The organism is Coprococcus sp. HCN-4056 (assembly GCF_037892645.1).
Classification (GTDB): Bacteria; Bacillota; Clostridia; order Lachnospirales; family Lachnospiraceae; genus Coprococcus; species Coprococcus ammoniilyticus.
Window position 1 is genome coordinate 1 of sequence record NZ_JBBKBL010000007.1, and the last position, 57,671, is coordinate 57,671.

Below are 57,671 nucleotides of genomic sequence, written 5' to 3' on the forward strand. Positions count from 1 at the left end.
TTTCATCGCTGTTCTGCGTCCAAGTGCTCCAGTCGTGCCCAAGCGGTTCGGAAGATCCGCCGCAAACCGTGCATGTCTTTCCGCTTGTGCAAGTCGCCGTTCCGCTCCATGTGTGTGCCTGCCAGTAATTCCATGTATTATCACACACCGTGCATGTAAGATCGCATCGGTGCCATTTATCATTTGCGTATTGACAAGTCATCCTTACCGTTTGTGCCTGGTCGCATTTAGGACAAAACGCTCTAACCGCCGCATATGCCGTCATAGGCATAACAGCCAGCATCACGCACAGTATGAGCACAACGCTCAAAATTTTCTTATTCATATAGTTTCCTCTCCTTTGTTGTCCATTGACAGCTTAAAGTCATATTTCATTTCCAACATGGCGAACAGCTTATACATTACCTCGGTGGCAATTGCCTTGATATCCAGTGATTGAATAAAGGCAAGCACCTTTGCCTGCTCTGCTTCCGGTACACGATATACTCTCATTGATGCCGTCAAAAAGCGGTTGAGCTTGCGTTCCAATGGAAAATGAATATCACATTTTCTCGCCATATAGCTACGCATCAATCCTGCTGTGCCAATTTCCATCTCGTAAAAGTCGCTCTCGGTATCATCGGGGAAATATTCACCAAAAATCTGCTTCAGCTCTGCTGTGGTATGCAGGTAAATATATTCCGACGTGTCGGGCAGGGAATAGGCTTCAATGTAGATTTCCCGCAGGTTCTCGTTCTGCTCGGTCAGGGTCAGTTGGATCGCCGTTTCCACCGCATAGGCGTAAACCGGTGGCAGCTTGCTGTCTGCAATGCTTCTTGCCACGCCGAACTGTCCGCCGAACATTGTTTCGGTCAATTCCAGCAAAATTCTGTCCTTGGTAGGAAACAGATTCAAATAGCTTCCCCTTGCCACGCCCGCTTCGTCCACAATCTGACCGACAGAGGTGTTTTTATACCCCTGCTCCAAAAAGAGGCGCACGCATACGGTCAGTATTTTCCTCTTTGTTTCACTGCTGTTTCTTCGCAAATATATCATCTCTCTTCAAGTGTTTTGGTACGCATACCAATAATATCACAGAAAGTACAAAAAGGCAAGTGGTATTTGAAACTTTACTTCCGTAAATTGTGACATTTCCGCAAACGCTGGCTTCTTCCATTACTCACGGAACTTTATGACTTCTTGAATACTACCCGCAAAGGAAAAGCCGCCGTCTGTTGACAGCGACTTTTCTTACTTAGTATTAACAGTATATAAGCTCACTCGAAACGATTTCCATAGCAGCGCTGCGGATGTTGTTCATTCTTTGTACCCACAGCATTTGATTTTCCGCTTTGAGGCTTCCGTTACACCCTCTTTTTCGGAAAGCTGCTTTACCAGCCGAGAAAACATTGCTTCTGCCCGCTCATTGAGTTCTGCAAGGTAATCTCCGATTGAACAAAATCGCTGCGCGATGGCCTGCCAAGGCTGTGGCGCAGCGATTTTGTTCAACTGGAAGTTATCTCGCTATCCCCTTCCAATTGTTTACAATAATATCTGCGTTCTTTTCAAGATCCGCAGCTCCATCCAATTCAATTTTTACACACGACATATTTTTCATCCATTCTTTCTGTTCTCTCATATTCGGAGAACCATCTCCTTCATAACTTCGATTATCATTCAAAAATCTCATATGGGCTTCATACATATCTCCACCTTCAAGCACTCTTTCACCAAATCGCTCTATTGCTCTTTTATGGACTCTTTCTATTCGAATATCCGGTGAAACATAAAGAAGTACCATCATTTCAAACATCTCATCAAATGCGTAATGGAACGAACTCATCGAACCAGCCATAACAAAATGTTCATATGGAGCAATATCATTGCTCAGTCTGCTAATCTTTTCATCTCGTGTATACATCTGTGTATATGGACTATCTGTATTCTGTTTCCATATATAATCGTCCACATCAAAATATGGATATCCCAATTTCTGTGCAACAATTTTTCCAAGTGTTGTCTTTCCACTTCCGGATGGACCAATTATCATAATTCCGGTTGGCATATTTATACCTCTTTAGTTAGCAATAAATTCAAAGTTTCTGTTCCTCCACAACTTCCGATTTCTCAGTTTCAAAAACTGGAATTTTCACACTTCGTCAACTAATGTTTTTTCTTCTCTATAAAGCAAGGTCACAACAAATGCAATAATTATCAAAATATGTAATACAATATGATATACATCAGGAACATATCTTCCATCCACATTTATTAATTGAATGCATTCTGAAAAATAGGCAATCTTCTTGTCCATTTCTCCCATAAATCCTCTTCCAAATAAAGTATACCATTCATGACTTAAGAACTGAGTGACAAACCACCCTGCCAACCATATCAAATGTATATTCCTTCCAACATTTTTTGTAACTAACATTAAAACGAATGTAATTGTCGGAATAAGCATAAATAGCCATTCTTCCTCAAATGCACCTGTTACCAAGTATTTGTCTCCAATCTTCAATCCTATCATTGAAAGAAAATACCACAGTAAAAGAATTATATTTACAATTATTAAATGTGTTTTTTTCATAAATCATATCTCCTAGACAATTCTTAAAATTCCGATTTATCAACGTGTAACATAATTAAATCATATTAGAAATGGGATAAACTATGTACTTTTCTTCAAAATAATATAGTTATTTTTCCGTATGATACTTATATCCCCTCAATTTCTTTTTTACTCCAATTAATATAAGATAGTCACGATAACAATCACGACAATCCATCCTACCTTTTCCATTTTATGTGAACAAAACAATCTCCACACCATCGGTCTTCTAATGCTCATTTTATCATATACTGTTCAAGCATAGTCGGTGCGATATCCATGGCTACAAAAAACTCTTCTGGCAACGTGCAAAGCTCTTGGCTTATAAAATCTTCCGCATCAATATACTTATGATCATTTTCCGGATCATAACATTTCTCATGATTTGCAAAAATAACTATTCCCTCAAAACTCTTCTCAATCTCATAAACAGCATCTCCCGGTACATCATAATTTAGGATAGTGACATGTAATCTATCCTTTGCATCAAGACTGTCGGCAATATAAAATTCATCACAAAATGGCAACTTATTCTCGACAGCAAAATCAATTGTATGCTGGAGATATTCCCTTAAAATCTCTCTGTCCAGCTTATACTTAAAGCCCGAAAAAAAATTTTTCATTTTATTAAATAAACCCATATATCAAATCTGTCCCTTCATATAATTTGCTCATAATACTGGTTATACACTTAAATAATCTTTATATTCTTTATCTAAAAGTTTCTTAAATTCTTTATAATCATCCCATTTAAATGTAAAGCCACATCTTCTTCACTCAAATCTGTACCTTTTTTATTATATTGTATGCAATATCCCAATTCCATCCTTTGAATATTTCCGTTTCAAAACTCTTCGTCTTCATCGATTTCTTCATCTGGTTGAATCTCACAAACAAATTCAATATTTCTTTTACCGAATACATCTGTCAGATAAGTAATCTCTTCTTCATTCATTGTAAAAAATGACCATTCATTCTCGCTGACAGTTATTTTCTCCTGTTCTGTTGTCGTTACCTCCAAAGTGATAACGTTCATGCTTCCCTTCACTGTTTCAAACAGTCTTGTCAATCGTACCTTTGCCAGATCCAGTGCAGTCAGCTTTCCACCATATACAGATACAAGAAAGTTCTTTGTCAAATATATCCTAAAATCATTAAACCAGAGAGCTTCCGGCTGATTACATTCTTCGTCAATCTGCTCTGCCAATGGATGTCTGTATTTTTTAATCGCACGCACCTGGGTTAATACCATCGAAATTCCAATCAATATTAAGATGCCTCCGATATCCAGATTCACAAAATATCCTTCCTTGAGTATTTTTCCATAGGTAAGCTTCGTCATACATATATAAATAAATTTGTAATTGATATACTCACTTATTATTTTTTTTACGTTCTCGTCAGTCACAACTTTCGTCATGCCTTCCACTCTTGCCGTACCATTCTCTTCAACTCTCTGCTTCAAATCTGCAAACTGTTCCGGTTGCATCCCTACAATATAGCTTTCCTCTGCCGTTGTTACAAGGTAATATCCTTCATATTTATTTTCTGCCAGTTTCTCCGGTACCTGGATAATATCAATATATGCTGTCTGATTCGCAGGATTGGCTTCTTCCTGTAATACCTGTTCAAATGGTCGAACACAATCCATCTTTCTCTTTGTCTGAATCAATCCAAATGCCACCAAAAATATTCCTATCAATAAGAGAATCATTCCGATCGTCCGCCACATTTGATTGAATTTGTATTCTTCTTTTATATGCTTATTCGTATATTTCATGTCATGTATTCTCCTACACTTGATTTTTCTCTCACACATAAATGCTCTAACGCTGTTTTATTATAAAATTGTCTGATTTGTTCCCTACAAACTGAAATTTAGCGATTTCTTTTTCCGGTATTCTCTGTCCCACGGATTTCCTCATGATAGAAATAATCTACGATCACCGGATGCCCCTGCGGGACTCTGCCATAAGGCATTTCATTATCCACAAAGGCACAATCATACTTCTTAGCCATTTTCTCAGCTTTTACTTCAAGTGCTTCAAAGTAGCTGCGGTTATGCTTGTTATAGATCTCGTCGTAAAGTGGTACAAGATCAGGATATTTTCCGGCGATATAATCCATAATTGTCTTTTTGAAACCGCCTCGAAGATTGAGATTTTCGAGCCAGAACAAATCGCACTGATTCTTTACCCGCTCAAAGATTGCTTCAAAATCCGTGATGCCGGGGAATACCGGGGATACGAAACAGACTGTACGGATACCTGCCTCATATACCTGCTTCATAGCAGCGATACGGTGCTCAATGCTCGAAGCAGAATCCATATCGTTCTTGAAATTTTCATCTAGTGTGTTGATCGACCATGAAACAGTTACACGTCCAAGCTTCTTCAACAGATCAATATCCCGTACCACAAGATCCGACTTTGTGCAGATCAGAATATCTGCGTCACTGCCGATCAGCTGCTCCAGAAGTTTTCTGGTATTCCCGAATTGCTCCTCCTGTGGATTGTAGCCATCTGTCACAGAACCGATGACCACCCGCTGTCCGTCATATTTCTTCGGATTTTTAATTTCCGGCCAATGCTTCACATCAAGGAAAGTGCCCCATTCCTCCTTGTGCCCGGTAAAGCGCTTCATAAAAGAAGCATAGCAATACTTGCAGGCATGTGTACAGCCCACATAGGGATTGACCGAGTAACCGCCTACCGGCAAACTAGACTTAGTCATGATGTTCTTTGTTTCCACCTCACGAATGAGGATTCCATTTATTACTTCTTCCATGATTTCTGTACCTCTAACACTTTATTAAATTCTTCCGGCATTTCCTGAATCATATTTTCATCCCCTATGATAGGGACAAGGTCTTCCTTCATAAACACCGGAATGCCGAGCTTATGTGCCTGGTCCGTCAGAGACCATGCCCATTCCGGCTCCGTATGAATCTTCCTGCTCTGAGCTCCGGTCATGGTGCCGACAACGATCCAATTGATTCCAGAAAGGTCAACTGTGCCGGGATCATCGAATAACGGCTCAAAGGTAACATGGTAATGTTTTGCTCTGACGTTTTTCCGAAGGGCGTCGATACGCCACAGTTCTGCTTTCCTCGTCACCGTAACGCCAAACCATGCGTTTTCCAGATCGGTATCAAAATCCAGCGAATCAGGTCGCTTGGTAAGGAACAGGAACTGATGCTGCGGATTTTCACGGATCTTTACAAATACCTCGTCTCTCCATTCCGGCTTCCATCCGGAGAGATCGCTCATGCCGGTAAGAAGAAAGTTCTGCGGACGTTTCTTTTCCATCATCTTGAGCTTACCCGGAAAGAATTCAGGGTCAGCGAAATCATCAATCATATGCCAGCGTTTCACGTTGTTGCGGGCATAGCAATATGTACACCCCACTGTGCAGCCAATGACGATATTCATGTTCTGAATCTGATCTTTGATACAAATACTCATGACTTCTGCCACTCCTCAAGATTCTTTCTGATGCGGTCGAGGCATTCCTCAAACCGGGTAATTTCTTCCTCTGAAAAACCTTTGTAGTAAATACTGCCCATCTCATCAGATACAGAATCGTACTCGCCCTTTAAGGCATATGCTTTCTCAGTCAGAAACAGGAGCGTTTTCCTTTTGTCCGTTTCAGACTGAACACGGCTTATCAGCCCTTGATTTTCCATTCTTTCCAACATCGTAGTAAGAGATGTTATCGCTAATCCGCATTTAGTCGAGAGTGACCTGATTGAGATACCATCCTCCTGCCACAGTACATAAAGAATACGCCCCTGGGCTCCATTAAACGCATCAATATTCTTTTCACTGAGAATCTTCTCGAAAATCCGGTCTCCAAGCTGTTTTATTTTGGTGACAAGAAATCCTCCATTCATTTCCATACAAAAGCTCCTATATAGTAGTTTACCAAAAACATACTATATAGGAGCTTTATTGTCAACAGTTTATATGTCCTAATAGGTAAATTCCGTTTTTTCAATTCTCCAAACTGGAATTGTTCAAGCTTTTCAAATACTAACGTCCTTAATTCTGTTCAATAATTGATTTATAGTAGTTACCAAAGTCAGCAAGTGAATTAACAATTGGAAGCATTTTTGTTCCGAGTTCCGTTAAGCCGTATTCAACTCTCGGTGGCTGCTCATGGTAATCGTGGCGATATGCCAGCCCATCACTCATCATTTGTCTTAAACTATCTGTCAAAACCTTTTGTGAAATACCATCTATCCCCAAAAATTATTTGTTGTCACAGCAATTCCTAAAGGTATTATTGCAATCCCCAATAACTCAATCTTAATTTCTTTCATCGCAAATACCTTCGTTACAAACTTGAATTTACCTTCCGCTCATATAAAATATATCAATAGCTTTACTTGCAAACTCTGCTGTGCCAACTCCTCCAACATCATCAATATTTTCCGTAAGTTCTCCTCCACCGGCATACATTCTTCCAAGACCGCATAAAATCTTATCAGAACATGTATAAAAATGATCTGTAATGTAATCCTGAAGTTTCCTTACCTGCAACTGCACCTGTTCATCTTCTGGGTCCATTTCTTTCATTTGTCCGAATTCAACAAATAATTGCATAAACTCATTTGCAACAGTAGCTTCATCGTCTTTCGTCCAGTTCTTTGTTTTCTCTTCAAACTCCTTATACTCAGAGGTTTGTCTTATACCGAAACATCATTACCCCATCTGCTCCTATACCCATCCTTTCTCCTTCTGAATTATTGATGCTCCGTTTACAATTTACTGATTTTCATTATATATCGGCATGATTACTTTAATTCTGAACCTTGGTTGGATGATTTGACGTTTACCATAAGTATAGGTAAATCTTTTTTACTAATAAAACAAGGTGGATCATCGAAATCCGACATGCTTTTTTCAAGCATCCTTCTCTGATCCACCTAGCATTTGTGTTTTATATAAAAAATATTAATACTTGAAATCTTCAAAGAAAAAGCGATATGCCACTTTTTTTGTACCATCAAAATTAATCAGTTCAATTTTTATATATTCGTCAGTACATTCAATATCATAATTTTTAGCTGACAGCTTCTCCCCTTGATTGCTAATTCTTGTTTTAAAGGAGATCATATGGACCTTATTAATGTGGTCAAAAATAGAGATTTCAACCTGAGTGTCACCATCAAATATTGTATCACCTATTTCTTCACCAACAATCACGTAATCTCCGGCATTAATACTCTCTCTAAACCATTCTTTTGTTGAATAATTAAAAAAATAATGAATTGCAGTATATGAGCCAGTAATCAATACCAAAACTATTAAAACAATAATAATACTTACATAAGCCTTTTTATTCACTTTTTCTCCTCTCTAATACAAATTCAGCAAATGCATCTCGTGCTGCCTTGGATTCTTGTATTTCTTTATGTCTTTGTCTTTTCGCCACCCCTTCCGGCACAATTTCATTATACACAAATAACAATGTTACAAAATCATATACGACTCTATATTTCAAATTCTTAGCTCTAGTCGATGAAGGAATATTTTTTATCCGTTTCACATATTCCGTTATCTCCGCATCTGGTTGTTGTGTAGCTGGTAATTCTTCAAACAACTTATTGATTAAACAATTACTATGCACCGAAGCATTTCTTATATCACGCACGCTACCCATTCAGCGTATATATCCCGTTTCGATTTTCTAAAGACCGCTTCATAATCCCCGCTCTGTATAATGTTCAAAACAGCATTCCAACCATAGGTTGTTTCTATGTACTCAATATAGGTATGTGCATATGTATACCCACGGCAATTTTAAAATGTCAACGGATTATTAGAACATGTTTCTTTATAGCTTTCTTTGCAAATATACCATATCCACCAATTGTATTCCATCTTCGTATATTGGATGATCGTAATTTTCTGTAAAAAAATGGGGAATGATACGCGAACGGACAAAACCACATTTTTCATAAAATGGTATTGTAAGTGGGCTATCTCCTGTTCCTACTTGCAGAATAGCATATTGTTCTCCGTATTTCTCAACAATAAAATCAATCAGGGCTTTTGCATATCCTTTCCCTTGATATTCCGGAGCAGTCGCAATATTTTTTATTTCAAGCACTCCATTTCCTTCATTGGTAACGACGCACTCGCATTTAATCCCATTATCATCTAACACATACATTCTGCCTTTATTAAGATAGCGATCTATCATTTTTTCCTGCTCATCTGCCAATAAGAGCAACTCAAGATATTGTTTTTTACTTTCTGTGATTTCTATAATTTTCATCTTTTATCCTCATAAACGGGAAGTTATCAATCTGTTTCATCTTTTTTATATATTACGCCGTCCCATGCATAATATCCCGCGATATATTCATAATCAGGATATTCTTCTATCTCATATAATTTTCTCCCACTGTCAGATGTACAAATTACCACATTTGATATTTTATAATTTTCCAGTTTCGATGTTTGAGAATATCTTACTCCATTAAGATATATATAATCTCCTTTTTCAATTGCCTCATTTTTATAACTTTTATTGTGTGCAAAATAATATCGACCACAAATAAAAATAACAACAATTGTAAGTAAAATAATAATTAATGCTATTGATTTCTTTTTTTCTACCATCATTCTCATTAGCTTTCTCTTAACATTTCATAAAATTCCGATTTTCTCAATTCTCCAAACTGGAATTTGACGCTCTATTAATGCTATTAAACCCAATCAATAGCATTCTTTACAAGTTTGACAAATGGTTCACAGGTCAGATTTTGGGTAGTGTGTGCAGGAACGATACAGCAGATTTTTCCCTTGCCATAGGTGTGAATCCATACAGCAGGCTGAACGCCGTTCTTTGAAACGGTTTCTGCAAGAATCGTTGTATCAGCATTCGGAATCATTTTCATTACATAATGTTCGTCAAAATCAGGGAATGTGAATTTGCCAATGCCTTCAATAATCGGATGTTCTGCTATCGGTTTTACAGTAAGCGGACATTGTTCGGGATGAGTGATAAAGTTACTTCTTACAACATTTGTGAGGATTGCGTGATTTTCTGTGTAATCAGTAAGTGATGCGTGAAGCATAATCGTTCCCATACCATTCTGAATATCATTCAGAAATTTCTCCGTCCATTTTTCATCACACCAGATTGGAGTAGGAATCTGATCATTTTCAATAGGATCTTTGAAAGACAAAAACAAATCAAACTGCCCCTTGAAATAATCATTTGGATTCTTTGTGAATGTTACTTCATAATCTGCGTTAAACAGATAGTTCATCATAGGCTTGATGGAATCATCGTGATGCCAGTAATCGTGTACCAAAACAAATACTTTTTTACTCATAAGTTATACGTCCTTTCATCACCATTTTATGGCTACGTTTTTGTGAATTCTCGTTTTTTAGATGTGCGTTAAATTCCGATTTTATTGTCTCTATTATACCATAATGATACTATTATAAAAAAGCAAAAAGAGCTCCTTCGAGCTCTTTTGGGTCAGTTCTGCAAACTTGAAGTTATAAAATCACAGTCCAAAACAGGGCACATCTTTTAACTGCAATACTTTATTCGTGAATTTCCAATGGTAGATTGTCAGGGTCATAAAAGAATGTCATTCTTTTACCTGTGTAAATATCGAGTCTAATCGGCTCAGTTATGATGCCCCTTTTATTCAATTCTCTTACGGTATTATCGACCGAGTCTACAGCAAAGGCAAGATGCCGGAGACCGTACGCCTCTGGATAACTGGGGCGCTTCGGACAATTTTTAATGATAAAAAGTTCTAATTCCATCTCATCGAGTTGAAGATCAATTTTGTAATCATCACGTTCTGGTCTGTAATTTTCTCGAATAATAGAAAAACCTAATAGATCCACATAAAAATGCTTTGATTGCTCATAGTTGCTCCCAATAATGGCAATATGATGAACTTTTTTCAAATTCATGGTGTATTTACCTCTTTCCTACTTTGTTTGAATACATGAAGTATAATATCATAAGAACGCATCTAATCAAACTTAAATACATTAAGCCCTATTTTTTCATCATAAACTCTGTCAACTTTTCCATCAATAACCGTAATTACCATCTCACAGGTTGCACTCACGACAGCTCTGTTCAGATGTCCTCCAAACACTTCACCTTTCTCATTTCCGACACTCATATGAAGATGCGCATAATATTCTCCATCCATTGTATTGATCGTACCTGTCAGTGATGTAATTTCATAATACCCTTTAAAACTGTTTGAGTAATATTTCTTCTCATCTGTCTTATATACTCCGATTGTAAAATCATTGATAGCTCCAAGAGCATTGATACTGGCAAGCTTTATATTCGCATTTACAGCAATTGCTTTCAGTTGTTCTAAAATCTCCTCCCCCTTGTCAATTCTCGCTATTATTACATTATCAAATTTTCTGTATTCCATTTTGTTTCTCCCTTCTGGAATTTCTATTTGTGTTGCCATGTCATTACATAATCTTTTTCTCCAGTAGCCTCATCTAAGCCACTATGCTGAATCTCAAATCCTTCTCTCTTATAAAAGGATATTGCCCGTGCGTTCTTTTGGTATACGTTCAAGAGCAGCTTATTCCTTTTATCCTTTGCATAATTCAGCAGAATTTTACCTATCCCCTGCGATTGCATTTCACCAGAAACAAAAATGCCCTCAACATATTCATCATTTAACCCTATAAAACCCTGTATTTCTGTATCATACTCATACACATAAACCTCTGCTTGTGACAGTACTTCTTTTACTGATTTGAAATTGCTTTTCCAGTATTCGGCGGAGATAAAATTATGTGCCTTTATATTTGTATCCAACCATATATCTGCAACTTTATTTATATCATCCCTTTGAAATTCTCTAATCATAACAGTGACTCTCCATAAACTTGAAGTTGTTGCTCTCTTTATTGTAAAAAAACAACCATTTCATAATCTGACAAAATTTTTCTAAAAATAAAACAAATCTTCAAATTTCTTTTCCAAAGCAAAACACAATAATAATGCTAGCTTTGCAGTAGGGTTAAATTGTCCCGTCTCAATCGAACTAATTGTATTACGAGATACACCTACCAAATCAGCCAATGCAGCCTGTGATAATTTTTTTTCAGTTCGAGCTTCTTTAATATTATTTTTCAATTCGAGTGAATCATTCATAATTAATGCCCCATGCAAAATCTAACAATTGCCATAATCGCTGTTGCAAACATAATAACTGATATAATCAAATGTTCTTTATTCCGTGTTTTAATAAATCGATATGTCATTGCTGCACACACCGAACCACTAACAGTTGCACATAAGTCCATCATAGGTAAACCTTGTTCCGATCGAATAAAGGAAAATACAGATGCCATAATCACCATAACAATATATGACCACATCATAGACTTATCTTTTACTTGAAGTTCTCTTTCATCCAATTTTTCATCCTGTGCTCTTTTTAAAATTTCTTTTCTTTCCATAATCCAATCTCCTTTGCCAAGTTTCATTTGCAACAAAAGCATAACATTGCCAAGTACACTTGTCAAGTTTTTGTCAAGTTTTATTTGCAATAAAAGGTAGACTTTATCAAGTCTACCATGATATTTTTTCCTCTGGATTAGACTCAGCAATCATCAATGTTATCGCTACCAATACACCATCACTTATCCTTTTCTGTCCCTTTTTATAAGGTGCATTATTTCCAGCTAAAATTTGAATTAACACGATATCATACTGAAAGTATCATGTTAAGATTATATATTTTGGGTTTTCTTCCTCCAGAACTTTTATTGGAAAAACCGACAGAAGTCTCATCTAATTCTCCTGAAGAAAGAATATTGGAAATATGCTCACTCACTGTAGCACGCTTAACGTCAAATAATTAATCGCATCTTCAACAGTCATACATGGAGCACACTCCTACAACTTAAAACTTACTGCACTTTTTCACTAAGTTTTAATTCCCTATAGTTGCATATCAAACTCCGAAAAAATAAAGACGACCAGTCTTATCATAAAACCAATCATCTTTATTTATTCGTATATTGTATTTTGTATCTCATCCTTTGGACAAAATCGAATCATTTCTACGTTCTCTCTAAACCGGAAGTTTACGGTCTACCACTATTAGTTCATAAAAATATGCATCAGAAATCCGATTAATACGCAAACAACAAATGTTATCAGTGCACTACCTATAACTAAAAAAATCTTCTGATATGGGCGTTTACCTATTTCTCTCTGCTTTTGTATATCATCCAATAGTTTCCCCTCAGAAAATGCAACAATTTCTTTATAGGTTTGAACATCATTATCTTTTTTTACCTTTTCAACCTGAACGGCAAAGTACATAGAGAGTGCCCAAATGATTCCCCAAGGGATGAATGCCCAAACGCCAAGCCACATAAATAGCGGAACTGCCGAAATTGCAGTGACAATCAGCATTTTAGTGTAGATTTTTCCATAGCGGTTCATTTTCCCAATTTGAGATTGTTTGTCTTGAAACATAAACTCGATCGGCTAACTCCTCTTGGGATAATTGTACTTCCTGACGATATTTTTTTATTTGTTTTCCGAGTTCCATCTCTTCACCTCCTAGTATACTCATACTAATCAAAAAGTCATATTTTCGCTATCAAAGGACATTGACATCAGGGTTTTTAGCGTGTCAAAAGTCTTTTACATTCCAGGTCGGCGATATAGCAAGTTCTTTGTCCTCACTTTTCAGATTCACAACCCCTATAAAAACGCCAATATTCTCTCCACTACAAACACTGTCACACAGGCGGCAGCCGCTACAACTACCAGCCCTTTTTCACGGATACCAAGGATAACCGCTACGACAAATCCTGCGATCGCACTGATAACACTTTCCGTACTGTAGAAAATCGCCGGAAGGGTAAGTGCCGTTAGGCAGGCATATGGCACATAGTATAAAAACGAACTTAAAAACCGATTCTCTATCTTTTTTCTGAATAACACCAATGGCACTGCACGGATCAGATATGTGACAACCGCCATTGCGATAATATATGTATATACACTCATCTCTATTCTTCTCCTTTTTTCTTAACCGGTGCAACGATCGCACCGATTGCTGCTGCCGCTACTGTACATATAACGATCGATATTCCGGTCGAGATAAAGTGGAATATCGGAACATAATATAAAAGAATACTGAACAAAGCTGCAACGCATACCACAAATAACACAGATTTTGACTTCTTGGCAACCGGAACAACGATTGCCACGAACATGCCATAAAGTGCAAGACTGAGTGCGCTGCACACAGACTTTGGAAGCAGCCCGCTGGCTACTGCTCCGGCAAATGTACCACCGCCCCAGCCAAGGATCGGAAGGATCTGAAGTCCTAACATATACGGAAAGGTCACTTCTTTGAAATATCCCATTGCAACTGCAAAGATCTCATCTGTATTTGCAAATGCGATGATCAGACGCTTCCAGATGCCTACATCGTCAGCTAACTTCTGCGTAAGTGAAAGACTCATCAGACCATATCTCAGATTGATGATAAGCTGAGTGAGGATCACCTCAAGGATCGTTCCCCCGGCAATGATGATCTGAAGTCCGGCAAACTGACCGGCACTTGTAACATTTGTAACGCTGGTAAGAACTGCCTGAAAGACACTGAGTCCGCCTTTGATCGCAAGAATACCAAAACTAAAACTAACTGCAAAATACCCTAGGGCGATCGGAATTCCATCCTTCAGCCCATTTTTAAATTCATTCATTTGTACTACTTACTCCATATTACTTTTTTTCATAATCAACCTGCATCAGGCACAAGCCCTGTGGTGGTGCGGTCGGCCCTGCGAGCTGTCTGCACCGGCCTGTAAGCACCTCTTCCATGTATGCCGGTTCCATTCTGCCTGCCCCGACCTCTACCAGAGTACCAGTCAGGATACGAACCATATTCTGTAAGAATCCGGCTCCGTGGAAATCAAGAATCACATAATCGCCATCTTCCTTAATATCGATCGCAAATAACTTCCGAACCGTCGATTTCTTCATCTGCTTATTGCCACAGAAGCTCTTGAAATCATGTTCACCGACCAGATAAGCTGCTGCCTTTCGCATCCGTTCACAGTCGATCGTCTCACCCTCATCCAGAGTCCAGACGTATTTCCGGTCAAATACCGGCTTCAGCCTGCCACGATAGATCGTGTAACGGTAATGCTTGCCCTTTGCATTAAATCTTGCATGAAACCGTTCTGCTGCCGGAGTAACCTCCAAAATGCAGATATCATCCGGCAGATAATGATTCATATAATCTCGAATCTCCTCCGGTGTCTTATCTGTCGGAACCGGGCCGCTTGCGACCATTGCCCTTGCATGCACACCTGCATCGGTTCTTCCCGCTCCGTTGATCCGTACTTCTTCGCCTGCCATCAGGGAAAGCACTGATTCGATCTTTCCCTGTATGGTCACAACGTCTTTTTTATGTTCCCACCCATGATATCTCGTTCCATCATAGGCGATCAGAAATCTGTAATTCTGCATAATCGTTTCCTTTTCTACACGGCGTTTATATCCTTGATCGTGCCATTCTCATAATCTCTCGCATTGTCCAGTGTGGTACGGCTGATTGCTTCCAGTGCTTCTTCCGTCAGGAAGCCCTGATGGGAGGTTACAATGACATTCGGGAATGACAGCAGTCTTGCCGTGATCGAGGATTCCAGAATATCATCCTCACGATTCTCAAATACATTATTTGTTTCTTCCTCATACACATCCAGACCGATACCGAAGAATTTCTTATTCCGATTTCCTGTGATCAGATCCTCCGTCTTGATCAGTGCGCCTCTCGATGTATTTACAAGGATCACATTATCCTTCATCTTATTGATCGTCTCTGTGCAGATCATATGGTACGAATCATCTGTCAGCGGACAGTGAAGAGAGATCAGATCACTGGTCGATAACAGCGTATCCAGATCCACATACTCTACAAAATCCAGGGATGGATTCCGGTACATATCATATGCCTGAACCTTCATGCCAAATCCATGACAGATCCGGCACATAGCTGCTCCGATCTTACCGGTTCCGATGATACCCGCGGTCTTGCCATAGAAGTTCATACCTGTAAGACCTACCAGACTGAAATTATTCTCACGAACCTTGATATAGCTCTTATGAATTCTTCTGGTAACCGCAAGTGCCAGTGCCATCGCATGCTCTGCAACCGCCTCCGGTGAATAACCCGGAACACGGAGCACCGTGATACCACAACGGTTTGCTGCATCCAGATCTACATTATTGAATCCGGCACAGCGCATTAACACTAATTTTACACCATTTACAGCCAGACACTCAACTACTTTTTCACTGACATCGGAACTTACAAATGCACAGATCGCATCATATCCTTTTGCAAGAGCTGCTGTTCTCGGCGAAAGGTCTGCTTCTAAAAACTCTACCTCCAGATCTGAATATTCCGGTAATATCTTTTCAAATGAATCTCTGTCATATTTCTTCGTATCATAAAATAAAATCTTCATATTCCATATCCTCCTATCATATCCTGCTGCCAGGCATCTGTAAAAGCATCGTATACTGCCATATTTTCGCTTATTTTTCGGTATGCCTGTATAATTCTATATTTCTGCAACTATTATTTACATTTCATTGCCATTTTATCACAACATCCATGCATTTACACAAATAAAATTATCTATTATAAATCGTTTCTCATCACCCAACACTCTTTACAGATAAAAAGAGATCATCCTGTATCTTTTACCGATACAAAACAATCTCTTTTCTCACAGGAATTGTCTTCTGATTCTTTCAATCCTTCTGATCATTCCTGTTCATATTATTTATTACTTATTGTTTTTTGTAGTTGTCGTAGTTTTCTTATCACTGCTTTTTTTGTTCTTTTTTTTATCCTTTTTTCCGGCCGATTGTTTATTTATTTTTTCAGCCTCAACGGTTGTCTGAGTCTGTTCGCCATTCTCATCTACCGTAATAACAGTTGCAGGATTCTTCATATACTTTTTGTATACCTTATACTGTTTATTCCAGTCAGTATACCGGGAATCTTTTTTCTTATTTTCAAATGAATAATGTTTTGAAATATATTTTCCTATCTCTCTTGTTACTTTTCTTGCACCGTAACAGTTCAGATGTTTTCCGCCATCTCTGGTATCTGTTCCCCAGTTGATCTTATTTTTGCCCTTTACCGTATTCAGATCAAGGAATGGGATTCCTAATTTCTTTGCGTACTGGGTCATACCATTATGTTTTTTATAATTCCATGAGCTTGCTGTCGGCATCTCAACAAACATAACTTCAACATTGTTCTCTTTGCAGATATCCAGGAACATCTTAAGAAAAATTCTGGAAGACTTCGGTACCGGTTCAATATCCTTTGTCTCTACCATCTTATCTTCACCTGTATAAGCCATAACCGTTCTGCTCAGATACTGACCCCTTGTACTGGAACGATAAGTATATGATTTTTTCTTAAAGCTATCCTTAAGTGCCAGTGTTTTCCACCTGTCATGATACTTCATGATCGGAATATATTTATAGATCAGGGATTTGACATTTCCCTCTACTCTGGATACCTGTGTCTTACCTTGCCACAACAGATCCACATCCAAAACAACCAGCTTCGGTTTCTGGCAGGTCAGTACTTCCTGAAGGACATTGACTGTCTCTGCAATATTCTGCGCTCCCTCCGCCGCAACATAGGTTGGAATTCCATAGTTCTTCCACATCATCATTGGAGAGTAGGCACTGTATGCGTTACTGTTCCCCATGACAACAACATCCAGCGAATTTCTCGGTTCTCCATAGAAGCCTCTGGCATTCGGATTTGACAAACCACCTTCCGGGTCACTGGTCTTCGGATAGAATACAACCGACAGAACTCCCATCAGTACACAGAAAATGATGAAAAACAGGATACATTTTATTATATTTTTTGTTTTGTCTTTTTTCATATCGTTCACCATCTATCCTAAAATTGTGCGTATATAAAGCCTGCGACTTCATATCCGCTTCCATATGCTCCAAGGATGATCACGGAAAAGATCAGTCCATAATATAATACCCAACGGAATACAATATTCTTTGTTGCAATATCTTCTCTGATATGACGTCCCTGTTCCTGATACAAGCCAACCAACAGCAACACAATTGCTCCAAAAAGCAGTAACAGGAAATCACTCATACCAATCCGGACATCAAACAATTCACCATAACGGATCGGATCCCATGACAGATTCCGGAACATCGATATAAACATCTGTCCGAAGATCTTCAGATCATCTGCACGGAACATCAGCATACCGATATTAACAAAGATAAAGGTTCTCACAACCTGAAGAGCCTTATAGATCTTACCTTCGCGGTTCACATGCATTTTTTCAAATAATTTTCTGAATAATGGTTCTGTCAAAAGTCCGAGGATCATGATCAGACAGTAATAAATACCGTACATAACATACTTCCAGCTTGCTCCATGCCAGATACCGGTTCCAAACCATACTGCAAGCATGGCAATTGAGGTCGGGATCAGGGTTGCAAAGAACGCATTGAACTTCTCTCTTGTCTTCTTGCTCAGCTTCATAAATGCCTTGGATAGAGAGATGGTATAAAATACATAATCCTTAAACCATGCACCAAGTGTCATGTGCCATCTTCTCCAGAACTCGCTGACTGTCTTTGACATAAACGGTCTTGCAAAGTTTTCCGACAGCTCGATGCCAAACATCTGCGCACTACCGCGGACGATATCCATACAACCGGAAAACTCTGCATACAACTGTAAGGTGTACAACAGCATTCCTATGATGACATACAGTCCGTCATACTGATCGTGGAAATTAAAAATCTGATTTACATACATATTTGCACGGTCAGCAATTACGATCTTCTTAAACAGACCCCAGAACACAAGCTGAAGTCCCATTGTTGCATTTTTATAATCAAACGGATGTCCTTCATATACCTGATCTCCCAGCAGATCAAAACGTCCGATCGGGCCTTCCACGATATGTGGGAAGAATACCAGGAACAAAGCAACCTTTCCAAGATTATCGGAGGCTTTGTATTTACCACGGTATACATCTACAATGTAGCTGATCGCCGATAAGGTGTAGAACGAGATACCAAGCGGCAGCATCATATTCTGCATTGGATTGGATATCTTAATATGGAAAATACTTAATATATCACAGAACACCTGTCCGAAGAATACGGAATATTTCAGATATACAAGAATACCAAGATTTAATAATACAATAGATACACAGACACATTTTTTCTGCCATCCGATGATCGACTTGAATTCCTTTTTATTTTCCTTTGGCAAGGCTTTCTTTGCCATACTGAAGCCATCATCAATCTTATTCAGCAGCAGACCGCCAAAATAGATCGACAAGGTACTGAACAATATAAATACAATATATTTTCCGGAATTAATAAAATAGAACAGATAACTGAATATCAGCAGAACCTTCCATTTGTGCTTTAATGGCACGATCGAGTAGAAAAAGAAGGATCCCATCAATATAAATCCCAAATAAGCTATAGATGTATAAGACATTTTTTTCTCCCTATCACTGATACCGAAAATCTACCGGGCAGTCATTTTCTGTACGTATTACAAAAGGCCGTCCGGTTTATTCCCAGTATTTCTTTTTTCCTCAGTCTGTAAACTAATTAATCATCACTGAGTCTCTGGATCATATCATAGATCGTCTGAACTGTTTTGAAGTTCTCTGGAACGATATCTACAGGTGTGATCTCGATATCAAATGCATCATTTAATTCCATAACAAGTGTTACCATTGTGATGGAATCTAAGACGCCATGGCCGATCAGGTCTGTATCATTTTCAAAATCAACACCTGGTTTTACTTCGTTTAAAATCTCTAATAATTCATCCATTTCTTTTTCCTCATTTCTTATAATTTATAGTTATTTTTCAACCACTTACGATCAATTTTTCCATTTTGATTGTGTGGCATACTCTTCACTCTTACAAACTGGTTCGGTTCCATATAATGTGGAACTTTTTTCTTGAATTCCCCAAGCAGGAATGCATCATCCAGTTTCTTACCTTCATATATAAATACGATCTTATCCTCTGCATCATCGTAGATACATGCATAGCTTCGGATACCTTCGATCGCACCGGCAGCCGCTTCGATCTCGCCGAGCTCGATACGATAACCCATATGTTTGATCTGATAATCTTTTCTTGATATATAGACCAGTTCGCCATATTTATTATATTTTACAAGATCACCTGTCTTGTAGATCAGTTCCGGATAATTCGGGTTTAACGGATTCTGGACAAAGGCTTCTTTTGTCTTTTCTTCATTTCCATAATATCCAAGAGCGACAAAGGAACCTCTGGCATATAATTCACCTTCTGCACTGAAGCCTGTCTCCGGATTGATCTCCGGCGAAACCACCTTGCCATCTTCTCCAAGTACAAATACATCACAGTTGTTACATGCATTTCCCATTGGAAGGGGCTCATCGTCACGAAACTTTCTGTTTACCACATAGTAGGTACAAATATCGGTTGTCTCTGTCGGGCCAAACAGGTTTGCATACATGGCATCCGGCAGATTCTCGATCCAGTAATTCAATGGTCTTGTCGGCATAACCTCGCCTGCAAATAACACTTTTTTCAGATCCGGAAGCTTAGCATACTGGAACATCTTATAATTTGCAATGATCGAAAGCGCCGATGGAACCCAGTAGATCGTATTAACCTTTTTCTCATTCAGGAATTCCATGAGCTTGATTGGGAATGAAAAATATGCTTTTGGTATTATATACAATGTTGCGCCATTTTTCAATGTGCTATATAAATCTGAAACAGACATACTAAAATAAAATGGGGTCTGATTTCCAAATATTGTTGTCTCGTTGATATCAAAGGCTTCTGTATACCATGTAATATAAGAAAGAATATTTGCATGTGATATAACCGCACCCTTTGGAACACCTGTCGAACCGGAAGTAAATAATGCATACACCGGATCCGTATCGATCATATTGGCTCTTACCTTTGCCAGACAACTCTGGTCTGCTTCCTGATCCATCTCATCCAGATTGAAAATCTTTGGTGCATAGCCCTTGCCGTCCTCTGTTTCAACATGCAGCTCTTTTGCTTTATCGAGATGCTTATTATCGGTTATGGCAGCCTCCGGTTTCAATGCCTTTAAGATCTTATTCACTCTGTCAACCGGCATCTCCGCATCTATGACCACATAAAAGTTTCCGCTATATACAGCACCCATGAATGCTGCCACACTCTTCGGTTCCTTATCAAGAAGTACAACAACCGGACGATTCTTGCATCCGCCAAGTCCCTGATATAACCATGCTCCAACCTGTTTTGCAGTTTTCTCCAGTTCTTTATAAGTGAGTCCTCCGTTAACATCGGCAACTGCTAATTTGTCTGGATATTTAGCTGCTGAGCCTTCAATAAATTCAAGTACATTCTTCATATCTTTCTTTACCGGAACCTGTCCGGACCTCCTTTATTCCACGATTGCAAATACAAGTGTTACTGTATATTGCCCTTTCTTCTCTTTTACTGAAAAGTCTATGTTCATTTCCTGTGCAATTTTCTCACAGGTCTTAATTCCTATCCTTGTGCTTTCTGCTTCATTTCTGCTTTTGCTTATATGATTACTGATCACCAATGTTACCTTCGTATCCGATGTACTGTACTTAATATCTACCGGTTTGCTGTAATCCGAATATTTTCTTATATTCGTAAATATATTATCAAACAACCGTTTCAGATATGGGGCATCAATCTGTATCTTCGGTGAATTATCCTCCGTCTTAATCTGGAATGTAATTCCTTTTTCTTCTAACAGACACATATATTCACCGATCATCTGTTGGAAAAATTCTTTTGCCGGAAACTTTTCCATCTTCAGTTCATCCGTATGTCCGGAATATACGAAGAAGTAACGGAACAGCTTGTCTGACAGATCTTTTAACTGCCCTGCCTTATCCACGCAGATATCAACGTACTGCTTATACTCTTCTTCCGAATCAAATTGACTTGTTTCCAGAAGATCCAGATACCCATTCAATACCGTAAGCGGTGTCCGGATATCATGTGCCATTGCTGTGACAAGATCCCGGTTCGCCTGCCAGGCTTCTTTTTCTTTGCTCATCTGCTGAATGATCGAATTTCTCATACTGTCAATATTATCCGCCAGCACATAGATCTCATCATTTCCGGATTTTGTGATAGCTGCATTGATATCGTTCTTTTTGATTCTGGATACCTCCCGTGTCAAACGTCTTACACGCTTTACCACACGACCGTTATAGATCATAACAAACATCATAAAGATAAACGAGCACACCAGAAAACCAATTGTCATCCAGAAATAGTAAACTCTTTTCTCTGAGTAATCCACGATACAGACATCATACAGACCATCCTCGAACCGCACAGAATAAAATGCATAATTTCCATACTGAGATGCTAATTCTTCTACATCTGAAGTATCGACCGGATTTGTTTCTTTATATTCTGACTCAGAAGATGCTATATCATTGCCAACATTTTCATTTGTCTTTTCTGTCTGTCTCTTATATTCTTTTTTCTTCCTGTAAATCTCAACCAGCCGTTTGTTTTTAATATTATTCAGCATCTGCTTCTTGTCTTCTTCAGACTCTGCAAGCTTTCTGCCCTTCTTGTTTCCATTTGTTATCTTATTAAAAAAACGCTCCATCGCGGTACGTCTTTTCTGTTTTGTTGAATCATATATTACATTCTCATTCTGATATACAAGAAGATATACACTTCCCTCTTCCTGCTGCCATCTGAGAATAGCATTCATATCTGTTGATTTTACCTTATTATCCCTGACATAATCGGAAAAGCGGTCGATCTTCTCGTCTGTTCGCCGGGCTGTGGCTGTCTCGTCCAGATACTTTTTGTCAATTATATATACTGTAGTTTTCAGCCAAACGAAGAACAAACCGACTGCAAGTAACAGACTTCCTGCAATAACCAGAACCAGCTTCGTATTTAAGGTAAGCTTCTCGTCTGTTCTTTTTTCCCGTCTATTCTTTTGTCTCGTTTCTCTGTCTTTCATTCCGTCTGACCTTTTCAGGCTTTAATCCACCTGATATCCTTTTCCATAAATCGTTCTTATGATCTCAGGCTGTGCCGGATTCTCCTCGATCTTCTGTCGAAGCCTGAGCACATGCACCATGACCGTATTGGACGATGAAGGAAGATATTTTTCCTGCCAGATATTCTCATATAGTTCATCCAGATTCCAGGATCTACCACGATTCTTCACAAGAAAAAACAGCAGTGCAAATTCTTTATCCGTCAGATGGATGACTTCGTCTTCTTTCGTTACCACACGCTTGTATGGATCGATCGATATTGTTCCGACACGAAGTATTCCATCCGCATTATCTTCTCTTCCTTTATAAACATTATAACGTCGGATCAGTGCTTTCACCTTCCGGATCAGCTCACTCTGTTCAAATGGCTTACTTAAGAAATCATCTCCACCGATATCGTATGCCTCATTCTTGTCCGGTTCCTGCGTCTTGGCTGTTAAGAACAGCACCGGAACCGATGAGAATTCCCGGATAGCCGCACAGCTTTCGGTTCCCGACATTCCAGGCATCATAATATCCATAATAACCAGATCAATATCCGAATGTTCTTTCATAATATCGATCGCCATCTGTCCGTTCTCTGCTTCCAATGTTTTATACCCCTGCTTTTTCAGGTAAATACCTACAAGCTTCCGGATATCCTTTTCATCATCTACGATCAGAATCTTCGCTTCCTGTTCGGACAACAATCCCTTTTCCTTCTCTTCATCTATTGTTTTGTTATTTTTTAAAATCATAACCATATCCTCTCTTTTTCTAATATGCCCTGATTTTAACTTTCAATAACCACCCCAACATTATAGCATTTGCATCTATAATTCAAGTATGCGTCAGGTGTTGTTAAGATTTGTTAAGTCAGGTTATACCAGAAAATTACATCCTTTTTGTATCTAAATTTTTAAGATTCTTAAGTTTTTTGTTTAAGCTATCTAAAAAATCCATTCAAAGACGATTCCGTAAAGTTCCCTCAGATAATAAGTTGGCAATAACCACCACGCTGTTTTCCCGCACACCGCCGATGGTTTTATACCTGTATGTTCTGCAATAACAGATGCACGGTATTCATGAAATTCATTTGTTACGATAATAACCTGCGGATCCAGATTCTTCTCCTCTATGATCTTCTTTGAATATAGAAGATTCTCTCGGGTCGAGGTTGACCGGTCTTCCTTATATAAACGGTCCTGTGCAATTCCTTTTTCTGTCAGATACCGGTACATGCACTCCGCTTCGCTGATATTCTCACCTTTTCCCTGTCCACCGGACAGAATACACACAACCTCTTCATGTGTGTTCAGATAATCACATGCCGCATCTAAGCGTTCCGTCAGCATCAGGCTTGGGCGATCGCCATTTACACCACAGCCAAGCACGATCATAACCGTTTCATCCTTCGGAGCGCTCTTCGATGCCCGTACCATGCATATCGTACCTGCTGCCGCAAATCCAACTGCAACTAATACAATCAGCAAAACGATCCCGCATATTACTTTTCCGGCAGTCCGGGTCATCCATTTTTTCACCCGGCGATTCACTCTGTGAAACCATGCTGCATATAAGATCAGGCAGATACCAAGAACAACTCCCGTAAGATTTCCTATGTTTTTAATCCCCTTCGTAACAAATGGATACAGAAATATGAATACTCCTGCAAATCCTGCTATGAATAATACTATTCTAAGCCATAATTTCTTCAATTTTCCCTGCATACCTCCCGTCTTTTTATATAATTCTCCCTTTTCTGGAGTTCACTCCATGTTTATAGCATCCAAATGCATCAAAATGCCATCATCTATATTGCGGAGCGATTAAGATTTATAAATGATCCGGTTACATTATATTTAAACACTATTATATACTGTTTTTAACAAAAAACAGCCATTTCAGGCAACGAATCGCTCCATTTGGAGCAATTCATTATCCAAAATGACTGTATTATACACTGATTTAAAATGATTTCTAATGATTTTAAATCATTTTAAATTATTTCTTATAATTTCTAATGATTATTAATGTTTCAGACATTCCTTAATAGACGCTTCAAAAATATCAAGACCGGCTGCAAGCTGCTCATCTGTCATTACAAGTGGTGCAAGGAAACGGATTACATTGTTGTAGGTTCCTGCACCTTCTACTAACAGACCTTTCTTCGCACAAGTCTGGATCAGGTCAGATGTAAATGCTGCATCCGGTTCTTTTGTTTCCTGATCTTTTACGAATTCGATACCGATCATACCGCCAAGTCCTCTGACATCACCGATAACCGGATATTTCTTCTGCATTTCCAGATAACGCTCTGTTACTTTCTTACCGATCTCACAGGAACGCTCTGCCAGATGATCTCTCTCCATAATCTCGATCGTCTTTAAGGATGCGGCACATGCCAGTGGATTTCCACAATAGGTTCCACCGATCGTTCCTGCCGGAACTGCATCCATAACCTCAGTTCTTGCAATAATGGCTGATAATGGCACGCCGGCTGCGATGGATTTTGCTGTTGCGATGATATCCGGCTCTACACCGGCCTCCTGCCAGTAAACAGAAGCAAACATACGACCGGTTCTGCAGAAACCGCTCTGTACCTCATCTGCGATCAACAGGATACCATTTTCATCACAGATCTTACGGACTGCTTTTACCCATTCGATCGGTGCAGGGATGAAACCACCTTCGCCCTGAAGCGGCTCAACAACGATCGCTGCGATCGTGTCCGCTGCCGCACACTGTTCAAATACATCGTAGATAGATCTGATATAGTAATCAACTGCCTTATTCTCAGGCATTCCTTCCGGATTTCTATAATAATATGGGAACTGTGCACGGAACACACCGGCTGCTAACGGTCCCATATCTTTTGCATATGCTTTCTTGGATGTCATCGCCATTGTAAAATGTGTTCTACCATGGAATGCACCGGAGAATACGATGATATTTGGACGCTTTGTATATGCCTTTGCTACCTTAACTGCATTCTCATCTGCTTCTGCACCACTATTTGCAAAGAATGCTTTCTTGCTGTCGCCCTTTACAGGTGCAATACCGGATAACTTCTCTGCGAGTGCTACATAGCCTTCATGTGTTACGACATTGAACATGCCGTGGAAATATTTATCTGCCTGTGCTTTTACTACTTCAACAACCTCCGGCTGGGAAAATCCGATATTCAATACACCGACACCACCGATCCAGTCCAAGAACTTGTTGCCATCAACATCCTCGATCATAGCGCCTTCACCACGTTCTATAACGACCGGATATCCGCAACGGATCGCATTTGGAACGGCCTGCGCTCTCCTGTCTATGATTGCCTGTGCCTTAGGGCCAGGTAAAGTCTCTGTTATTATTTCCGGTAAATCTGTTCTTAACATATGTATCATCCTCCATCTTCTTAATTCGAACGGCTTTTGTATCTGTGCCGTTCATTTATTTGCTCTTTTGAATTTTCTACAGTATGCCATTCATAAAAACCGATCACCATATCCCGCCAGCACAAAACTCCCGCCCTGATTTGTGCTTATAGCACAATCATATGTTTGACAGGCACATATTTTCTATGGTATTGTTGGGTTATTGTAATTCATAGCACAAATCAGTGGTTTATTATATTAAGCAGCAGCTAATATAAACCTTATATAATTAAGCAAATATTAGGCAATCATGTTCAAACTGCTTCAAATCAATAAGCCACCGCCAAGCCGATACGCGCAGATCATATTTTGATTGAACGGACTTCTTATACATAGACAAATAACAATTATCAAATTCTGCCAAGAAAGGATCTTATATATGGCAATATTATTAAGAGATTTATATAAAGAAACAAAAAGCACCTATGGTCTGGATCTGATCGCAGGGGAAGAAGGACTGGATCATCTGATGAACTGGGTCTATATATCAGAAGATCCCGGTACATTGGAATTCCTGCATGGCGGTGAACTAATCATTACAACCGGCGTTCTATGCGGAAATGAATACTGGTTATATAACTTCATCAAAGGGCTGATCGAGCATAAAACCTGCGGCCTTATTATCAATATCGGCGGACATCTGAACCGTTCCGATATCTCCGACCGTATCCGTATGCTGTGCGATCGGAAGCATTACCCGCTCTTTCTTATGCCATGGGAAACACGGATCTTCGATATCACACACGATTATTACAATCGGATATTTGATGATACCCAGACCAGTCAGGCAATCTCAACAGCCCTTTCGCGCGTGATCCTTCACCCAAATGACAAAGCTCTGATGGAAATCAGCCTGCCTGTCTTATATGAACATGGTTTTCAGGCGGATGCACAATACCATCTCGTATATATATCAGATCTGCGTGATACAGCATCCATGAAACCAACCGCTGCACAGACAAATACCTCTATCCAGCAGTCTGAGCATTCCACCATCTCATCCGGTTATGCAAATACCGCCGGAAGTTTTCTTCAGAATCTGTTGACACGTCTGGTCAGAATCTATAATCTGCCATATACATTTGTCAACGGCACCGACTATACTCTGCTGATCAGCCCCGCACGGTCAAATGAACGGCTTGAACAGGAGCTTACACGGCTTCTGTATTATATGGGAGAATCTGCCGGAACAACTTCCATGTATATCGGAATCAGTGCGCCAACCAAAGATCTGATTGGATTAAGTCAGGCATTTTTACAGGGACAGTGCGCCGCCCTGATGGCACAAAAAAAGAACAGTAGCCTGTTCTTCTTCGATGATATGGGATTCTATAAGCTTCTTTTATCTGTAAGTGATATGGATGTTCTTAGAGAATATGTAAACGATACCCTGGGATCCATCATTACATACGATGAGCAGCACCATACGAATTATCTGGAAACACTCTATCAGTATCTGCTCTGTGATGGCAGTATACAAAAAATTGCCGGTGCCCTGTTCTGTCACAGGAACACCGTCAATTATCGTGTCCGTATATTAAGGGAGGACTTACATCTTGCTTTAGATGATCCGTCCACTCGTTTTGAACTGATGACCGCATTTCAAGTTCATAGTTATCTGGATTTGTTTCCCTGAATCTGCTGCAACACATTTTAATATCATGTACATCATATATCCGGTCATTAATTGGCCTGTTATTTTCTGCGTCTGACCGCCAGTAATTCTTTCCATGCCGGCGGATAGAACAACAAGAGCAATGGGAACAGCTCCAGTCTTCCGGCAAGCATATCGAACATCAACACATATTTGGAAAATGTACCATATACATTAAAATTCTTCGTTGGTCCTACCAGCTCCAGTCCCGGTCCGATGTTATTGATCGTTGCCGCAACCGCAGTAAAGTTTGATGTCATATCTTTTCCCTCAAAGGAGATCAGCAGTACGGATGTTGTAAACAGGATGATAAATGTTATAAAATATACATTTACCGCACGTACCACTTCATGCTCTACCGGCTTGCCGTCCATTTTGATCTTCTTGATACTTTTTGGATGCAGATAGGAATTCAACTCTTTTATCACACTTTTTACCACGATGATAAATCGGGATACCTTGATACCACCACCGGTACTGCCTGCACATGCACCAATGAACATCAGAATAACCAGTATCGTCCTACATGTCTGGTTCCACAGGTCAAAATCCACACTGGAGAATCCGGTTGTTGTTATGATCGAAGCGACCTGGAACGATGCATGACGGAGTACTGTCCAGAATCCATCCATTGTATGAATCAGATTCAATACAAGAACTGCGATCGCCGCCACAATAATGAGGAAATAGGTTCGCACCTCATCCATCTTCAATGCCTTTTTGATATTGCCAAATAAAATCAGATAGTATGCATTAAAATTCACACCGAATAAGATCATAAAGATCGTTACCACCCACTGCAGATATGGCGAAAAGCTGGCAAAGCTATCATTCTTTGTTCCGAATCCACCTGTACCCGCTGTTCCGAATCCGGTACAGAATGCATGGAATACCGGCATTTTCCCAGCTATTAACAAGATGATCTCTATAGCCGTTAATACAATGTAGATAACATATAATATTCGCGCCGTATACTTGATCTTCGGTACAAGCTTACCAACAGAAGGTCCCGGGCTCTCTGCTTTCATCAGATTGATATTTGATCCGCCACTAAGCGGCAATACCGCAAGCAGAAACACCAGCACACCCATGCCACCGATCCAGTGTGTAAAGCTTCGCCAGAACAACGTCGTCCGGGATAATGCTTCCACATCGTTTAAGATACTGGCTCCTGTGGTTGTAAAACCGGAGATCGTCTCAAATAACGCATCTGTGAAAGATGGGATATCTCCTGATATGCACATTGGAAGTGCACCAAATATACTCAGTGCTATCCAACTCAATGCTGTAGCGATACAACCCTCTTTCAGATAGAATACATTTACTTTAGGTTTATGTTTTACAATGATGGCTCCAATCAGCATACAGATAACTGCCATCACCAGATAATCAATTCCTTCACTTTCCTGATAAATCAACGAAACCAGACATGGCAGAAGAAGCATAACCCCCTCCAGCATGACCACATGTCCGACTACGTATAAAATCATTGACCGATTCATAGCTTCCTATTTTCCCTTTTACAAAAATACTCATTACTTATACCAGAATATCCCTGATATCATTAAATCCTGTATGGGTCGTTACTACCATAGCGGTATCCCCGACTTCGATCGTATCATGACCGGATGGTGTAATGATCGTACCGTTTCGATTGATAAACGCGATCAGAACATCCTTCTTTAACTTCAGATCCATCAGTGGCTTACCCGTTACCTCGGATGCTTCATCCACACGGAACTCGATCGCCTCTACCCGGAAATCAAACATATGATATAACGTCTGCACACAGCTGTTCATGGAACGTGTATTTGATTTCGCACGAACATAAGCAGTAATAGTCTCCGCTGTAATAAAACTCGGATAAAATACACTTCCAAGGTTCAGATTATTAATTATTTCCTTGAAATTACTACGGTTGATCTTCGTGATGGTCTTTGCATCCGAAACATGTCTGGCATGCAGTGTCAGGAGGATATTTTCCTCGTCAATCCCAGTTAAAGCAACAAAGGATTCTGCATTGCTTAAGCCTTCTTCCTTTAATACATCCTGATCGGTTCCGTCTGCATTGATAATAACTGCTTTCGGAAGCAGAATACTGAGTCGCTCACAACGATCCTTCTCTTTCTCAATGATCTTTACATTGATTCCCATATTGATCAACTGACTTGCAAGATAATATGCAACGTCACCACCGCCGACGATCATCGCATCACTGACACGATTTGTCTTGAATCCGATAAAATCAAGAAATGCACGGCTCATCGGACGGGATCCTACAAACGAAAGAACATCTCCTGCATGCAGTTTAAAATGACCGGATGGAATATAGACTTCTCCATCTCTTTCAACCGCACAAATCAGAATATTGATATTCTTCGCTCGATCCATAAGCTGCTGACCAAGATGTGCCACAGACAGTCCGTCTAACATATTATGCTCCGGAATCTTGATCTTCGTCATCTCTGCCTGACCATGTGCAAAGGAATTGATCTCCAAAGCTGTCGGCATATAAAGTACACGCGCAACCTCCGTTGCTGTTTCAAGCTCCGGATTGATGACCATGGTAAGTCCCAGACTCTTTTTCAGATATTTTATCTCCTTGCTGTAGTCCGGATTTCTGACACGCGCTACCGTTGCGCAGTCACGTCCCTGTTTTGCGATCGTACAACAAAGCAGGTTCAGCTCGTCAGAATTTGTTACTGCGATCACAAGATCGGCATTCTCCACACCGGCTTCCATCAGCACACTGTAGCTTGCACCATTTCCGCAGATTCCCATAACGTCATACTGATTGACGTTCATCTCAACCTTATCCGCATTTTTATCAATGACTGTTATATCATGCCCTTCCTTGCATAACTGTCTGGTCAGTGCCGTTCCGACCTTACCGCATCCTATGATCAATATATTAAGACCCGTTTTCTTCGCGCCTCGTTGCTTAAACATCACTTACCTCCACCGACTTCGGCTATATATTATACATATCTTTTGTGCATAAAACGCTCACTTTATTATAGCGTCAATCTCGATTGTAACATTTTTTTTCTATATGTACAGTGATATTTGAAAATTTTATTTAAAGTTTAGTTTGATTCTGTGCTATACTCCTGTCTGGAGGATTTAATATGTTGTTTTCTTTATTTATTAATTTTTTCAAAATCGGATTATTTACATTTGGAGGCGGTTATGCGATGATCGCACAGATCCGGGAAGAAGTAGTTGCAAAACGAAACTGGCTCACGGAAGACGAACTGATCGAAGTGATTGCGATCGCTGAATCAACGCCCGGGCCGTTGGCGATCAACCTCGCTACTTTTGTCGGTTATAAACAAAGAGGCTTCCGCGGAAGTCTGGCAGCCACCCTCGGTGTCTGTATCCCATCCGTTATTATTATATTTGTCATTTCTCTGTTTTTTGATGCTTTCATTGCAAATAAATATGTAGCATATGCCTTCGTTGGCATTAAATGTGCTGTTGCTTTTCTGATCCTTACAACCGGAATCAGCATGATGAAAACACTCGACCGAAAAAAAATACCGGTTCTTGTATTTGTAGTTACTTTTATAATCATGGTGATCGGAGAACTGCTTTCCAAATCCGTGAATGCAATTCTTCTGATCCTCGCAGGCGGCATCATCGGAATTTTTTGTACCTCTTTTAAAAGAATCCGAAAGGAGGATGCAGACAAATGATATATCTGACATTGTTTATTGAATTCTTTAAAGTAGGACTGTTCAGCTTCGGAGGCGGCTTCGGCATGATACCGCTGATCCAGGATGCTGTCATCCGCCATAACTGGATGAGTGAAGATGCCTTTTACAATTTCATCGGTGTCTGCGAATCTACACCGGGTCCGATCGCAGTCAACATGGCGACCTATGTCGGATCGACGCAGGCAGGACTTCCAGGCGGTATCGTCGCTACTCTCGGTGTCATCACGCCGTCCTTTTTTATTATATTATTAATTGCCGCAGTTATAAAAAATCTGACGAAAAATACCTACGTGCAGGGCTTCCTGTATGGCATCAAACCGGTTATCCTGGCCCTGATCCTTGCAACCGGAATCAACATGCTGTTAAAGTCTACCGGGTATGTCAGCTTATCCGAATATGATGTGAATATCCCTGCTATCATCATTCTGTGCCTGCTTGCAGGAATCTATTTCTTCATCCGGCGCAAATGGAAGCAGAAGCTGTCAGCGATCTCCCTGATCCTGCTTTCCGCGGTTCTGGGGATCGTGGTATCCGTGATCGCCGAACACATCAGATAAAAAGTCACCTGATACAATGCAAAGTATCAGGTGACTTCATATTTTTCATTGGCAGTCATAATTATCCTTTTATATCAGATTGCTCTGCCTTTTATTTTCGATAGGATGGAGCAAGCGCGTATGCCGGAACATACTCCTCTGCTGCCACACTGTTCATAGCAAATGCCCGCACCAGAAACGTACCGATGGTTTTTGATGCATTCCGAATATAGCGTGCATCCGTTTCATTATCTCCGGCCTCCGTCATATACAGTGCATGGTTTTTCTTCAGATACTCGACCGCTTCCTCCACGGAATGAACCATTTCACCGATCCGGCTCGTTTCTTCCTGTTCTACATGTCCATGTCCAAATAAAAACTTCTGAAATCCACTTTCATATGCAACATGTTCAGAAAAACCGCCTTCAAAAATGGAGTTATGCGCATATGTGAAGAAATCCTCCACATAATGAAGTACATATCCGAGTTTCAGGAAAGAATATCTGCTGTTCTTCCCCTTTTCTTCCAGCTTCTGTATCCGGTTGACTGTATTATCAAATGAACTTTTCCAGGTATGCTTCTTAATATAGGTATGAACCAATATATCCGGCAGAATACTGCCTAACAATAACCACTTCCTTTTGTTCTGTGGAACCTGTTCTATGATTTCTCTGGTTACAAATAAATGACTTCTTTTTTTCATATCAGTCTCCTTCCCACTTTTAACTCGGCACAACTTTTTCCGTTGTTCCTATCTATATTTTACCGCAGGAAGTATGAAATACAAGCCATTTCACAGAATTTTCTTGAAATTAGAAAAATTTTCTAACAATTTTTACACTAACCAAGACATCTTACACAGAGATAACATACCTGACTATCATCCGTATAGTCTTCCGCAGCCAGGATCTCCATCATTGTATCCTTATACTCTTCGCCATATTTTCTCCTGTATATGATGCTGTATGACTTTCCGGTGCCATTGATATTCTTTTTTAGATTTTGAAGTGAAGTCTTCTGCAAAAATGCCTGTCTGTCATCCGGATACAATTCATCTGAATTTGCAAATGTCGCAAACCAGTCTGAAAGCTTTGCCGAAAACACACTGTTCTTTAAGCTTTCTCTGTCAATACTTACAATCTGATATGAATTCTGTGTAAGATTAATGATAAGTACTTTAGTATATAGCTTTGTAAGTGCATTATGTGCAGCCTGCAATTTTCTCCGGTCTTCTCCCTTTTTACTGTAGTATTCTGCCTTACAGGCATACATTCTCTCATCCGCCTGCTCTGCAAGTTCCTCAAAATTCTCCCACTGCCTTTCGCACTTCTCCGCATATCCCAGAGACACAGATACATCTGATACTTTCTTTCCGGACCATTTGTTCATCCGTTCCTTAAAATCATCTATAATCTTTTTGAGTCTTCTGCTATCTGCAAACACAATTGCTGCGAACTCATCACCGCCAAATCTGTATACCCGTCCATATCCGTTAAAGCTCTTCATCATGCACTCCACAGCTCCCTGAAGCAATTCATCGCCTGCCGCATGCCCCTGATGATCATTTACCTTTTTCAATCCATTGACATCCATGGATATATATACCATATCCGGTGATTTCCAGTATTCTTCCACATTCTCCTGATATGCTTTCCGGTTAAAACACCCTGTCAGTTCATCTGTATAGGCACTGCGCCTTACCCTGTCAAGCTTTGTAAACATACTTGCGAGTGCTTTCGCAGCAATTATGAAATACACGATCATAATCACCATTATGATAACATCTGTCTTTATATTCGAAAGTAAATTGCAGGTAACCACAACGATATAGTCATCTGTCCGGTCGAAAGCGCACCGGCTCACAATACCATCTATGTTCCTGTAGCATATTGCAGGGACATCTGCCTGTTCAGTAACCTTATCACGGGATATACCGACATCATTCAGCGTTTTACCAACCATTGCTGCTTTTGTACTTCCAAGGATTTTGCCATCTCCACTATCCGCAACAAATATATTGATGCCTGTATACATCGGCATATTGGAAATAACTGCTGATATCTGATTCTGATTCATCTCATCAATCAGGCGCTTCGGTTCTATTCCTACCTGGATCATCTTTGTTCCGGCATTATTCCAGGTTATTGCATACATCATGCTTCGCCCCTCAGATGTATTTGGCATAACATCCTGGCACATTGTCAGATCTTTATCCTGAAGCATGGGGGTAAAATATGCCATTTGCTCTCCCGAATCAAAACTGTATCCATAATACTTTGGAATAGTTCCTCCGTAAATAACTCCATTCTCATCAAATAAATGGATCTCATCTACAGACATAAATGCTGCAATCTTTTTCAACTCATTAAGATCATTTTCAACCTCCGGTTTTGCATCCAATATATAGGCAACTGCATTGACACGAACCTTATAATCCTCTTTTAAGGATTCCAGCATTTCTTTCTCCCGGCTGTCATTTTTTTCAATTACTTCCATCGTCTGGTTCATCAGCATCTGAGATGTTCTTTTGTAATCCTGTAAATTAACAACATATAATATGACGATTTCTAAAATCAATGCTAAAAAAACAGCTACATTAATCGTCATTGTCATCTGTCTGGTATTTTTATTCCTTTGAAAAAAGATTTTCTTCTTCAGTTTTCTTCCCCCTTTGCCTCCCCATATTTATATCATATATAAAATCGCTGTCTTACATACCTTCCGGCATCTCGGTCTCATAAAAGCCCCGTCCATTTCTGGTGCCCATTCGGATCGTCATGCCGAGATCCTCATAGACACTGGTGCACTCATAGTCAATCGGCTCTGTCGTTCTGACAAGCCTCTCCAGCTCTTCTGCAGCCGCCATATATTCGTCACCATCAAAGCCACCGATTGCCGGTCCTGACGCCCCATAATATAAAGTCAGATAGATCACCTTACCATCCTTATCTTCTGCCGCGATCGTATAGTCCAGTAACTCCTCATTATTCTCGGTTGTCTCCTTATCGCCAAATAATGTAACGATCTGACCAATGAACAGGCCATGATATTCTGCAAGTGCTTCGTCCTCATATACATTTAACAACAAATAACTGCCTGCCAGGTCCACATCATCATTTACTCTATAAAATGTATAATTCTCGCACGAATATCTCGCTTTCTCTGTCCCATCTGTCTTTTCTGTTGTGCTGTCTTTTTTCTGTGTATTCATATGATCTGAACTTCCCCCCGCTTCTTTTTCTGATGCTGCTTCTGTCTTCTCCGCTGTCGCATCTACTTCTATTGTCCGGTAATTCTCAGTTGTTCCATCCATACTGTATTCGGATGTAGCTACCCATTCTCCATAATCTGTCGTGATACCTTCATCGGCACACCCTGTCATCATAAGCACTCCAACTGCCCCTAATAATAAAATCGTCTTTTTCATATCCGGTGTCTCCCCATATATTTATTTTACCCCTGTAAACCTATCAGATCTAGTTTATATATCGTTCGCTCTAACTTCATCTGATCCAGAAACATTTTTTTCAACTTTTCCAACCTTATTATACCCAATTTTTGCAACTTTTCCAACTTTTACCATACAACAAAAGGACGGCCGTTTTCACGACCGTCCTCTTATATCTGTCAATTTTATTTATAATCATTCTCCAGCCCGTCTGCATCAAAGTAATTGATCTTCATAGCAGAACGTACATCATGAAGAGTTGCTGCTGCTTTCTTCTGTGCAGCCTCGCTTCCTGCCTTTAAGATGTCAAGAACATCCGGAATACGGCTCTCCCACATCTTACGACGTTCACGGATCGGTGTAAGCTCTGACTGTAATACATTGTTCAGGAACTTCTTCACCTTAACATCACCAAGACCACCACGACTGTAATGCTCCTTCAGTTCATCCAGATTCTTATAATCCGGCAGGAACTGTTCAAAATGCTCCGGACGACAGAACGCATCCAGATATGTAAATACGGAATTTCCCTCGATCTGTCCCGGATCCTCTACACGGATATGATTTGGATCTGTATACATGGACATAACCTTCTTCTTTACTTCATCTGCTTCATCGGAAAGATAGATGCAGTTTCCAAGAGATTTGCTCATCTTTGCTTTTCCATCGATACCCGGAAGTCTGAGACACGCTTTGTTAGACGGTAATACGATCTCAGGATCTGTCAGAGTTTCGCCATATACGGAATTGAATTTGTGAACGATCTCCTTGCACTGTTCCAGCATAGGAAGCTGATCTTCACCAACCGGCACTTCTGTTGCACGGAAAGCCGTGATATCTGCTGCCTGACTGATCGGATAGCAGAAGAATCCAACCGGGATACTTGCTTCAAAATTACGCATCTTGATCTCGGATTTTACAGTAGGATTTCTCTGTACACGAGATACTGTAACGAGATTCATATAATAGAAAGATAATTCTGTCAGCTCTGGAACCATGGACTGAATGAAGATCGTTGATTTCTCAGGATCGATCCCACATGCCAGATAATCAAGTGCAACCTGGATAATGTTCTGTCTCACCTTCTCCGGATGCTCGGCATTATCTGTAAGTGCCTGTGCATCTGCGATCATTATATATATCTCGTCATAGTTTCCTGAATTCTGAAGCTTTACACGCTCAGAAAGGGAACCAACATAATGTCCAACGTGAAGTCGTCCTGTAGGGCGGTCACCGGTTAAAATAATTCTACTCATCTTAAAAAGTCTCCTTCATTTCTTCGTTCGATAATCCTGCCCCCAATTATACCGCGAGATACTGTCATCGTCAAGGAAACCCTACTGTTCACTGATGATCTTTCTGCCACTGAAATAGGTGATCAGGAAATATCCGCCATAGATCACAACCAGAACAACAACGGTCATAAGCATGGCTGCTCCCATGTCATCGGTTCCCATCAGTGAAAGAATCTGTCTGCTGAATTTTAAACCAAATATTGAATGAATGACTGCCAGTGCAAGCGGGAACAGGAAGAACAGACCCATCTGTGCAAATAACGCATGGTTGATCATCTTCTGATCCACACCCAACTTTCGAAGCATCTTATATCGTTCCACATTATCGGTGCTTTCTGACAATTCCTTTAATGCAAGGATCGCTGCACCGGAGATCAGGAAGATCATTCCAATATATAAGCCGATAAAGGATGCGATCGCGCCAAGTCCGATACTGGCAGCTTTTACATTTTCTTTCGTATTCAGACTCAGCCTGACATCCGGGTCATCATCCAGATTGATATGTTCATTTCTCGCCATGATCTTATCCGTATCGGTCGTATTATAGATTGCAAGCAAGCTTTCAGAGATCGGAGTTACTCCTGTAAGCACCCCATCCGGCACAATAATGATACCAGTATTAATCGCCTGCGTAGAAATCTGGACATCACCAGCCTGACATTTGCTCATTCCCGGCTTCAGTTCATAACCATTTACCTGAATCGTCGTACCAGCCTGCAATGACATATCTCTGTATTTCACCATCTGCTTGTAATTTGCCACAACTCCGTATTCATCATCTTTGATCGACACAGTTTCAAAACCACACAGCTTTGCCACACGATTATAATCGGACACTGTCATGACATTTTCCATAACATCCATCATACCATACACCGGCTGGTCACCAAGGAACTCACCCTTTGCCTGCTCACTGAACGTATCCCCGTATGTGAAATCCGGCAATGAGTATATATACACATCTTCATAGGCTGAAAACATAGACGGCAAATCAATTCCATATTCCTTATATATATCGCAAATATCGCGTTTATCCCATGTCGGATCATAATAAGCATCCTCATCCGCACCCTTACCGGCTTCAACATCATAATCGGAGCTTCTTACCTGTCTGGTAATATTTACATCAACGGTAGCATACCTTCTTAAACCCTCATTCAAACCATTTCGGATCGTAAGCGCCGAAGTCAGCACGCAGATCGTAACAAATAACATAATACAAATGATCGAGATTGACAGTACATTTGTATTTACACGACTGCTCATCTGACGGATGACAAATGAATTCAGCCCTTTATAATAAACACGTTTCATGGAAGAAACTAACCGGAACAACATACCGGAAATCGACCAGAAAAACAAAAATGTGCAGACACATCCAAGCCCGATACAGAAATAGATATCTTTCATATAGAGCTCTGTTGTATTTGAATTGATCTGGTAATATGCATATCCAAGTCCTGCTACGGAAAGGAGAAATACGAATACCGATATCCACGGATTTTTCATCTTAACAGTCTCTGATCTTCTGCCTCTCTGGAACAGGTCGATCAATTTGCAGCGTCCGATCGCGATCGTATTAAACAGGATCACAACCACATAGATGATAGCAAAATAGAAACAGGTCTTTACAAATGCAGAACTTGAAAATACAAAATTATAAGAAGACATATCCGCTTCAAACATATTTGCAACTAACAGACTGGTAAGCTGGGAAATTCCGATACCGGAAAGAAGCCCAACGCCAAGTGAAACCAGACCGATGATCAGTGTCTCGATAAACAGCATCTTTGACACCTTCCATTTGCCCATTCCAAGCAGTAGATACAATCCAAATTCTTTGTTACGCCGTTTCATCAGGAATCGGCTGGCATATATGATCAGGAAACCAAGCACAAATGCAATGAATACGCTGACACCGGAAATGATATTTGCCATCAGTTCTACAATTCCTCTGGTATCTTTGGAGATCTTCATCATCGCCGTCTGTGTCTCGATCGCATTAAAAATATAGAAGATCGCTACGCCAAGAACTAAAGTGAAGAAATAGATTGCATAGTCCTTCAGGCTTTTCTTCATATTACTAAGGGATAACTTAAAGAGCGTCATTTAAGTCACCTCCAAGCAAAGTTACGACATCTATGATCTTGTTGAAGAATTCTTTTCGGCTGTCTGCTCCACGGCGAAGCTCATGGAATATTTTACCGTCCTTGATGAACAGGATACGACCGGCATAACTTGCGGTAAAGGAATCATGTGTTACCATCAGGATCGTAGCTGACAGTTCTTCATTCAGATGTTTCAGACTTTCAAGCAACAGCTTTGCGGATTTGGAATCCAGTGCTCCGGTCGGTTCATCGGCAAGAATCAGCTTCGGGTTCGTAATGATCGCTCTCGCAGATGCCACTCTCTGTTTCTGTCCCCCGGACATCTGATATGGATATTTATTCAGAACTTCTTCGATTGCAAGCTCCTTTGCGATCTTCTTTATCTTTTCGTCAATCTTCTTCGCAGGCGTGTTCTGTATCGATAACGCCAGTGCAATGTTCTCATATGCTGTCAGTGTATCTAACAGGTTGAAATCCTGAAAGATAAATCCCAGTTCTTCCCGGCGGAAGCGGTTCAACTGGTTGCCGCGAAGCTTTGTGATATCATCTCTTCCTACATAGATATGACCGCTGCTGACACGGTCTATGGTGGAAATGCAGTTAAGCAGTGTCGTCTTTCCACTTCCGGATGCTCCCATGATCGCAACGTACTCACCTTTTTCTACACTAAATGAAATGTTATCAATGGCTTTTGTAATGTTGGATTTGTTGCCGTAATACTTTTCGATATTCTCAATCTTTAAAATTGTTTCCACTTTTATCTCTCCTTGCTATCCGGTGTGTGACTAAATCGTTCAGGTAACACTTACATGTTTTTTGTGACCATTGTTCCACCAGTGAGCATCCCGTAAAATCACGTTTGCCTTTCCTCATGTTCTGCCATCCTATCTGCACATGTCTCTGTCGCGATAAAACCATTGCTCCAACGACATGGCACAGGATAGCAGAACACTCAGTCGGCTGCTCTATGGATTTTAGGTATTGCTCACTGTCAGAACAACAGCCCCATAAAAACATCCACGAAATACTAAAACGATTTACCCACACACCATTTTCTATTAATAACTGAGTTAAGAGCTGTTGATCCTGTCAACACCTCATCTCCTGTTTACAAGTGTGAGTATATCGTTTTCAAGGGAGAGTGTCGTTTTTCTTATGTTACAGAAGGTTACAGTTTTGTAAGGTTAAGACATTGGGCATTCTTTATCTGTCTGTCAGATAAGGGGCACATGGTAAAGTATAGTTTTATTCATCCACCAGATAATAGTCGTTTCCGCCAAAGGTTACAGCGACGTCTGTTCCGATATTTTCTTTGGAAGTGATGGTAAGATGATGTCCTAGCTGGTCGCACAGACCTTTTACGATATATAAGCCCATACCTGTTGACTTGGCAAAACGACGTCCGTTCTCACCGGTGAACGATTTTTCGCAAACGCGAGGAAGGTCTGCTTCGGAAATTCCGATTCCATTATCTCTGATATGGAGTGTGATATCGTCGCCTGCTTTTGTCGTCCAGATCCGGATCTGCCGATCCTCATCCGGCTTCATATATTTGATGCTGTTGCTCATGATCTGGTTTATCATGAATTCCAGCCATTTGGCATCTGTCGTAACGCTGACATCAACGTCATGCACATCCAGACAAATGTCACTCTCCAGCAACATATCTTTATTCTTCAACGCCACTTTATTCACAACCGACTTGATTCGCACTGAATCAAACCGATAATCTTTGCTCGCATGCTCTGCCCGGACATAATACAGCACCTGATCGGCATATGCATCCAGACGGTTCACCTGATCTTCGTATTTCTTCGGTATCTTATCCTGATTATTGTGGCACATCAATACCAGACTTGCGATCGGCAGTTTGATCTCATGCACCCATATCTCGATAAAATCCTTGAAATCATCCACACTCTGCCGGTACTCCTTCACATGCTCTGTCATGGATTTGTTGATCTCATATAACGCCTCATAGACCAGCTTTCCCTCATAGAAACCCGGCTCCTCTAACGTATCCATGACCAGATATTTCTGATTCAACTGCTCCATATGTGCATAAAGGGAATTATAAAAATGTCTGCGTTTTATATAGTCTGTTAATATGACAGTTACCAGAAGCAAAACTGTCAGCACAAGAAAGATCACCGTCAGCTCCCCTGGTGTCCGCATCGCACGAAAAGCAATTAACATGATCGCTATAAATAACAGATAACCGATCAGAATACCCGCTTTATCTTTTATATATTCCCAAATTCTCATATCAGACGATACCCCTGTTTCTTTCTTGTCTCGATCGCATCCAGCAGTCCAAGCTCCGCAAGCTTTGTCCGAAGCCTGCTGATATTAACCGTAAGTGCATTATCATTTACATATTCTTCATTATCCCAGAGATCTGTCATGATCTCATCTCTGGATACGATCTTGTCCTTACTGCTTAACAGCCGTTGGAAAATGATCATCTCATTCTTCGTCAGAACCTGTTCTTTCTCACCAAGCCGGATTGTCCCTTTGCTGAAATTCACCTCCGCTCCACGATAGGATGCTGCATTCTGGCTTCCCTCCATCCGTTTCAGCACTGCTGCGATCCGCAACAACAGGATCGTCGGATTATACGGCTTCGTGATATAATCATCTGCCCCATAGCTCATCGACAGAACCTCGTCCATCTCTGATGTACGACTAGTTACCATGATAACCGGGATATCCGATTCTTTCCGGATCTCCTTTAACAGATTTCTGCCATTTATGCCCGGAATATTAATATCCATCAAAATAAGATCTGCACCTGCTGCCAGAATCTCTTCTTTTGAATGTTCAAAATCAGTCAGATAGGATGCTGCATAGCCTTCGTTCTCCAAAATCTCAACAAGCTCCATGCATATACTCTTATCATCTTCCACAATAAAAATCTTTTTCATAACGCTCTCTACCGGCTCCTTTTATCGCCTATATTTACCCAACAGGCAGCCACACTACCCAGTTGCCTGTCGGCATCATTATAGCATACCCCAAAAACTTTTCACCATATTTGTTTCAGGGCTTTCACTACCAGATGCTACCCACATCTTTCTTTACGAGGAATAGTCTCTGTTAAACATATAAAATTCCCCCGACTACTGCAGTTGAAAGACTCCCTCCGTTTTCTATTCAGCTCGCGCACTGATTTGTCAGCAGTCGCCCTAACTCACCCTGACGGGTTCAGACAAGGGCTTGATGCTGACAGTTAGCGCAAGCAGAATTACGAAAACTCCGTGAATGTCTTATCAATACAGTAGTCGGGAAATTTTATATTGCATAACGAAGTATAAGCCCCTCGTAAAGAAAGACAGCGAATATCATCTCGCAATAAAAAGCCCTGAAACAGATATGGTGAAAAACATTCATGTAGTATTCGTGATAAAGTTTGTGCTAACTGTCAGCACCAAGCCCTTGTCTGAACCCGTCAGGGTGAGTTAGGGCGACTGCTGACAAATCAGTGCACGAACTTTATAGAATACGAAATGAGTTTTTCACCATATCTGTCTCAGGGTATTTTATTACGGGATGCGAGCGGCTTACTCTTCGTAAGGAAGAACTGCTCCATCGTAAGTTTCTTTGATGTAGTTCTTTACGTCGTCAGACTTTAATACGTCAACGAGTGCCTTGATTGCTTCGTTGTTTTCGTTGCCTTCCTTAACAGCGATAACGTTTACATAGGTCTTAGCTGCTTCTGAATCATTCTGCTCATATGCAAGAGCATCTTTTCCTACTGAGAAGCCTGCTGCAAGTGCATAGTTACCATTTAAAACGACATACGCTGTCTCGTTTACAACTCTGGCAACCTGTGCTGCCTCAAGTTCAACGATTTCTACATTGTGTGGGTTTTCTTCGATATCATTAACAGTTGCATTGATACCTGCGCCATCCTTTAACTTGATGATTCCGTTGTCCTGTAATAACAGAAGGGCTCTTGCTTCATTTGTTGTATCATTCGGAACTGCGATAGAATCACTGTCAGCGATCTCGTCTAAACTTTTCTTTGTACCCGGATAGATACCGAATGGCTCATAGTGGATCTTGCCGGCAACTACAAGGTGTGTACCTTTTTCTTCATTAAAGCTCTCAAGGTATGGAACATGCTGGAAGTAGTTTGCATCGAACTCGCCGCTTTCTACAACCTCATTTGGCTTTACATAATCATCAAATACTGTAACCTGAAGATCATATCCTTTTTCCTTTAATGCTGTCTTTGCATACTCGAGAATCTCAGCATGTGGTGTTGCAGATGCTGCAATCGTAATTGTCTTTGAATCTGTTTTGCTGTCTTTATCTTCTTTCTTGCCGCAGCCTGAAAGGGCTCCTGCTACTAATACGCCTGTTAATGTAAGTGCTAATAATTTCTTAAATGTCTTTTTCATGGAAGATTCCTCTCTTTCTTTATTTTTCCTTTTTTATTTTCATTTTTATATATCGGATGCCCGGTGTGCACTTTCCTGACATCTGTTTGTAAACCACCAATAACGCTCCGGCACAGATCCGACTGTCATGGTCAGGGTTTATCTGATTATGATTTTCTCCGGTCTAATCGGTTTGCGATCAGCATTCCGACTGACTGGAAGATCTGAACGATCACGATCAGTAAGATAACTGTCACAATCATGATATCTGTCTGGTATCTGTAATATCCATAGCGGACTGCGATATCACCAAGTCCACCACCTCCGACTGCACCTGCCATCGCAGAATAACCAAGGATGGTTCCGATCGCGATCGTTGCTCCGGTGATCAGCGATGTTCTTGCTTCTACAAGGAGCACACGAAGGATGATCCGCATCGTTCCCGCACCCATCGCACGGGCAGCCTCAACAACTCCGTTGTCAACTTCCTTCAAGGATGACTCTACCATTCTTGCGATAAACGGAATAGCTGCTACAGTAAGCGGTACGATCGTTGCTGTCGATCCGTAACTCTTACCAAGAAGAAATCTGGTAAATGGGATCAATAAGATCAACAGGATCAGGAATGGTACGCTTCGAACGATATTTGCGATAAAATCAAGAATCTTATACAAAACCGGATGCGGTTTCAGTCCGTCTTTATCGCTGATACAGAGGAGCACGCCCATCGGAAGTCCGAATACATATCCAAACAATGTAGAAACAACTGTCATATAAAGTGTCTCTAAGATACCATTTAAGATCATTTCTCTAATTTGTTCCGTCCACATGTTCCTCACCTCCATTCACATTGTCACTTAATTCTTCAAGCTCCAATCCCCGTTCTTTCAGGTACTTTTCCATCGCTGCAACATTTGTCGAACCCTTCGGAAGCTCAAGTATCATTTCACCCTTCGCCACTCCTCCGACATTCTTTGTCGCTGCTTTTAAGATATTGACCGGCTCCTTAAATGTCAGGATCATATTTGCAATTACCGGTTCAAATGCTGAATTCTCCGTGTATACGATTCGGATTCTGGTTCCATTCTTTATGCGGTCAGCCGTTTTTAACGTCTTCGGCTCTGTAGCATTTCCTTCGTCCTTCTGTAACAGCTCTCTGGCTACTTCGGACTTTGGATGATTAAAGATATCAATCGTTCTACCATGCTCAACGACCTGACCATCCTTCATGATCGCTACCTGATTACAGATCTCTCGGACAACCGCCATCTGGTGAGTGATAACAACGATCGTGATTCCAAATCTCTGGTTAATGTCCTTTAACAGTTCCAGAATCGATGATGTCGTCTGTGGATCAAGTGCACTGGTTGCCTCATCACAAAGCAGGATCTGCGGATCGGATGCAAGTGCTCTTGCGATCGCAACTCTCTGCTTCTGTCCACCGGACAACTGTGAAGGATATGCTTTTGCACGATCCCGCAAACCAACGATCTCTAACAGCTCATATGCCTTTTTTCTCGCCTCTGCCTTTGATTTCCCCTGAATGAACAGTGGAAAACATACATTATCAAGAACCGATTTCTGCATCAGCAGATTAAAATGCTGGAAGATCATACCGATATGTTCTCTCTGTTTACGAAGCTCTTTATCTGACAGATCTCCTAGCTCCTTATCCTGTACCACAACCGTTCCCGATGTCGGCACTTCTATATGATTGATACATCGTACCAGGGTACTTTTTCCTGCACCGGACATTCCGATGATTCCGTAAATGTTGCCGGCTTCAATATTCAATGATACATCCTTTAATGCATCGATCGTTCCGTCTTTGGTCTGAAACGTTTTCGACACATGCTCGATCTGAATAATTGCCATATTGTTCTCCCCTTTCAAGTTCTTTTCCTATTATAAATCAGACAGTCTTCTACTTTATCCATGTAATAGATACCATCCTGCCGCATAACAAAAGGCAGTCATCATATGCTTATGACAACTGCCCTTTGTTATATGATAAACAATACTATATATCTAACAAATCAGGTGTTCAAAGCATATGAAATAAACGCCATACAATCACACATCATCCGGCAGCAACACATATTGTTCTTTGCAGTTGTCATGATTCTTTCTGAGCCCATATGCTTATCCTCCTTGTAAATTCTCTGTGATTTATTCTCAGGAACTTTTCATACTATGTTGATATGTTTTATCTATTTTGTTCCTTTCATGTTTCATGATTATAGCGTCCGTTTTTCCGGTTGTCAACCATTATATCCTATTTAAGTTATAGGATATATATTTGACTGGCTATAAGTTTTTCTTATAGCCAACAAATATGCAGTATGATTTATACTCCCAGTTCTTGTTGAATCAGTAGAAAACTACACTTGTCTTTTCTTGTTACACGCAATGATGTTGACACATATTACGTTTTCAGTTAAACTATACAGATGTAAATACTATTGTTAGGAGGAAGATCGGCTTAACATTACATATTTACTTCCATGTTTTACTAATCTAAAGTTATTGCCGGTATAACTGCATGTCATTTCATTCATTATTAAATTCAATCATCGATTCACAATCCGTAACGAAAAATTCTCTGATCAATGAAACCGGGATCGACCGTTCAAGCTTCTATCAGATCTTGAGCGGCAAACGTATTCCCACAAAAGATCAGATTACAAGTATTATCCGCCAGCTTGATATATCTGCTGCCGATGAGATGGCTTTATATGATGCCTTTTATCTGGAACGGCTTGGTGAGACCAATTATCATTACCTGAAATTCACAGAGAAATGTCTGAGGGTGATCGGTTCTCCATATATAGATACCAATGCATCTAACAACCAGACACCTTCCCGCTCACAGGAATTACAAAATAAACTACCTGACAATCCGATTGATACAGATCAGTCACAGGCTGCCACAGGAACTATACTTTATCACTCCACGGATGAGATCATCTGTGGTCTGACTAAATTCTTAATACACGCCAGCAAAAAAGAAAACAATCACTTACAGGTATCACTTCCGTTCGACCTGTCATCACGGATCAAACTGTTTTCCAACATTCACTCACTTATCACTTCTGGGAAATTTCAAAATGCAACAATTTCCCAGATACTGCATTTCCAAACAAAAAATCCGAATGACATCACTGAAAAACTGGACGGATTTGCCACGCTGTTAGAATCGATTCTTACAAAAGGGACCAACATCACCTATAACATTTACTATTATTCCAATGAACAAAAAGTCAGCAAGAACTCCGGTGTACTTTTCCCGTTCTATATCATAACGGATGATGCCAGTCTCCTGCTAAATGCCGATGCCAACAAAGGTTGTCTGTTGACCGATCCGAGCCTTATCGGATTAATGCGGGAAGAATTCGCTTCCGTATTTGACCATGCGAAACCATTTCTGTCCAGCTTCAGCCAGAAGGAGCTTCCACAGTTTCAGGCAAGATCCATTCCTGCAGAAGAAGTGATCTTTATCCAGAAGCATCCCGGTACCTGCCTGATGGTGACCGATGATCTGGTTGAGAAATATGTTCCTGAAGAATTCAAGGAAACCCTAAAACAGCATTTTCATTTCATGCAGCAAATGAATGCCAGTGAAGGCATCACACTGGACGGCATCCGGGAATTTGCAAGAAATCATGTGATTTCCGAATCCGGATTCTATGTAGAAGCAAACACGGCAGATATTATCAATGCTCTAGAACAGTTAGAGGCACGGCTTGACAGGAACCTCTTTGTCCTTGATACCGAAAAAATTCCGGTATCGGATAACTGGGCATTTCTTTTATATACGGATCAGTATGCCCTGCTTGTTCCAAATAAAGAACTGGATTTTATTATCTGTGTATCTGATCCGGATATTATTCATGCTTTAACCTATACCTTTCACTCGGTAGATTTTGAAGATTATGTTTTAGATAATACCCTTGTCAGAAATGAGATACAAAAGCTGATTTCTGAAAATGAAAATCGAGTGGCAGATTCAACTTTATAAATGCCACTTCTGGTTTTTTGTACATCAGCATGATAATATTTAATTGTTTTTATTGTTACATCATTTGATGTTCACTTTATTCATATGAGGGGTAATTTATAGACAGGCGGCGGCTTCTTACAGGTCAAAGAAGCCGCCGTCTTTGTGATCTTACTATATTATCATAGTAGCATTACAGGATTTTATTTCTCTGTTTTGCGCTATTCTGCCATGTTCAAAATCCCTAGATCGTGCCTTTTACAACCAGAGTACTGACACCCGGATCCGCCGTCCATACACCGGTAGCCGGATTCTGTGTATAGGTTGCAGCCGGGACTGTGATCTGACCCGCAATCGTTGTAAACACTCCTGTTGTCTCATCATAGGTATAGTTTGTTGTCTCTGCCCATGCCGTTCCATTAAAGGATACTGCAAGGTTTGACAAAAGCGGATTAAAGGTATCCACTATCACCGCATCGGTTCCGATATCTGCCGGTGCACTTCCTGCATTCTGGATCAGGAAAGTATAGGTCAATGTTCCGTTTTCTGTTACAGGAACCGGACTTACAGACTTCGTGATTGTAAGGATCGGCGTACTCTCTGTACCGATCGTCTCTGTTACCGTGATCGGAGTAATGCCACCACCGGATACAACTGCTGTATTCGTGATCGTTCCTGCTGCATCCATCGGTGCAAATGCATTCACCTCTGTCTCATAAGCAACTGTGATATTGCCCCCTGCAGGAACTGTCAGCCCTGAAATTGCAAGTGATGGTTCTGCAACAACAACTGGTGTTGACTGAAGCACTCCATTTACATAATATTTCACACTATCAGCCATATAAGTGAGCGGAGTCAGTGTTTCTGTTCCAAATGTGTATGCGCCCAGATTATCTGTAACTGTCAGACCATTAAATGCAGTCGTACCGGAATTTACAATCGTTATAATATACGTTACGGTATCATTCTGACCATATGTCTTTCTGACTGCGGTCTTGCTTGCTGACAATACCTCCAGCAGTTCTCCGACTGCTATATTGGAATTTGCTATGGAATTACCATAGCGAAGCTGTGCCTGATTGGTAAACTGTGCCATAAATTGCTCTCTTCCTTTCTTATATTCAGGTATAGTACAATATATGACAGAATTATTATTTTGTTATTTTTATTAATTATCTTTCTCCCGGAGTTTTACGACCAACTCATAAACCTCAGGATGTTTTTCTTTCAAATGCTCATCCAGCAAATGTCTTCGTTCTTTAAACTTCTCCGCAAGCTCCGGATGTTCCTTTGCAATACGGTCATGGATCTCTCTACGATGCTCCTCGAAGCGTCTGGCAATCGTTTTCTCATCCTTACCTGATATATGAACGATCTCCTTCAGATGCTCTTCCAGATGCTCTAACCACTCATCCTCATCCATAGCTTCCATATGTGACCAGCTTCCATGCAAAAGCTCATCAACATCTCCGGTCTGTTTCAAATGCTCGATCTGAAGTCTGATCTGCTTCTCTATCTCATCTTCACTCTCCGCTCCAAACGCCCAGACAAATTCCTGAACCCTGTTATCTGCACGCTTTCTGGACGCACTTCTCGGCTGATTGTCTACATCACCCTCTAATGGATATGGTCGCTTAATTCCCATATCCTTTAAGGCAATATGTACTGTTCGTCTGACACAGCCTTCCTCAATCAGATAACCAAGTCCCAACTTACGCAGCTGTTCATTCACATCTGCGATATGCTCTGTCATGTAGAAACGGATTCCCTTATCCTTTAACGACTGATATAACATGGCGATCCTGTCAGCCGCTGTTATATCGATACTGCCGATTCCACTGGCATCTATGATAACCGCCTTTGTCTCAGGCGTGATATGATCTTCAATATCTCTCTGGAGGATCTGTATATTCGCAAAGAACAGATTGCTGCTGAACCGATAGATCAGTACACCGGAGATTGCATGGATCTGACTGCTCTCCTTCAGATCCCGGAAATGCTTATGCCCCGGCTGGATTCCAAGGAAACATCTTGCAGGCTTGGCTGTCCGTATGATCATCTCTGTAAAGGAAAGAAGAATACCGATCAATACACCGTTGATCGTGCCAAGTAACAGCACACCAAAGAATGCCCCGAAAAAGATCAGGCATTCTGTACGGCTGACTTTAAAGAGTCTTGCCGCAAGATCAAATTCCGTTGCTCCAAGCAACGCTGATATCACAATGGCTGTAAGCACAGGGACCGGAAGATAACCGATAAATCCGGTCGCACAGACCAGAACAATAATCATGGAAAGACCTGCTATGATACCGGTAAGCTGTGTCTTTGCCTGATACTGTTCTCCCATTGCTGTTCTTGATACCGAGCCATTGATCGGACAACAGCCGGTAAATGCCGCAAGGAAATTCCCCATTGAAAATGCCAGAATCTCCTGGTTATCATTGATCCGGTAACCATTCTTCTGCGCAAAATTATTCTCCGCCAGAAGTGTCTCTGCCATTATAACGACTGCTACCGACAGGCTGATCGTTACAGCCTCGCGGATCGATATCACACTAAAATCCGGAACCGCCCAGTGTGGGAGTCCGGTATCAACAGATGCAAGTGTCTGCACACCCCAGTCCTCTATAGGAAGCAGATATGTCATGCCTGCCCCGGCTATCATCAAAAGAACCGCCATCGGGAATTTTGGGATCAGCTTCTTACATACCAGCAATAGCACAAGAGCCGCAAGTCCCAGTACCACCGACTGCCAATTGATATCTTTGGCTGTCTTTATAATATGTTCTGTCAGCTCAAAAAACTCTCCGGTTCCTGCCGATCCTCCCATCAGCTTCGGTATCTGCATTAGTATAATAGTCGTACAGATTCCGGTAATGAATCCGCCCATAACCGGTGCCGATATATAGTTGACCAGTTTTCCTGCTTTCATAATATAAAACGCCAGAAGCCACAATGCCACAAAGAAGGTCAGTACCGGAACAACCGCCATTGCCTCCTCTGATCCACTCTCTATATGAAGGCTTAACAATGCCGAACCAATAAGGGCTGCCGGAGCTGCATCCACTCCAAAAATAAACTGAGGCGATGTCGAGAACAGAGCAAATATCAAGATTGGAAATACCGAACCATACAGTCCATAGACCGCAGGAAGTCCGGCAATCTGCGCATATCCCATGGAGATCGGAATGGATACTGCCATGATAATAATACCTGCAAGAAGATCCTTTATGAAATTTTTCTTATCATAATGACGTAATGTAGCCGCTAATGTTATCTTCATCTCTGCCTCTTATATCTGTATATTCTTATACTGCAATTATAAAAGAAAAGTGGAGCTATGCACAACCATTATCTTCGCCTTTCTTCTAAGTTAGCCCCCTGTTATCAACCATCTGATATATGACATATATCAATTGCACCATCCATTGTCTATCTCCGATTGGATCTCCGCCAAATCTTTCTCGCTTCTGCTTCCCTGATCAATTCATCTCTGAAATCAGGGTGTGCGATCGATACCAGAGCCTCCGCCCGCTCCCATGTTGATCGACCTTCCAGATTCACAACCCCATATTCTGTTGCCAGAAAATAAACCTGACTTCTTGGAGAAGTAACGATATCTCCATTAAACTGTGGATGAATTCTTGAATGAACCACCCCTTTACTGTCCTTGTACACAGAACTCATGCAGATAAATGCTTTACCTCCCTTAGATGCAGATGCACCAACGAGGAAATCCAGCTGTCCACCGGTTCCGGATATCTGTCTGACACCTGCACTCTCCGCTGCCACCTGACCATACAGATCAACAGCAACACAGCTATTGATGGAAACCATGTTATCAATCTCACCGATCACTCCGGGACGATTCACGTACTCTAACGGATATGCCGCAACTCCCGGATTATCGTCAATCCAATCATATAGGTTCTTGCTTCCGACCGCACAACCAAATACTCCTTTTCCGCGATCAATCTGCTTGTATTTGTTCGTGAGCTTTCCCGCCAGATACATTTTCAGATATGCATCACTGCAAAGCTCCGTATGCATACCAAGATCCTTCAGATCAGACTCCGCAATGATATCACCCAGTGCATTCGGCATACTTCCAATACCGATCTGCAGGGTTGCTCCATCCACGATATAAGGAATGATCAGTTCCGCAATCTTACGATCAACTGCAGTCGGCTCCGGCATCAGCATATCCGGATACGGTTCATGCTCTCCTTCCACGATATAATCAATATCCGAAATATGGATACACTCATCATAACCGCCGCGAACCTTCGGAAGATTCTCATTGATCTCTACGATCACGATATCTGCCGCACGCACGATCGGTGCTGCCACTCCGGTATTGACCGAATAATTAAAATATCCATGCCGATCCATCGGTGACACACTGAGCATAACTACATTTACCCTAAGAAAATACTCATAATATGCTGCATTATTATGAAATACCATCGGAATATAATAGCAGAGTCCACGATCACATAACGACCGCTCATATGCTGAACAATGCCAGCTGTGATAAGTAAAATGCTCCTGACTCTCATCACATTCTGCAACTGCGATCGGCCCTGAGATCAGATTACCACGGATCTTAACATCAAACAGCTCGTCTCTACGTTTCGCCAATGCACGATCCAGGATCTCCGGCTTTCCAAGTGAACAGGTATAATCCACCCAGTCACCATCTTTTACAACGGAAACCGCTTCCTCCGGGGTGCGGAGTTTTCGTCTGTATTCCTCTAAAAAATGTTCGTATGTCATACTGTTCCCTCCTTCGCTTATCCGTCCCTGACACAAATTACGCCTGTAAAACCTCTGACAGCTTCGTGTCTGACTGCAATACTTCTATCGCTTTCTTTCGGTACTGTTCTTCGTGAAGATAAGTATACCGGAATGGTTTTATAGCCGGTGCTTTTTCGATCGCACAGATGAAATCTTCCCGCTTCATGCCGACTGTCTTCACATAATCCCAGAATCCGGTATCTGTAAATACCGTATTGATCCGCTCATATCTGTGATCCTGAACAACACTCATCAGATATGTTGCAACTCCGACCTGAATACCATGAAGCTGCGGGCGTTCCAACATCTGATCCAATGCATGTGATATCAGATGCTCACTTCCACTAGTCGGCGCACTGTCTCCTGCAATCTCATTTGCCACACCGCTCATGGCAAGAGAATCTAATAGTTCTTTGATAAACCGTTCATCGTGAATGTCTTTAAACGGTGTCCGAACAAAGCTGTTGACCGCCTTCTTCGATATCATCATCGCAAAGTCATTTACCGAACCATGTCCATGTGCTTCTTCAAAATTCCAGTCATAAAGTGCCGTGATCTTCGATACCATATCACCGATACCGGAAAACAGAAATGCCTCCGGTGCCCCCTTTATCGCATCGATATCTGCAAAGATTCCATATGCGATCCCTGCCGGTACAGATTTGCGTCGTCCCTCCACAATCAGAGATGCGCTGGCACTGGAAAATCCATCACTGGATGCCGACGTCGGCACACTGATAAATGGCAGTTTTCTTAAGAAGCCACAATATTTGGCCGCATCAACCACCTTACCGCCTCCGATACCAAGTACCGCCTGTGCAGTATTCGGGAATGAAAATGCAAGCTGCACCAGATCGTCGATCCGAACGGTATCCATCTCCATATATTGGAGCACCTCAACACCGCTGTCTGACATACCCTCCATCACCGTATGTCCAAACATATCAATCAACCCATTGCCAAACAGGATCACAACCTTGTAGATTCCCTCATCTGCAAGATAACCCCCGATCCGTCTGAGCAGATCTTTCTCCACCTTTAATATCGATGGTATCTGTATCTCCCTGGTATCAATCTTCGCCATAATCGCCAACCTCCTGTAGCCCTGTAATTTATTATACATTCTCTTATTCAAAATTTCTGCATTACTCTATATTTTGCACGATTCTATATTCAACATACCCTATTTTAACCCAAACTGCAACTTATTCCATTCAAGTCAACACTAACATAGAGCAGTGGAAATACAAACGAAAGTGCTCTGCGTAATAAATATATATATCCCCCCGGCTCCGCAACTACGCCATCCTTCAACACAACGATCTTATCAACACCATCTACCGTACGCATTCTATGTGCAATGATAAATATCATAAAATGGTATCAATGCGATCCAAGCAGAAAGGATCGCAAGAACACAGGACGCATAGGTAAAATACTTATGCCCTCCTGCTATGCCCATGAGTCTGGACAATGCACTTTGTTTCTTTTCTTTCATAGTTAACCTCCTGTTACTAAAGTTAGTATTTGCTAACCTGCATTTATTTTTATAGGACTGATGCATGTTGTATTTCATGCAGCAGTCCCTATTATCAGAACTTCATTCCGATCACCGCCTGCCAGCCCGCATAGTTAAATGCTCTGACATTTGCCATAAATTCTTTTGCCTCTTCATAGCTTTTATCATGTGTGATAAGTTCATACACATACTGCCATCCGTTCCTGCAATATACATGGATAAAAAAATCATCTACCGGATGTCCACCATCCGAAAATTGCTTCGCAAACTGTTTATAATAATGTTCCTCCTTTGCCGCAAGCCGGTCAAAATATGTCTCATATTCTGTTCCCACCGAACAGCAGAAGATCAGTTTGAATTCTTCCTGATGTCTGTAAATATATTCCAGTACAAGATCCGTTCCTTCATCTCCGGCATCCTCCGCCCGACTGATATCTGTCGCTTTTCCTGCTTTCTTTATGCTGTCAGAATAAATCGCCATTAACTCATCTGCGGCTTCTTTTACAATCGCCGTAAATAAGCCACTCTTGTCGCCAAATCTTGTATAGATTGAATTCGTGCTGACTCCACTGTCTGCCGATATTCTCCGCAGGCTGGCATCATGGAATCCATATTGTAAGAATTCCTTTCTGGCACTGGCAAGTAAATTTTCAGTTACACCTTCTGATTCTTTTCTCATAAACACACCTTAATCATTTATATCCAATATAAAATAACAGCGTTATTATAACACTGTTATTTTATAAAAGTCAAGATTATTTACACAATTTGTTCTACATTATTTTTCAAATAAGAGAACTACTCCTATATCTGTTACCAATACCAGATTACCGTTTTCGAATCGTATACAGACATCCCATTCCAGACACCGCCAACAGAATATAAAGCACAGCCAGATTCATATCATCTCCTGTCTTGGGTGATGCTGTCTTATCATCTTTTTTCACTTCTGTTGTATCACCATCACCACTCTGTGTCGTGCTGCCTGTTCCATCTTCTGTACGGTCTGTTGTTGTGGCCTCTGAAGAATCTTCCGTCGTAACTTCTGTTGTCTCTCCGGTTGTGGTCTCTGTTTCCGGTTCTGTTGTTTCTTCTGTTGAAGCTTCTGTTACATCCCCGGTCGTATCCTCCGATGGATCCTCAGTCGTTGCTCCTGTCTGATCCTCTGTTGTCGTCTCAACCTTCTTATATGCAATCGCATAATTAGAAAATCCATCCGTCTGGAACATCACCATTTTAGTTGCCACATCAAAAGAAGCAGGAATAATCTCATAGGTTCCATCCTTTTTCTCATGAATAACTGCCAGCTCACTGTTTTCAGATTCCCAGTCGGCTTCTATCTGAAGGGATACCTTTGCCGTTTTCTTCAAAGTCTCTATATTATTTACCCACAGATTTGCTGCTGTATTCTTATACAGGATCTGTGCCAGCTTGATATCAAAATACCCGGTGATCTGATAATCACCTGCTGCCTTTTTAAAAGTCTCAAGCTGTTGCTGTGTGAGGACTGCATCCTTTATCGTCAGTCTGCTGTTTCCTGATGTGATCTCATTTTCCGCAAGCTGGATCAATGCTCTTTTCACTTTATCTGTTTTAAGCTCTACCTGATCTTCTGCCTTTGTAAATATGCTGCTGATATGTACATTTTCATCCGGCATTGTATATGAAAATGTAGATGCATCTGACAAAGGCGTTAAAGACTGACCATTTATCGTTATCGATTCAAGCTGATATCCATATTCCGGTACTGCCCGGAGAATAATTTCTGAACCCGATATAACACTTGCCCATCCATAATTGGTGTCCTGCTTAACACCATCTAAACCGATCGATGTTCCATCCGGGTTTTTGATCTCAAGGATCTCAAGCGTTCCATTCTTTAACAGCTCATAATCTTTCAATCCATTATTACCTGTTTTATCTTTGGCCCATATAATAGTTCTTGGTATGATCGTCGGCTTCTTTGTAACTTCGATCACATATTCACTGGCAGGCGCAATCGTGAATTCCACTGTATCCTTCGTTCCTTCCGGCAATGTGATCGTCTTTCCATTTACTGTGACCGTTCCGATATCTCCATCTCCAAATGCCAACTGAATCCTGAGCAGATTATAGATTTCGCCGGACGCATATCCCTTTCCAGTTCCCTGTATATGACTGCTCTCAGCTCCGATCTTCTCTGAATTCAGATAAATTTCCATTCCAAATCCATCATAGGTTCCCATGATCTGAATATCATCCGGGTAACCGGGGTTCGGAGGCGTTGATACTTTTTCTATTCTGAAATTCAGATTACCGCTAAAACGGTTTGTATCCAATTTTACATAAGGATTCGAGCTGATATCATACGATTCATCATTGATATATAACTGAAGTTTCACACTTGAGATTCCAAGCAGGTCATCTGGCGAGGAAACATCCAAAACGGTAGTTGCTTTCAGATAATATTCTTTATCTGACAGATCGATCTGCATGTTATTTCCATTGATCGGACAATTTGTGTAACTGTCCATAACAATATCTCTCGTACATAATGTCAGCCTTACTTTATAGGCATCATTAACAGCAAAGGTCGCTTTTCCATTTTCAATAGATGCCCCGATAAAATTCAATGTTGCCATGTTGGTTTCTGCAGCCCTTACCTGTGTGCTGGCAAATGGCAACCATATCATACTGATACACAACCATAAACTTAGAAAAATCCCTAATTTTTTCCTCATAATTTTGTCCTCCATCTGCTTCCCTCCCCAGGGAAGTTATTTACAGTCATTCTATCAAAAAGCACCTGATTCCACAAGCGTTTCAGACAAGAAAAATCATGAAAAAAGTCAGGAAAATAGCGGGTTTGAGGCGTTGCGGCAAACACCGGAACGCAGTGCTATATTTCCTGACTGATATAATTTTTATGTCTATAATTTTCCTTAGAATTTCTTCTCCATACAGATAAAATGTTTGTCAAACAGATCACATTCCCCGACAGTTCTAAATCCGATCTTTGCATATGTCGAAAGTGCTATCACATGGCCTTCCCGAACCAGAATATGGATTCCTTTCATGCCCCTGTTCTTCAACACATCACCGGCATAATTCATCATCTGCTTTGCGATTCCCTGTCCCTGCATATCCTTTCTTACACAGAGTCTGGACAATTCTCCCGACGGTGCCTGATCTTCATGCCAGCAGGTCAGTGCCTCCACGGCATCGTCATGGTCGATCGAGATTGTCGCAATGATCTCTCCTGCATCGTTCTTCATCACAAATAGATCTTCATTCTTAAGGTCAAATGCGATCGTGTTCTCATCCGGGTATGTCTCGCTCCACTCACATGGTCCCCCGATCATCGCATGGTATAAAGCCAGCAGTTCATCTTTATCTTCTTCTGTTGCATTCATTATCTGCATGGTAAGTCCTCTCTTTTCTGTCTTTCTTCGTTTACTTATTCACTCTGCATCAAACAGGTCTTCCATTTCCTCTACGGCTTCATAGTATTTGTTCATCCACTCGCTCATCCGGTCAATTTGTTCTCTGTCCGCTTCCACCTGTTCAATATCCTCCGGCCATTCATCACCCTCATCTATGCCCTGTTGCAGGAGCCAGTTCTCCGCACACTCAAACCGGCACATTCTGCCATCGTCACTTTCGATTGTTACCAGCACCAGAAGCGGTTCCCCGGGCATCCGCTCCTCGCAGCCATAATCTGCTTCATCTATTCTGGTCACAGACCACATGTTATGCATCTCCTTTTTCTTTTGCAACTATAAATAAATTAATATTCATTATAACACAGGTCATCTCAAAACTGAAAACAGGTTCTACCAACATTTCATTGTCGGTAAAACCTGTTTAAATTTATTCTGTAGTATTCTTTATATTAACAGATATTTTTACTTGTTATGTTTCCTTTTCCTGTCCAAAGTTACCACAAGGTCAATGTTGGAAACCTAACCAACCTTCTAAATCTGCTGTGTGTCATATCCTACAAGAGCCAGATAATTAAGAGCCTCTGCACACTCTGATGCAGAGAATGCAGTTTCTGCACCCATCTTCTTTTCCAGTTTAGAAAGGGTA

Annotated in this window: 61 protein-coding genes and 3 pseudogenes (1 of these 64 running past the window's edge); 4 read left to right on the plus strand and 60 right to left on the minus strand. The window is 40.8% G+C overall.

The genetic code is table 11. The features are described 5' to 3' along the window. From WKT03_RS11160 to WKT03_RS11340, 36 genes and pseudogenes are all read right to left on the minus strand, one after another. Window positions 1–183, minus strand: a 183-nt coding sequence (locus WKT03_RS11160; RefSeq protein ID WP_340392069.1) for a hypothetical protein, incomplete at its 3' end; no start/stop codon positions are given. A gap of 138 nt (window positions 184–321) precedes the next feature. Further along, a complete protein-coding gene (locus tag WKT03_RS11165) occupies window positions 322–1,035 on the minus strand; it encodes a TetR/AcrR family transcriptional regulator (RefSeq protein WP_117785876.1) in 714 nt (237 codons plus the stop codon). A gap of 205 nt (window positions 1,036–1,240) precedes the next feature. Further along, a pseudogene (locus WKT03_RS12655) lies at window positions 1,241–1,389 on the minus strand (TnpV protein). A gap of 106 nt (window positions 1,390–1,495) precedes the next feature. Further along, window positions 1,496–2,044 (minus strand): AAA family ATPase, encoded by a 549-nt coding sequence (locus tag WKT03_RS11180; protein WP_117785875.1) that lies wholly within the window; start codon window positions 2,042–2,044, stop codon window positions 1,496–1,498. An 84-nt stretch (window positions 2,045–2,128) separates the two neighbouring features. Further along, window positions 2,129–2,569 (minus strand): hypothetical protein, encoded by a 441-nt coding sequence (locus tag WKT03_RS11185; protein ID WP_015534084.1) that lies wholly within the window; start codon window positions 2,567–2,569, stop codon window positions 2,129–2,131. Between the two features lie 257 nt (window positions 2,570–2,826). Further along, window positions 2,827–3,231 (minus strand): hypothetical protein, encoded by a 405-nt coding sequence (locus WKT03_RS11190; protein ID WP_015534085.1) that lies wholly within the window; start codon window positions 3,229–3,231, stop codon window positions 2,827–2,829. A 203-nt stretch (window positions 3,232–3,434) separates the two neighbouring features. Next, on the minus strand, window positions 3,435–4,370 hold the full coding sequence (locus WKT03_RS11195; protein WP_055145659.1) for a hypothetical protein: 936 nt from the start codon (window positions 4,368–4,370) through the stop codon (window positions 3,435–3,437). A 98-nt stretch (window positions 4,371–4,468) separates the two neighbouring features. Then, window positions 4,469–5,377, minus strand: coding sequence for a radical SAM mobile pair protein B (locus WKT03_RS11200; protein WP_340392079.1), 909 nt, complete (start codon window positions 5,375–5,377; stop codon window positions 4,469–4,471). Further along, complete coding sequence (locus tag WKT03_RS11205; RefSeq protein ID WP_340392081.1) at window positions 5,365–6,054, minus strand: radical SAM mobile pair protein A; 690 nt, start codon at window positions 6,052–6,054, stop codon at window positions 5,365–5,367. Before WKT03_RS11205 ends, WKT03_RS11200 begins: the two co-directional genes overlap by 13 nt. Then, window positions 6,051–6,488: a radical SAM mobile pair system MarR family transcriptional regulator gene (locus WKT03_RS11210; RefSeq protein WP_119962810.1), complete on the minus strand. Its 438-nt coding sequence runs from the start codon at window positions 6,486–6,488 to the stop codon at window positions 6,051–6,053. The genes WKT03_RS11205 and WKT03_RS11210 overlap by 4 nt, the downstream gene beginning before the upstream one ends. A 142-nt stretch (window positions 6,489–6,630) precedes the next feature. After that, window positions 6,631–6,831, minus strand: a pseudogene (locus WKT03_RS11215) (winged helix-turn-helix transcriptional regulator); the annotation flags it as partial. 108 nt (window positions 6,832–6,939) lie between these two features. Beyond that, window positions 6,940–7,281, minus strand: a complete 342-nt coding sequence (locus WKT03_RS11220; RefSeq protein ID WP_084770625.1) for a TipAS antibiotic-recognition domain-containing protein — start codon at window positions 7,279–7,281, stop codon at window positions 6,940–6,942. Window positions 7,282–7,545: 264 nt separating this feature from the next. Further along, on the minus strand, window positions 7,546–7,938 hold the full coding sequence (locus WKT03_RS11225; RefSeq protein ID WP_008400168.1) for a hypothetical protein: 393 nt from the start codon (window positions 7,936–7,938) through the stop codon (window positions 7,546–7,548). After that, window positions 7,931–8,254, minus strand: coding sequence for a hypothetical protein (locus WKT03_RS11230; RefSeq protein WP_008400170.1), 324 nt, complete (start codon window positions 8,252–8,254; stop codon window positions 7,931–7,933). Before WKT03_RS11230 ends, WKT03_RS11225 begins: the two co-directional genes overlap by 8 nt. Window positions 8,255–8,428: 174 nt before the next feature. After that, window positions 8,429–8,872, minus strand: coding sequence for a GNAT family N-acetyltransferase (locus WKT03_RS11235; RefSeq protein WP_340392087.1), 444 nt, complete (start codon window positions 8,870–8,872; stop codon window positions 8,429–8,431). Between the two features lie 26 nt (window positions 8,873–8,898). After that, window positions 8,899–9,228, minus strand: a complete 330-nt coding sequence (locus WKT03_RS11240) for a hypothetical protein (RefSeq protein WP_008400173.1) — start codon at window positions 9,226–9,228, stop codon at window positions 8,899–8,901. Window positions 9,229–9,305: 77 nt separating this feature from the next. Then, on the minus strand, window positions 9,306–9,938 hold the full coding sequence (locus WKT03_RS11245) for a ThuA domain-containing protein (RefSeq protein WP_008400174.1): 633 nt from the start codon (window positions 9,936–9,938) through the stop codon (window positions 9,306–9,308). 220 nt (window positions 9,939–10,158) lie between these two features. Next, the gene (gloA2, locus tag WKT03_RS11250; protein WP_008402179.1) at window positions 10,159–10,539 is read right to left on the minus strand and encodes an SMU1112c/YaeR family gloxylase I-like metalloprotein; all 381 of its coding nucleotides are present in this window, start codon (window positions 10,537–10,539) and stop codon (window positions 10,159–10,161) included. A gap of 62 nt (window positions 10,540–10,601) precedes the next feature. Beyond that, complete coding sequence (locus WKT03_RS11255) at window positions 10,602–11,024, minus strand: PPC domain-containing DNA-binding protein (RefSeq protein ID WP_340392092.1); 423 nt, start codon at window positions 11,022–11,024, stop codon at window positions 10,602–10,604. Window positions 11,025–11,047: 23 nt separating this feature from the next. Beyond that, on the minus strand, window positions 11,048–11,473 hold the full coding sequence (locus WKT03_RS11260) for an N-acetyltransferase (RefSeq protein WP_340392095.1): 426 nt from the start codon (window positions 11,471–11,473) through the stop codon (window positions 11,048–11,050). Window positions 11,474–11,554: 81 nt separating this feature from the next. After that, the gene (locus WKT03_RS11265) at window positions 11,555–11,761 is read right to left on the minus strand and encodes a helix-turn-helix transcriptional regulator (RefSeq protein WP_117808274.1); all 207 of its coding nucleotides are present in this window, start codon (window positions 11,759–11,761) and stop codon (window positions 11,555–11,557) included. Between the two features lie 2 nt (window positions 11,762–11,763). Continuing rightward, window positions 11,764–12,069, minus strand: a complete 306-nt coding sequence (locus WKT03_RS11270; protein WP_340392099.1) for a DUF6442 family protein — start codon at window positions 12,067–12,069, stop codon at window positions 11,764–11,766. A 646-nt stretch (window positions 12,070–12,715) separates the two neighbouring features. Further along, entirely contained in the window at window positions 12,716–13,096 is a 381-nt protein-coding gene (locus tag WKT03_RS11275; protein ID WP_340392101.1) for a hypothetical protein, read from the minus strand. Then, complete coding sequence (locus WKT03_RS11280; RefSeq protein WP_340392103.1) at window positions 13,035–13,196, minus strand: helix-turn-helix transcriptional regulator; 162 nt, start codon at window positions 13,194–13,196, stop codon at window positions 13,035–13,037. The genes WKT03_RS11275 and WKT03_RS11280 overlap by 62 nt, the downstream gene beginning before the upstream one ends. Window positions 13,197–13,327: 131 nt before the next feature. Then, window positions 13,328–13,636, minus strand: a complete 309-nt coding sequence (locus WKT03_RS11285) for an AzlD domain-containing protein (RefSeq protein ID WP_118483277.1) — start codon at window positions 13,634–13,636, stop codon at window positions 13,328–13,330. A gap of 2 nt (window positions 13,637–13,638) precedes the next feature. Next, window positions 13,639–14,340 (minus strand): AzlC family ABC transporter permease, encoded by a 702-nt coding sequence (locus tag WKT03_RS11290; RefSeq protein ID WP_008402167.1) that lies wholly within the window; start codon window positions 14,338–14,340, stop codon window positions 13,639–13,641. A gap of 19 nt (window positions 14,341–14,359) precedes the next feature. Further along, a complete protein-coding gene (gene truA / locus WKT03_RS11295; RefSeq protein WP_021943194.1) occupies window positions 14,360–15,109 on the minus strand; it encodes a tRNA pseudouridine(38-40) synthase TruA in 750 nt (249 codons plus the stop codon). Window positions 15,110–15,123: 14 nt separating this feature from the next. Further along, window positions 15,124–16,110, minus strand: coding sequence for a 2-hydroxyacid dehydrogenase (locus tag WKT03_RS11300; RefSeq protein WP_117785778.1), 987 nt, complete (start codon window positions 16,108–16,110; stop codon window positions 15,124–15,126). Window positions 16,111–16,434: 324 nt separating this feature from the next. After that, window positions 16,435–17,559 (minus strand): SGNH/GDSL hydrolase family protein, encoded by a 1,125-nt coding sequence (locus WKT03_RS11305; RefSeq protein ID WP_340392106.1) that lies wholly within the window; start codon window positions 17,557–17,559, stop codon window positions 16,435–16,437. A gap of 17 nt (window positions 17,560–17,576) precedes the next feature. Next, complete coding sequence (locus WKT03_RS11310) at window positions 17,577–19,166, minus strand: MBOAT family O-acyltransferase (protein ID WP_340392108.1); 1,590 nt, start codon at window positions 19,164–19,166, stop codon at window positions 17,577–17,579. 116 nt (window positions 19,167–19,282) lie between these two features. Beyond that, entirely contained in the window at window positions 19,283–19,510 is a 228-nt protein-coding gene (locus WKT03_RS11315; RefSeq protein ID WP_021943190.1) for an acyl carrier protein, read from the minus strand. 17 nt (window positions 19,511–19,527) lie between these two features. Then, window positions 19,528–21,087: an AMP-binding protein gene (locus WKT03_RS11320; RefSeq protein ID WP_117785776.1), complete on the minus strand. Its 1,560-nt coding sequence runs from the start codon at window positions 21,085–21,087 to the stop codon at window positions 19,528–19,530. 33 nt (window positions 21,088–21,120) lie between these two features. Then, window positions 21,121–22,704 (minus strand): HAMP domain-containing sensor histidine kinase, encoded by a 1,584-nt coding sequence (locus WKT03_RS11325; protein WP_117785775.1) that lies wholly within the window; start codon window positions 22,702–22,704, stop codon window positions 21,121–21,123. A gap of 21 nt (window positions 22,705–22,725) precedes the next feature. Beyond that, on the minus strand, window positions 22,726–23,481 hold the full coding sequence (locus WKT03_RS11330; RefSeq protein ID WP_226801107.1) for a response regulator transcription factor: 756 nt from the start codon (window positions 23,479–23,481) through the stop codon (window positions 22,726–22,728). A gap of 192 nt (window positions 23,482–23,673) precedes the next feature. Then, complete coding sequence (locus WKT03_RS11335) at window positions 23,674–24,441, minus strand: YdcF family protein (protein WP_340392113.1); 768 nt, start codon at window positions 24,439–24,441, stop codon at window positions 23,674–23,676. 312 nt (window positions 24,442–24,753) lie between these two features. Continuing rightward, window positions 24,754–26,112 carry an aspartate aminotransferase family protein gene (locus tag WKT03_RS11340; RefSeq protein WP_340392114.1) on the minus strand — a complete coding sequence of 453 codons (1,359 nt, stop codon included), beginning with the start codon at window positions 26,110–26,112 and terminating at the stop codon, window positions 24,754–24,756. Between the two features lie 418 nt (window positions 26,113–26,530). Here WKT03_RS11340 and WKT03_RS11345 point away from each other — a divergent pair, with 418 nt between their 5' ends. Beyond that, on the plus strand, window positions 26,531–27,787 hold the full coding sequence (locus WKT03_RS11345) for a PucR family transcriptional regulator (protein ID WP_340392116.1): 1,257 nt from the start codon (window positions 26,531–26,533) through the stop codon (window positions 27,785–27,787). A 59-nt stretch (window positions 27,788–27,846) separates the two neighbouring features. Here the strand turns inward: WKT03_RS11345 and WKT03_RS11350 are convergent, their stop codons facing one another. After that, window positions 27,847–29,307, minus strand: coding sequence for a TrkH family potassium uptake protein (locus tag WKT03_RS11350; protein ID WP_340392119.1), 1,461 nt, complete (start codon window positions 29,305–29,307; stop codon window positions 27,847–27,849). A gap of 37 nt (window positions 29,308–29,344) precedes the next feature. Beyond that, entirely contained in the window at window positions 29,345–30,754 is a 1,410-nt protein-coding gene (trkA, locus tag WKT03_RS11355; protein ID WP_021943181.1) for a Trk system potassium transporter TrkA, read from the minus strand. Window positions 30,755–30,933: 179 nt separating this feature from the next. Between trkA and WKT03_RS11360 the strand changes: the two genes are divergently transcribed. Both WKT03_RS11360 and WKT03_RS11365 read left to right on the plus strand, forming a co-directional pair. Then, complete coding sequence (locus WKT03_RS11360) at window positions 30,934–31,500, plus strand: chromate transporter (RefSeq protein WP_008402150.1); 567 nt, start codon at window positions 30,934–30,936, stop codon at window positions 31,498–31,500. Continuing rightward, the gene (locus WKT03_RS11365; protein WP_008402149.1) at window positions 31,497–32,078 is read left to right on the plus strand and encodes a chromate transporter; all 582 of its coding nucleotides are present in this window, start codon (window positions 31,497–31,499) and stop codon (window positions 32,076–32,078) included. Before WKT03_RS11360 ends, WKT03_RS11365 begins: the two co-directional genes overlap by 4 nt. A gap of 91 nt (window positions 32,079–32,169) precedes the next feature. Here the strand turns inward: WKT03_RS11365 and WKT03_RS11370 are convergent, their stop codons facing one another. The 11 genes from WKT03_RS11370 to WKT03_RS11420 form a co-directional block, all read right to left on the minus strand. Beyond that, window positions 32,170–32,760, minus strand: a complete 591-nt coding sequence (locus WKT03_RS11370) for a zinc dependent phospholipase C family protein (RefSeq protein ID WP_117808262.1) — start codon at window positions 32,758–32,760, stop codon at window positions 32,170–32,172. 137 nt (window positions 32,761–32,897) lie between these two features. Continuing rightward, a complete protein-coding gene (locus WKT03_RS11375) occupies window positions 32,898–34,571 on the minus strand; it encodes a GGDEF domain-containing protein (RefSeq protein ID WP_340392123.1) in 1,674 nt (557 codons plus the stop codon). A 196-nt stretch (window positions 34,572–34,767) separates the two neighbouring features. Further along, window positions 34,768–35,484: a hypothetical protein gene (locus WKT03_RS11380; RefSeq protein WP_173788808.1), complete on the minus strand. Its 717-nt coding sequence runs from the start codon at window positions 35,482–35,484 to the stop codon at window positions 34,768–34,770. A gap of 206 nt (window positions 35,485–35,690) precedes the next feature. Beyond that, window positions 35,691–36,761, minus strand: a complete 1,071-nt coding sequence (gene trpS, locus WKT03_RS11385; protein ID WP_021943426.1) for a tryptophan--tRNA ligase — start codon at window positions 36,759–36,761, stop codon at window positions 35,691–35,693. An 81-nt stretch (window positions 36,762–36,842) separates the two neighbouring features. Next, window positions 36,843–38,909, minus strand: a complete 2,067-nt coding sequence (locus tag WKT03_RS11390) for an ABC transporter permease (RefSeq protein WP_340392127.1) — start codon at window positions 38,907–38,909, stop codon at window positions 36,843–36,845. Further along, window positions 38,896–39,663 carry an ABC transporter ATP-binding protein gene (locus WKT03_RS11395; RefSeq protein ID WP_021943424.1) on the minus strand — a complete coding sequence of 256 codons (768 nt, stop codon included), beginning with the start codon at window positions 39,661–39,663 and terminating at the stop codon, window positions 38,896–38,898. Before WKT03_RS11395 ends, WKT03_RS11390 begins: the two co-directional genes overlap by 14 nt. A gap of 490 nt (window positions 39,664–40,153) precedes the next feature. Next, a complete protein-coding gene (locus WKT03_RS11400) occupies window positions 40,154–41,173 on the minus strand; it encodes a sensor histidine kinase (protein ID WP_340392129.1) in 1,020 nt (339 codons plus the stop codon). Continuing rightward, a complete protein-coding gene (locus WKT03_RS11405; RefSeq protein ID WP_340392132.1) occupies window positions 41,170–41,832 on the minus strand; it encodes a response regulator transcription factor in 663 nt (220 codons plus the stop codon). The genes WKT03_RS11400 and WKT03_RS11405 overlap by 4 nt, the downstream gene beginning before the upstream one ends. Before the next feature lie 636 nt (window positions 41,833–42,468). Then, window positions 42,469–43,311: a MetQ/NlpA family ABC transporter substrate-binding protein gene (locus tag WKT03_RS11410; RefSeq protein WP_340392133.1), complete on the minus strand. Its 843-nt coding sequence runs from the start codon at window positions 43,309–43,311 to the stop codon at window positions 42,469–42,471. 146 nt (window positions 43,312–43,457) lie between these two features. After that, window positions 43,458–44,120 (minus strand): methionine ABC transporter permease, encoded by a 663-nt coding sequence (locus WKT03_RS11415; protein ID WP_008402135.1) that lies wholly within the window; start codon window positions 44,118–44,120, stop codon window positions 43,458–43,460. Next, on the minus strand, window positions 44,101–45,165 hold the full coding sequence (locus WKT03_RS11420; protein ID WP_340392136.1) for a methionine ABC transporter ATP-binding protein: 1,065 nt from the start codon (window positions 45,163–45,165) through the stop codon (window positions 44,101–44,103). The genes WKT03_RS11415 and WKT03_RS11420 overlap by 20 nt, the downstream gene beginning before the upstream one ends. 667 nt (window positions 45,166–45,832) lie before the next feature. Between WKT03_RS11420 and WKT03_RS11425 the strand changes: the two genes are divergently transcribed. Then, on the plus strand, window positions 45,833–47,308 hold the full coding sequence (locus tag WKT03_RS11425) for a hypothetical protein (protein WP_340392139.1): 1,476 nt from the start codon (window positions 45,833–45,835) through the stop codon (window positions 47,306–47,308). Window positions 47,309–47,531: 223 nt separating this feature from the next. Here WKT03_RS11425 and WKT03_RS11430 read toward each other — a convergent pair whose 3' ends face one another. The 11 genes and pseudogenes from WKT03_RS11430 to WKT03_RS11480 all read right to left on the minus strand — a co-directional run. Next, on the minus strand, window positions 47,532–48,383 hold the full coding sequence (locus tag WKT03_RS11430; RefSeq protein WP_008402132.1) for a hypothetical protein: 852 nt from the start codon (window positions 48,381–48,383) through the stop codon (window positions 47,532–47,534). Window positions 48,384–48,455: 72 nt separating this feature from the next. Continuing rightward, entirely contained in the window at window positions 48,456–50,570 is a 2,115-nt protein-coding gene (locus tag WKT03_RS11435) for a SulP family inorganic anion transporter (RefSeq protein WP_340392140.1), read from the minus strand. 149 nt (window positions 50,571–50,719) lie between these two features. Further along, window positions 50,720–52,063: an acetyl-CoA hydrolase/transferase family protein gene (locus WKT03_RS11440; RefSeq protein WP_340392144.1), complete on the minus strand. Its 1,344-nt coding sequence runs from the start codon at window positions 52,061–52,063 to the stop codon at window positions 50,720–50,722. 37 nt (window positions 52,064–52,100) lie between these two features. Next, entirely contained in the window at window positions 52,101–53,168 is a 1,068-nt protein-coding gene (locus WKT03_RS11445; RefSeq protein WP_445293053.1) for an iron-containing alcohol dehydrogenase family protein, read from the minus strand. Window positions 53,169–53,272: 104 nt separating this feature from the next. Next, window positions 53,273–53,458: a hypothetical protein gene (locus WKT03_RS11450; protein ID WP_340392244.1), complete on the minus strand. Its 186-nt coding sequence runs from the start codon at window positions 53,456–53,458 to the stop codon at window positions 53,273–53,275. Continuing rightward, complete coding sequence (locus WKT03_RS11455) at window positions 53,436–53,582, minus strand: hypothetical protein (RefSeq protein ID WP_340392146.1); 147 nt, start codon at window positions 53,580–53,582, stop codon at window positions 53,436–53,438. Before WKT03_RS11455 ends, WKT03_RS11450 begins: the two co-directional genes overlap by 23 nt. A gap of 94 nt (window positions 53,583–53,676) precedes the next feature. Beyond that, entirely contained in the window at window positions 53,677–54,282 is a 606-nt protein-coding gene (locus WKT03_RS11460; RefSeq protein WP_340392147.1) for a TetR/AcrR family transcriptional regulator, read from the minus strand. Between the two features lie 148 nt (window positions 54,283–54,430). Further along, complete coding sequence (locus WKT03_RS11465) at window positions 54,431–56,323, minus strand: InlB B-repeat-containing protein (RefSeq protein ID WP_340392148.1); 1,893 nt, start codon at window positions 56,321–56,323, stop codon at window positions 54,431–54,433. 201 nt (window positions 56,324–56,524) lie between these two features. Then, window positions 56,525–57,004: a GNAT family N-acetyltransferase gene (locus WKT03_RS11470; RefSeq protein ID WP_340392150.1), complete on the minus strand. Its 480-nt coding sequence runs from the start codon at window positions 57,002–57,004 to the stop codon at window positions 56,525–56,527. 39 nt (window positions 57,005–57,043) lie between these two features. After that, on the minus strand, window positions 57,044–57,331 hold the full coding sequence (locus tag WKT03_RS11475) for a hypothetical protein (RefSeq protein ID WP_021943411.1): 288 nt from the start codon (window positions 57,329–57,331) through the stop codon (window positions 57,044–57,046). Window positions 57,332–57,559: 228 nt separating this feature from the next. Further along, window positions 57,560–57,671 (minus strand): annotated as a pseudogene (locus tag WKT03_RS11480) (phage tail tape measure protein) (its annotated part continues 596 nt past the right edge of the window); the annotation flags it as partial.

Coding starts and splice junctions, on each gene's coding strand:
- WKT03_RS11330 (WP_226801107.1), bottom strand. CDS start 23,481: ATGATTTTAAAAAATAACAAAACAATAGATGAAGAGAAGGAAAAGGGA.
- WKT03_RS11190 (WP_015534085.1), bottom strand. CDS start 3,231: ATGGGTTTATTTAATAAAATGAAAAATTTTTTTTCGGGCTTTAAGTAT.
- WKT03_RS11390 (WP_340392127.1), bottom strand. CDS start 38,909: ATGACGCTCTTTAAGTTATCCCTTAGTAATATGAAGAAAAGCCTGAAG.
- WKT03_RS11230 (WP_008400170.1), bottom strand. CDS start 8,254: ATGGGTAGCGTGCGTGATATAAGAAATGCTTCGGTGCATAGTAATTGT.
- WKT03_RS11180 (WP_117785875.1), bottom strand. CDS start 2,044: ATGCCAACCGGAATTATGATAATTGGTCCATCCGGAAGTGGAAAGACA.
- gloA2 (WP_008402179.1), bottom strand. CDS start 10,539: ATGAATTTGAAAAAAGTTCATCATATTGCCATTATTGGGAGCAACTAT.
- WKT03_RS11340 (WP_340392114.1), bottom strand. CDS start 26,112: ATGTTAAGAACAGATTTACCGGAAATAATAACAGAGACTTTACCTGGC.
- WKT03_RS11275 (WP_340392101.1), bottom strand. CDS start 13,096: ATGTTTCAAGACAAACAATCTCAAATTGGGAAAATGAACCGCTATGGA.
- WKT03_RS11405 (WP_340392132.1), bottom strand. CDS start 41,832: ATGAAAAAGATTTTTATTGTGGAAGATGATAAGAGTATATGCATGGAG.
- WKT03_RS11425 (WP_340392139.1), top strand. CDS start 45,833: ATGTCATTTCATTCATTATTAAATTCAATCATCGATTCACAATCCGTA.
- WKT03_RS11445 (WP_445293053.1), bottom strand. CDS start 53,168: ATGGCGAAGATTGATACCAGGGAGATACAGATACCATCGATATTAAAG.
- WKT03_RS11235 (WP_340392087.1), bottom strand. CDS start 8,872: ATGAAAATTATAGAAATCACAGAAAGTAAAAAACAATATCTTGAGTTG.
- WKT03_RS11465 (WP_340392148.1), bottom strand. CDS start 56,323: ATGAGGAAAAAATTAGGGATTTTTCTAAGTTTATGGTTGTGTATCAGT.
- WKT03_RS11260 (WP_340392095.1), bottom strand. CDS start 11,473: ATGATTAGAGAATTTCAAAGGGATGATATAAATAAAGTTGCAGATATA.
- WKT03_RS11450 (WP_340392244.1), bottom strand. CDS start 53,458: ATGATATTTATCATTGCACATAGAATGCGTACGGTAGATGGTGTTGAT.
- trpS (WP_021943426.1), bottom strand. CDS start 36,761: ATGAGTAGAATTATTTTAACCGGTGACCGCCCTACAGGACGACTTCAC.
- WKT03_RS11470 (WP_340392150.1), bottom strand. CDS start 57,004: ATGCAGATAATGAATGCAACAGAAGAAGATAAAGATGAACTGCTGGCT.
- WKT03_RS11350 (WP_340392119.1), bottom strand. CDS start 29,307: ATGAATCGGTCAATGATTTTATACGTAGTCGGACATGTGGTCATGCTG.
- WKT03_RS11315 (WP_021943190.1), bottom strand. CDS start 19,510: ATGGATGAATTATTAGAGATTTTAAACGAAGTAAAACCAGGTGTTGAT.
- WKT03_RS11195 (WP_055145659.1), bottom strand. CDS start 4,370: ATGAAATATACGAATAAGCATATAAAAGAAGAATACAAATTCAATCAA.
- WKT03_RS11200 (WP_340392079.1), bottom strand. CDS start 5,377: ATGGAAGAAGTAATAAATGGAATCCTCATTCGTGAGGTGGAAACAAAG.
- WKT03_RS11255 (WP_340392092.1), bottom strand. CDS start 11,024: ATGGAATACAGAAAATTTGATAATGTAATAATAGCGAGAATTGACAAG.
- WKT03_RS11370 (WP_117808262.1), bottom strand. CDS start 32,760: ATGAAAAAAAGAAGTCATTTATTTGTAACCAGAGAAATCATAGAACAG.
- WKT03_RS11440 (WP_340392144.1), bottom strand. CDS start 52,063: ATGACATACGAACATTTTTTAGAGGAATACAGACGAAAACTCCGCACC.
- WKT03_RS11300 (WP_117785778.1), bottom strand. CDS start 16,110: ATGAAGATTTTATTTTATGATACGAAGAAATATGACAGAGATTCATTT.
- WKT03_RS11185 (WP_015534084.1), bottom strand. CDS start 2,569: ATGAAAAAAACACATTTAATAATTGTAAATATAATTCTTTTACTGTGG.
- WKT03_RS11325 (WP_117785775.1), bottom strand. CDS start 22,704: ATGAAAGACAGAGAAACGAGACAAAAGAATAGACGGGAAAAAAGAACA.
- WKT03_RS11285 (WP_118483277.1), bottom strand. CDS start 13,636: ATGAGTGTATATACATATATTATCGCAATGGCGGTTGTCACATATCTG.
- WKT03_RS11455 (WP_340392146.1), bottom strand. CDS start 53,582: ATGAAAGAAAAGAAACAAAGTGCATTGTCCAGACTCATGGGCATAGCA.
- WKT03_RS11280 (WP_340392103.1), bottom strand. CDS start 13,196: ATGAGTATACTAGGAGGTGAAGAGATGGAACTCGGAAAACAAATAAAA.
- WKT03_RS11435 (WP_340392140.1), bottom strand. CDS start 50,570: ATGAAGATAACATTAGCGGCTACATTACGTCATTATGATAAGAAAAAT.
- WKT03_RS11210 (WP_119962810.1), bottom strand. CDS start 6,488: ATGGAAATGAATGGAGGATTTCTTGTCACCAAAATAAAACAGCTTGGA.
- WKT03_RS11240 (WP_008400173.1), bottom strand. CDS start 9,228: ATGAGAATGATGGTAGAAAAAAAGAAATCAATAGCATTAATTATTATT.
- WKT03_RS11245 (WP_008400174.1), bottom strand. CDS start 9,938: ATGAGTAAAAAAGTATTTGTTTTGGTACACGATTACTGGCATCACGAT.
- WKT03_RS11165 (WP_117785876.1), bottom strand. CDS start 1,035: ATGATATATTTGCGAAGAAACAGCAGTGAAACAAAGAGGAAAATACTG.
- WKT03_RS11320 (WP_117785776.1), bottom strand. CDS start 21,087: ATGAAGAATGTACTTGAATTTATTGAAGGCTCAGCAGCTAAATATCCA.
- WKT03_RS11420 (WP_340392136.1), bottom strand. CDS start 45,165: ATGGCAATTATTCAGATCGAGCATGTGTCGAAAACGTTTCAGACCAAA.
- WKT03_RS11375 (WP_340392123.1), bottom strand. CDS start 34,571: ATGCTGATGAACCAGACGATGGAAGTAATTGAAAAAAATGACAGCCGG.
- WKT03_RS11400 (WP_340392129.1), bottom strand. CDS start 41,173: ATGAGAATTTGGGAATATATAAAAGATAAAGCGGGTATTCTGATCGGT.
- WKT03_RS11460 (WP_340392147.1), bottom strand. CDS start 54,282: ATGAGAAAAGAATCAGAAGGTGTAACTGAAAATTTACTTGCCAGTGCC.
- WKT03_RS11410 (WP_340392133.1), bottom strand. CDS start 43,311: ATGAAAAAGACATTTAAGAAATTATTAGCACTTACATTAACAGGCGTA.
- WKT03_RS11345 (WP_340392116.1), top strand. CDS start 26,531: ATGGCAATATTATTAAGAGATTTATATAAAGAAACAAAAAGCACCTAT.
- WKT03_RS11430 (WP_008402132.1), bottom strand. CDS start 48,383: ATGGCACAGTTTACCAATCAGGCACAGCTTCGCTATGGTAATTCCATA.
- WKT03_RS11270 (WP_340392099.1), bottom strand. CDS start 12,069: ATGGAAAGAAAAGAAATTTTAAAAAGAGCACAGGATGAAAAATTGGAT.
- WKT03_RS11415 (WP_008402135.1), bottom strand. CDS start 44,120: ATGTGGACGGAACAAATTAGAGAAATGATCTTAAATGGTATCTTAGAG.
- WKT03_RS11360 (WP_008402150.1), top strand. CDS start 30,934: ATGTTGTTTTCTTTATTTATTAATTTTTTCAAAATCGGATTATTTACA.
- WKT03_RS11310 (WP_340392108.1), bottom strand. CDS start 19,166: ATGTCTTATACATCTATAGCTTATTTGGGATTTATATTGATGGGATCC.
- WKT03_RS11265 (WP_117808274.1), bottom strand. CDS start 11,761: ATGAATGATTCACTCGAATTGAAAAATAATATTAAAGAAGCTCGAACT.
- WKT03_RS11365 (WP_008402149.1), top strand. CDS start 31,497: ATGATATATCTGACATTGTTTATTGAATTCTTTAAAGTAGGACTGTTC.
- truA (WP_021943194.1), bottom strand. CDS start 15,109: ATGCAGAATTACAGATTTCTGATCGCCTATGATGGAACGAGATATCAT.
- WKT03_RS11305 (WP_340392106.1), bottom strand. CDS start 17,559: ATGAAAAAAGACAAAACAAAAAATATAATAAAATGTATCCTGTTTTTC.
- WKT03_RS11290 (WP_008402167.1), bottom strand. CDS start 14,340: ATGAATGAATTTAAAAATGGGCTGAAGGATGGAATTCCGATCGCCCTA.
- WKT03_RS11380 (WP_173788808.1), bottom strand. CDS start 35,484: ATGAAAAAGACGATTTTATTATTAGGGGCAGTTGGAGTGCTTATGATG.
- WKT03_RS11205 (WP_340392081.1), bottom strand. CDS start 6,054: ATGAGTATTTGTATCAAAGATCAGATTCAGAACATGAATATCGTCATT.
- WKT03_RS11475 (WP_021943411.1), bottom strand. CDS start 57,331: ATGTGGTCTGTGACCAGAATAGATGAAGCAGATTATGGCTGCGAGGAG.
- trkA (WP_021943181.1), bottom strand. CDS start 30,754: ATGTTTAAGCAACGAGGCGCGAAGAAAACGGGTCTTAATATATTGATC.